The organism is Oscillibacter sp. PC13 (assembly GCF_900115635.1).
Classification (GTDB): domain Bacteria; phylum Bacillota; class Clostridia; order Oscillospirales; family Oscillospiraceae; genus Oscillibacter.
Map to the genome: position 1 here is coordinate 1 of NZ_FOXE01000002.1, position 57,671 is coordinate 57,671.

43 protein-coding genes and 3 riboswitches (1 of these 46 running past the window's edge) are annotated in these 57,671 nt (G+C 54.7%); of the genes, 7 read left to right on the forward strand and 36 right to left on the reverse strand.

Annotated elements, in window-relative coordinates; translation table 11 throughout:
- Nucleotides 1-558: 558 nt before the first annotated feature.
- Together BMZ81_RS00995 and BMZ81_RS01000 are read right to left on the reverse strand one after the other, a co-directional pair.
- Nucleotides 559-2,097, reverse strand: a complete 1,539-nt coding sequence (locus BMZ81_RS00995) for a sodium/proline symporter (RefSeq protein ID WP_091127742.1) — start codon at nt 2,095-2,097, stop codon at nt 559-561.
- Nucleotides 2,098-2,251: 154 nt separating this feature from the next.
- Nucleotides 2,252-2,860, reverse strand: coding sequence for a TetR/AcrR family transcriptional regulator (locus BMZ81_RS01000; protein ID WP_091127743.1), 609 nt, complete (start codon nt 2,858-2,860; stop codon nt 2,252-2,254).
- Nucleotides 2,861-3,032: 172 nt separating this feature from the next.
- Here BMZ81_RS01000 and dapF point away from each other — a divergent pair, with 172 nt between their 5' ends.
- Nucleotides 3,033-3,878: a diaminopimelate epimerase gene (gene dapF / locus BMZ81_RS01005; protein WP_091127744.1), complete on the forward strand. Its 846-nt coding sequence runs from the start codon at nt 3,033-3,035 to the stop codon at nt 3,876-3,878.
- Nucleotides 3,879-3,918: 40 nt separating this feature from the next.
- Nucleotides 3,919-5,205, forward strand: coding sequence for a dicarboxylate/amino acid:cation symporter (locus BMZ81_RS01010; protein WP_091127745.1), 1,287 nt, complete (start codon nt 3,919-3,921; stop codon nt 5,203-5,205).
- 67 nt (nt 5,206-5,272) lie between these two features.
- On the opposite strand, the gene sdaAA is transcribed toward BMZ81_RS01010, so the two are convergent.
- A complete protein-coding gene (gene sdaAA, locus BMZ81_RS01015) occupies nt 5,273-6,151 on the reverse strand; it encodes an L-serine ammonia-lyase, iron-sulfur-dependent, subunit alpha (protein WP_091127746.1) in 879 nt (292 codons plus the stop codon).
- A gap of 1 nt (nt 6,152) precedes the next feature.
- Nucleotides 6,153-6,821 carry an L-serine ammonia-lyase, iron-sulfur-dependent subunit beta gene (gene sdaAB, locus BMZ81_RS01020; protein WP_177187147.1) on the reverse strand — a complete coding sequence of 223 codons (669 nt, stop codon included), beginning with the start codon at nt 6,819-6,821 and terminating at the stop codon, nt 6,153-6,155.
- A gap of 137 nt (nt 6,822-6,958) precedes the next feature.
- Here sdaAB and BMZ81_RS01025 point away from each other — a divergent pair, with 137 nt between their 5' ends.
- Nucleotides 6,959-8,317 (forward strand): 8-oxoguanine deaminase, encoded by a 1,359-nt coding sequence (locus BMZ81_RS01025; RefSeq protein WP_091127747.1) that lies wholly within the window; start codon nt 6,959-6,961, stop codon nt 8,315-8,317.
- A gap of 268 nt (nt 8,318-8,585) precedes the next feature.
- On the opposite strand, the gene BMZ81_RS01030 is transcribed toward BMZ81_RS01025, so the two are convergent.
- A complete protein-coding gene (locus tag BMZ81_RS01030; RefSeq protein ID WP_091127748.1) occupies nt 8,586-9,035 on the reverse strand; it encodes a zinc ribbon domain-containing protein in 450 nt (149 codons plus the stop codon).
- 66 nt (nt 9,036-9,101) lie between these two features.
- Nucleotides 9,102-9,767 carry a beta/alpha barrel domain-containing protein gene (locus BMZ81_RS01035; protein WP_091127983.1) on the reverse strand — a complete coding sequence of 222 codons (666 nt, stop codon included), beginning with the start codon at nt 9,765-9,767 and terminating at the stop codon, nt 9,102-9,104.
- Nucleotides 9,768-9,901: 134 nt separating this feature from the next.
- Here BMZ81_RS01035 and BMZ81_RS01040 point away from each other — a divergent pair, with 134 nt between their 5' ends.
- Nucleotides 9,902-10,438, forward strand: a complete 537-nt coding sequence (locus BMZ81_RS01040) for a macro domain-containing protein (RefSeq protein WP_091127749.1) — start codon at nt 9,902-9,904, stop codon at nt 10,436-10,438.
- Between the two features lie 40 nt (nt 10,439-10,478).
- On the opposite strand, the gene BMZ81_RS01045 is transcribed toward BMZ81_RS01040, so the two are convergent.
- Nucleotides 10,479-11,606: a GGDEF domain-containing protein gene (locus tag BMZ81_RS01045; RefSeq protein ID WP_177187148.1), complete on the reverse strand. Its 1,128-nt coding sequence runs from the start codon at nt 11,604-11,606 to the stop codon at nt 10,479-10,481.
- Between the two features lie 117 nt (nt 11,607-11,723).
- The gene (locus BMZ81_RS01050; protein ID WP_091127751.1) at nt 11,724-13,502 is read right to left on the reverse strand and encodes an ABC-F family ATP-binding cassette domain-containing protein; all 1,779 of its coding nucleotides are present in this window, start codon (nt 13,500-13,502) and stop codon (nt 11,724-11,726) included.
- 125 nt (nt 13,503-13,627) lie between these two features.
- On the opposite strand from BMZ81_RS01050, the gene BMZ81_RS01055 reads away from it, so the two are divergent.
- Nucleotides 13,628-14,527, forward strand: a complete 900-nt coding sequence (locus BMZ81_RS01055; RefSeq protein ID WP_091127752.1) for an RluA family pseudouridine synthase — start codon at nt 13,628-13,630, stop codon at nt 14,525-14,527.
- A gap of 41 nt (nt 14,528-14,568) precedes the next feature.
- Here the strand turns inward: BMZ81_RS01055 and BMZ81_RS01060 are convergent, their stop codons facing one another.
- From BMZ81_RS01060 to BMZ81_RS01085, 6 genes are all read right to left on the reverse strand, one after another.
- Nucleotides 14,569-16,008: an aminoacyl-histidine dipeptidase gene (locus BMZ81_RS01060; RefSeq protein ID WP_091127984.1), complete on the reverse strand. Its 1,440-nt coding sequence runs from the start codon at nt 16,006-16,008 to the stop codon at nt 14,569-14,571.
- A 146-nt stretch (nt 16,009-16,154) separates the two neighbouring features.
- Nucleotides 16,155-17,372, reverse strand: a complete 1,218-nt coding sequence (locus BMZ81_RS01065; RefSeq protein ID WP_091127753.1) for a 5-bromo-4-chloroindolyl phosphate hydrolysis family protein — start codon at nt 17,370-17,372, stop codon at nt 16,155-16,157.
- A 3-nt stretch (nt 17,373-17,375) separates the two neighbouring features.
- The gene (locus BMZ81_RS01070; RefSeq protein ID WP_091127754.1) at nt 17,376-17,585 is read right to left on the reverse strand and encodes a DUF896 domain-containing protein; all 210 of its coding nucleotides are present in this window, start codon (nt 17,583-17,585) and stop codon (nt 17,376-17,378) included.
- Between the two features lie 102 nt (nt 17,586-17,687).
- Nucleotides 17,688-18,485 (reverse strand): YlmH family RNA-binding protein, encoded by a 798-nt coding sequence (locus BMZ81_RS01075; RefSeq protein ID WP_091127755.1) that lies wholly within the window; start codon nt 18,483-18,485, stop codon nt 17,688-17,690.
- Nucleotides 18,478-20,229, reverse strand: coding sequence for an ABC transporter ATP-binding protein (locus tag BMZ81_RS01080; RefSeq protein ID WP_091127756.1), 1,752 nt, complete (start codon nt 20,227-20,229; stop codon nt 18,478-18,480). Before BMZ81_RS01080 ends, BMZ81_RS01075 begins: the two co-directional genes overlap by 8 nt.
- A gap of 118 nt (nt 20,230-20,347) precedes the next feature.
- Entirely contained in the window at nt 20,348-21,301 is a 954-nt protein-coding gene (locus BMZ81_RS01085) for an Ig-like domain-containing protein (protein WP_091127757.1), read from the reverse strand.
- A 207-nt stretch (nt 21,302-21,508) separates the two neighbouring features.
- Between BMZ81_RS01085 and udk the strand changes: the two genes are divergently transcribed.
- Nucleotides 21,509-22,126, forward strand: a complete 618-nt coding sequence (udk, locus tag BMZ81_RS01090) for a uridine kinase (RefSeq protein ID WP_091127758.1) — start codon at nt 21,509-21,511, stop codon at nt 22,124-22,126.
- 79 nt (nt 22,127-22,205) lie between these two features.
- Here the strand turns inward: udk and BMZ81_RS01095 are convergent, their stop codons facing one another.
- The 15 genes from BMZ81_RS01095 to BMZ81_RS01180 form a co-directional block, all read right to left on the reverse strand.
- Nucleotides 22,206-22,691: a prolyl-tRNA synthetase associated domain-containing protein gene (locus BMZ81_RS01095; protein WP_091127759.1), complete on the reverse strand. Its 486-nt coding sequence runs from the start codon at nt 22,689-22,691 to the stop codon at nt 22,206-22,208.
- A gap of 11 nt (nt 22,692-22,702) precedes the next feature.
- The gene (locus BMZ81_RS01100) at nt 22,703-23,317 is read right to left on the reverse strand and encodes a chromate transporter (protein WP_091127760.1); all 615 of its coding nucleotides are present in this window, start codon (nt 23,315-23,317) and stop codon (nt 22,703-22,705) included.
- Complete coding sequence (locus BMZ81_RS01105) at nt 23,314-23,856, reverse strand: chromate transporter (protein WP_091127761.1); 543 nt, start codon at nt 23,854-23,856, stop codon at nt 23,314-23,316. Before BMZ81_RS01105 ends, BMZ81_RS01100 begins: the two co-directional genes overlap by 4 nt.
- 21 nt (nt 23,857-23,877) lie before the next feature.
- Nucleotides 23,878-24,882: a biotin--[acetyl-CoA-carboxylase] ligase gene (locus tag BMZ81_RS01110; RefSeq protein WP_091127762.1), complete on the reverse strand. Its 1,005-nt coding sequence runs from the start codon at nt 24,880-24,882 to the stop codon at nt 23,878-23,880.
- Nucleotides 24,883-24,990: 108 nt separating this feature from the next.
- Nucleotides 24,991-26,046 (reverse strand): class B sortase, encoded by a 1,056-nt coding sequence (gene srtB, locus BMZ81_RS01115; RefSeq protein ID WP_143072717.1) that lies wholly within the window; start codon nt 26,044-26,046, stop codon nt 24,991-24,993.
- A gap of 135 nt (nt 26,047-26,181) precedes the next feature.
- The gene (locus tag BMZ81_RS13840) at nt 26,182-30,162 is read right to left on the reverse strand and encodes a Spy0128 family protein (RefSeq protein WP_143072718.1); all 3,981 of its coding nucleotides are present in this window, start codon (nt 30,160-30,162) and stop codon (nt 26,182-26,184) included.
- A 35-nt stretch (nt 30,163-30,197) separates the two neighbouring features.
- Nucleotides 30,198-30,284: riboswitch (cyclic di-GMP riboswitch) on the reverse strand.
- Between the two features lie 277 nt (nt 30,285-30,561).
- On the reverse strand, nt 30,562-43,575 hold the full coding sequence (locus BMZ81_RS01140; RefSeq protein WP_143072719.1) for a SpaA isopeptide-forming pilin-related protein: 13,014 nt from the start codon (nt 43,573-43,575) through the stop codon (nt 30,562-30,564).
- A 40-nt stretch (nt 43,576-43,615) separates the two neighbouring features.
- Nucleotides 43,616-43,733: riboswitch (cyclic di-GMP riboswitch) on the reverse strand.
- 47 nt (nt 43,734-43,780) lie between these two features.
- The gene (locus tag BMZ81_RS01145) at nt 43,781-44,242 is read right to left on the reverse strand and encodes a hypothetical protein (protein WP_091127765.1); all 462 of its coding nucleotides are present in this window, start codon (nt 44,240-44,242) and stop codon (nt 43,781-43,783) included.
- 234 nt (nt 44,243-44,476) lie between these two features.
- Nucleotides 44,477-45,535, reverse strand: coding sequence for a type IV pilus twitching motility protein PilT (locus tag BMZ81_RS01150; RefSeq protein WP_091127766.1), 1,059 nt, complete (start codon nt 45,533-45,535; stop codon nt 44,477-44,479).
- 16 nt (nt 45,536-45,551) lie between these two features.
- Complete coding sequence (locus tag BMZ81_RS01155) at nt 45,552-45,983, reverse strand: hypothetical protein (RefSeq protein ID WP_091127767.1); 432 nt, start codon at nt 45,981-45,983, stop codon at nt 45,552-45,554.
- Nucleotides 45,976-46,404, reverse strand: coding sequence for a hypothetical protein (locus BMZ81_RS01160; protein WP_091127768.1), 429 nt, complete (start codon nt 46,402-46,404; stop codon nt 45,976-45,978). The genes BMZ81_RS01155 and BMZ81_RS01160 overlap by 8 nt, the downstream gene beginning before the upstream one ends.
- Entirely contained in the window at nt 46,401-46,946 is a 546-nt protein-coding gene (locus BMZ81_RS01165) for a DUF4860 domain-containing protein (RefSeq protein ID WP_091127769.1), read from the reverse strand. The genes BMZ81_RS01160 and BMZ81_RS01165 overlap by 4 nt, the downstream gene beginning before the upstream one ends.
- Nucleotides 46,943-47,269, reverse strand: a complete 327-nt coding sequence (locus BMZ81_RS01170; protein WP_091127770.1) for a hypothetical protein — start codon at nt 47,267-47,269, stop codon at nt 46,943-46,945. The genes BMZ81_RS01165 and BMZ81_RS01170 overlap by 4 nt, the downstream gene beginning before the upstream one ends.
- 5 nt (nt 47,270-47,274) lie before the next feature.
- On the reverse strand, nt 47,275-48,318 hold the full coding sequence (locus tag BMZ81_RS01175) for a type II secretion system F family protein (RefSeq protein WP_091127990.1): 1,044 nt from the start codon (nt 48,316-48,318) through the stop codon (nt 47,275-47,277).
- Nucleotides 48,319-48,418: 100 nt separating this feature from the next.
- Nucleotides 48,419-49,384 (reverse strand): transglutaminase-like domain-containing protein, encoded by a 966-nt coding sequence (locus tag BMZ81_RS01180; RefSeq protein ID WP_242942530.1) that lies wholly within the window; start codon nt 49,382-49,384, stop codon nt 48,419-48,421.
- A 210-nt stretch (nt 49,385-49,594) separates the two neighbouring features.
- On the opposite strand from BMZ81_RS01180, the gene BMZ81_RS01185 reads away from it, so the two are divergent.
- Entirely contained in the window at nt 49,595-50,791 is a 1,197-nt protein-coding gene (locus BMZ81_RS01185) for a BTAD domain-containing putative transcriptional regulator (RefSeq protein WP_091127772.1), read from the forward strand.
- A gap of 46 nt (nt 50,792-50,837) precedes the next feature.
- On the opposite strand, the gene BMZ81_RS01190 is transcribed toward BMZ81_RS01185, so the two are convergent.
- From BMZ81_RS01190 to BMZ81_RS01220, 7 genes are all read right to left on the reverse strand, one after another.
- The gene (locus tag BMZ81_RS01190) at nt 50,838-52,592 is read right to left on the reverse strand and encodes a Na+/H+ antiporter NhaC family protein (RefSeq protein ID WP_091127773.1); all 1,755 of its coding nucleotides are present in this window, start codon (nt 52,590-52,592) and stop codon (nt 50,838-50,840) included.
- Between the two features lie 76 nt (nt 52,593-52,668).
- Nucleotides 52,669-52,844: riboswitch (Lysine riboswitch) on the reverse strand.
- A gap of 186 nt (nt 52,845-53,030) precedes the next feature.
- Nucleotides 53,031-54,428 (reverse strand): uracil-xanthine permease family protein, encoded by a 1,398-nt coding sequence (locus BMZ81_RS01195; protein ID WP_091127774.1) that lies wholly within the window; start codon nt 54,426-54,428, stop codon nt 53,031-53,033.
- A gap of 316 nt (nt 54,429-54,744) precedes the next feature.
- Nucleotides 54,745-55,173: a 2-thiouracil desulfurase family protein gene (locus BMZ81_RS01200; RefSeq protein WP_091127775.1), complete on the reverse strand. Its 429-nt coding sequence runs from the start codon at nt 55,171-55,173 to the stop codon at nt 54,745-54,747.
- A gap of 5 nt (nt 55,174-55,178) precedes the next feature.
- Entirely contained in the window at nt 55,179-55,553 is a 375-nt protein-coding gene (locus BMZ81_RS01205; protein WP_091127776.1) for a DUF3783 domain-containing protein, read from the reverse strand.
- The gene (locus tag BMZ81_RS01210; protein ID WP_091127777.1) at nt 55,550-55,783 is read right to left on the reverse strand and encodes a hypothetical protein; all 234 of its coding nucleotides are present in this window, start codon (nt 55,781-55,783) and stop codon (nt 55,550-55,552) included. The genes BMZ81_RS01205 and BMZ81_RS01210 overlap by 4 nt, the downstream gene beginning before the upstream one ends.
- Entirely contained in the window at nt 55,780-56,250 is a 471-nt protein-coding gene (locus BMZ81_RS01215) for an NUDIX hydrolase (RefSeq protein ID WP_091127778.1), read from the reverse strand. Before BMZ81_RS01215 ends, BMZ81_RS01210 begins: the two co-directional genes overlap by 4 nt.
- A gap of 115 nt (nt 56,251-56,365) precedes the next feature.
- A protein-coding gene (locus BMZ81_RS01220; RefSeq protein ID WP_091127779.1) for a cation-translocating P-type ATPase crosses the window boundary here: on the reverse strand, nt 56,366-57,671 show its 3' portion. The gene runs 1,277 nt beyond the window's last position; the window shows 1,306 of its 2,583 coding nt (coding positions 1,278-2,583); its start codon lies beyond the right edge, outside the window — the gene reads right to left on this strand; its stop codon occupies nt 56,366-56,368.

Consider the following 57,671-nt stretch of genomic DNA (forward strand, 5'->3'; position numbering starts at 1 on the left):
ATGTGTTAAGCACGCCGCCAGCGTTCGTCCTGAGCCAGGATCAAACTCTCTATAAAATGGTATTAAATCGGACCGTAGTCCGCTCTAATCATTTCACAGAGCTATTCGTCATAGCTTCATGTCTTTTTATAGTTACCTTTTTAGGAGAATTGACTACTCCCTACTTCAGCAACTTCTCGTTCGCTTTTCTGGTGATTTCTCACCATCCAAGCTTACGTCTGGTGCTTTCTTTTCGTTACGTTGTTTAATTTACAAGGTACACGCCTCTCCCGGCGGAACATTGCTATTATAGCAAACCTCATCCCGATTGTCAAGAACTTTTTTCAAAAGTTCTTGACGCTCAATCTGTTCGCCGCTCACAGCAACTTTTTTATGTTATCACATCCAGAACGCATTGTCAACTGTTTCTTCTTCCTTTTTCAGAAGTTTTTTCAGCTCACTTACGCCCTGCCGGACAGCTTTGTTAGAATACCAAACCCCCTCCCTTTTGTCAATACCTTTTTTCGAAAAAGTCAAAAAAAGTCGACCGTGCTTTTTTCACATGGTCGACTCTTCAAATTATCCAACCTTGACTTCGTCAAACACTTTCTCGATTTCCGCATCGGGCTTTGCTGTTGCCAAGCTCACGATTACGATGGCAATGGAAGCCATAATAAAAGCGGGCAGCAGCTCGTAGATTGCCCATGCGCCGCCCATCGGTGCAATCAAATACTTCCAAATAAACACCATCGCACCGCCGGAAACCATGCCCGCCAAAGCTCCCCATTTATTGGAGCGCTTCCAAAACAGAGCAAACAACACCGTGGGGCCAAAGGCCGCACCGAAGCCCGCCCATGCAAAAGATACTACGCGGAACACAGAACTGTTCGGATCCCATGCCAGGAAGACGCCAATAATCGCAATGATAATAACAGTAGAACGTGCGACCAGCATCTCTGTTTTTGCACTCAGCTTTACGCCGAAAAAGCCCCTCATCAGATCTTGAGACACACTGGACGCCGCAGCCAGGAGCTGGGAATCCGCAGTGGACATAGTGGCTGCCAGGATGCCGGCCAGGATAATGCCAGCTATCAGGGCCAGAAACACGCCATGCTGGCTCATGAGATCCGCCATTTTGATGATAATGGTTTCGGAATCAGCACTGGTTGTCAGGAAGGGAACCTTGCCTGCCACAGAAACGCTGTATCCAATGATGCCGATAAAAACCGCAATTGCCATAGAAATAACCACCCAAATGGATGCGATGCGGCGGGAGGTGCTCAATTTTTTCTCATCTTCGATTGCCATAAACCGCAGGAGGATATGCGGCATGCCGAAGTAACCCAAGCCCCATGCCAGCGTAGATACAATGCTGAGTCCCCCAAAGGAGCCAGCCGTACCAGAACCTGCATTGTAGCCTTTCGTCATATTCAGGTACCCCGGCAGCGCCTGCGCATTTGTAATTACCGCGTCCAAGCCGCCCGCCTGCTGAATTCCAAATACCACAATTGCCAGAAGGGCAACCGTCATAAAAATGCTCTGAAGCAGGTCTGTGGTAGATACTGCCATAAAGCCGCCAAGCACGGTGTACCCGATAATGACAACCGCTCCAATCATCATGGCGATATGGTAGTTCACACCAAACAGGCTGTTGAAAAGCGTTCCCACCGCCTTAAAGCCCGATGCCGTATACGGAATGAAGAAAATCAAAATGGCCAGAGCCGCAATAAGGGACAGCACATGGCGCTCATCCCGATAACGCCTGGAGAAGAAGTCCGGAATTGTAATTGCACCCACAGCCGCAGAATAACGACGAATGCGCTTCGCCACAATCAGCCAATTCAAATAAGTTCCGACCGCCAGCCCGATTGCTGTCCAGCCCACCTCTGCAACGCCGCAGAGATAAGCCAGTCCCGGCAGACCCATCAGCAGGTAGCTGCTCATATCAGAGGCCTCAGCACTCATAGCCGTGACCACAGGCCCAAGTTTGCGGCCACCCAAGTAGAATTCATGGGAGTTGTCGCCGCTGCCCTTCTTACTGAAGTACACCCCCACCAGGACCATTGCAATCAAATAGGCCGCAATAGTCACTACAATTAAAATCTGTGCGCTTGTCATGATATTCTCTCTCCTTTAATTATCAATGCAGGACATCATAGCATATTTTTAACCAGAACAAAATGCAGAACGCGGTATAGAATTCATTCTATACCGCGTTTTCAGATATGGCAAATTGTCCTTTAGAGTTTTGATTTTTCCACTGTACATCTCCCTATACGTTTTCCATTCTTTTTTCTTCTGCCCGATAACTCTCCAGGAACATCGGCGTCATTCTGTCTGTATAAGCCACCAGTGAGTAGTCTCCACCGCAAAGGCACCAGTCATATAAAAGAGCTCTCTCCCACAGTGCATATGCCTTTACAATTTCGTTTACTGTCAAATCGGACCTCAGCTGGCCTTGCTTCTGCCCCTCCGTTACCGTCTGCCGCAGCAGTTTAAAGTACAGCCTGCTGCGATCCAAAAGGTGCTTTTCCCCACGGGCCAGCAATTGGGTGGACAGCAGACGGGTCAACAGCTCCAGCGAAACCCGCTCATCAATCATGGCGAACAGTTCGTGGTTCAGGTATGTCAACTTCTCGATGGCATTTCGATTGGTCTCCATAGTCTCCATCAATTCCTGATATTTTTCATCAAATACATTGGCCAGTGTCCCCAGAAGTGCGTCCTTCCCATCAAAATAATGATAAAAAGAACCTTTAGAGGTCTCGGATTCAAAGACAATATCCTCTATCGTTGTATCCTCGTATCCCTGCTCATAAAACAGTTTCCAGGCCGCTGAAATAATACGTCCCTTTGTGTTTCTGGTATTTTTCTTCGGCATTTTTCAACACCTCATTTTTTTGCTTTCAGCATACCATACTCCACCGCTTTATGCAAATCCAACGGCCGCAGGCACCAGGGCCGCAGTTTTTGCATGTTTTTTGACACATTCTCTATTGTGCTTTGCAGCTTCGTACTGTTATAATACCTTTATCGCGAAGGGGGGCTTACGCTTGAAATTCTGGAAAATGAACGGCGCCGGAAATGACTTTGTGGTGCTGAATAATTTGGAAGAGCATCTTCCGGCAGAGGTTTTTCCTCAAATTGCCAAGACCCTGTGTGAGCGGCACATGTCCATTGGGGCTGACGGGCTGATGGTAATAGACACCCCCACCGAGGGCGGCGATTACAAAATGCGTTTTTATAATTCAGATGGCAGCATTGGCGAAATGTGCGGAAATGGTGCTAGGTGTATCTGCCGATACGGCTATGAAAATAGCTTGGCCGGTGAGATGCAGACCGTGGAAACCACCGCCGGCATTGTGACAGGACGGCGGATTGACAGTCGGTTGTACCGCATTCGTCTCAACGATCCATCTATTGTGAAGCTGGACGCCCCCGTGGAGGTGGATGGTATCCGTTATCCATGCGCCTATGTGGAGCTTGGAAATCCCGGAATCCCTCACGCAGTGGTCCCTTACGCCAATCTGCGGCAGGCTGATGAGAACGATCTGCGGGAGCTTGGCCGCGCTATTCGCTGGTATCATGACTTTCCAAAGGGCGCCAATGTGAACTTTTTTGAAGTTACCGGAGAAGACACCGTTTTTGAGCGTACGTTTGAACGTGGGGTCGAGGATTTCACCTATGCCTGCGGCACAGGCACCGGAGCTGTGGTAACCGTCCTGACGCTCCAGGGCAAGGTCTCCGGCCAGGGTGTTCGGGTCAATATGACAGGCGGGCAGCTGGTCATCGACGCGGAGCGGGAGAATTCCCGCATCGCCAGCCTGTATCTCACAGGCCCAACCAACATCGTTTGCAAGGGCGAAGTCACGGACGAAGAGCTCCGCCTGGCAAAATAATTTCCCCGTGTGTGAATTGAGAATAGGAGGAGTTTCATTTATGGAAAAAAAATCTGTTGCCAAAAACTATGCGTTTCTGGCCATCATGCTGGGTTCCATGGTTCTTGGCGCCGTTGTGGGCTGGATTTTTCCCGTCGTACTGGATGCTGACGGCAACACCATCTCTGCCGGCGCCACTGTTCTGAAGCCTTTGGGCACCGTGTTCATCAACATGATGTTCTGCATCGTGGTGCCAATGGTATTCGCATCCATTTCCGGTGCCGTTGCTAACATGCAGAGCCGTAAGCGCGCCGGAAAAATTATGGGCACTACAATTGCCACCTTTGTAATCACCGGTGCCATCGCCGCTGTCATCATGTATGTGCTGATGCAGGTATTCCCCCCTGTCTTGGCCCCGTGGAGCAATATTCCCGCCGAGGAGATGGGGGAATACGCCTCTTTGTCCGATATGATTGTGAACTTCTTCACTGCCAGTGACTTCGTGGGGCTGTTGACCCGCCGGGCCATGCTGCCCCTGATTGTATTCTCCCTATTGTTTGGGTTTGCCGTGAACCTGAACGGCGGCAAGGATACGCTGGTCGGCAAATTTCTGGATGACCTGACCAATGTGATGATGAAATTTGTCCAAATCATTACCTATTACGCCCCCATCGCCTTCTTTGGCTTCTTTGCCGACTTAGTGGCCACCTACGGCCCCCAGATTACCGAAAGCTATGGCCGGGCTCTGGCCGTCTATTACCCGCTGTGCTTTATCTATATTTTCACCGCCTTCCCCCTGTTTGCCTGGTTTGGCGGTGGAAAGGGCGCTGTGAAGGTTATGTTCCAGCACATCACCAAGCCCGCCGTGGTATCTCTTGGCACCTGTTCCTCCGTTGCCACCATTCCCACCAATATGGAGGAAGCTGCCGCTACCGGTATTTCCAAGGATGTCTCCGATATGGTGCTGCCCTTGGGCGCAACAATGCATATGGATGGTTCCTGCTTCAGCTGTGTCCTGAAAATTGCCTTTGTATTCGGCGTGTTCGGCAAAGAATTTGGCGGCATTGGAATGCTGTTTTCCGTGGTTCTGGTAGCTGTTCTCTCCTCCGTTGGTATGAGTGGTGTACCCGGCGGCGGTTATATCGGCGAATACATCATCTGCTCCATCTTCTTCCCAGAACAGATGGAACTGGCCTTCCCCATCCTGGTAACCATCGGCAACCTGGTGGATCCCCCCGCCACGATGATCAACTCCGCCGGCGACTATGTGGTCAGCTATATTGTCTCCCGCTTTGTTGACGGAAAGGATTGGCTGCAGAAGGCTCTGGCAAGTCAGAAGGCCGCCTGAATTTTATCCTTTTCCCGTTCCTGTTTAAAAAGGTTCCCTGCTCTCGAGAGCAGGGAACCTTTTTCTTCTATGGCCTTCGCTTTTTCATCTGTTCTTTCACTGCCTGTCCGAAAGGGGTAGCCGCCAGGCCTCCCTGTGCCGTCTCCCGGAATTCCACCGGCAAACGGTGTCCTACATCTCCCATGCAGTCAATCACCTGATCCACCGGAATCCGGCTCTCCACTCCAGCCAATGCCATATCCGCACAGCTGACAGCGTTGACCGCACCGACAACATTTCGCTTCACGCAGGGAACCTCCACAAGACCGGCCACCGGGTCACAAATCAACCCCAGCAAGTTCTTCAGGGCCATTGCCGCCGCATGGCCTATCTGGGCGGGAGTGCCTCCCCTCAAAGCCGTCAATGCACCCGCCGCCATGGCGGACGCTGTGCCGATTTCCGCTTGGCACCCGCCGGAAGCGCCGGCAATACAGGCTCGGTAGCCAATCACTGCCCCAATCCCGGCAGAGACATACAAGGCTTCGATCACCGCGGTCTCGTCTGCCCGTCCCGCTTTAAATAAAGGAACCAGTACTGCCGGCAGCACACCGCAGGCACCGGCAGTTGGCGCAGCCACAATCTTGCGCATGCAGGCGTTAGACTCTCCCACGCACAGCGCCGTGGCAATGACGTCCCGGAGATAGGATCCGCACAGGGTATCGCCCCTGTCGGCATAGTCCCGCATTTTTTGCCCGTCGCCTCCCACAAGACCGCTGACAGAGCGGCGGCCGCTTTCATATGCATCCACGGACTCCAGCATCGCTCTCCAAGTAACCCGCATTTTTTCCAAAGAGACCTCCGATGACACTTGCCTCTCCTCCATGTCGGTTTCCAGAACAACCTTCCAGAATGGAATGCCTCTTTGTGCAATCTTGTCAAAAATCTCCTGCATCGAGTCCAGGGCCATGTCACTTCGCCTCCTTTTCGTAATAGGTAAGTCCTTCCACACCCGGCAGTTCACCAATGAGCTGGCGAACCACCGGCGGAACTTTTTGATCCGTCTCAATCACCATCAGGGCATCACCGCCCCGGCGATCTCTGCACAAACTCATGTTGGCAATGTTTACCTTGGCGTTGGATAGCTCCCTGGCTACATCCGCCAACTCCCCGGCAATGTCCCGGTGCTGGATGACCAGTGTATGGAACATTCCCGTAAAGCTGACTTCCACACCATTCAGCTGATCCACCCGAATTCTTCCTCCGCCGGTGGACGCAGCCTGCAGGTGCAGCCGTTTTCCCGTTTCATTTTCCACTTCCAGCACCGCTGTGTTTGGATGAGCCTCCCGCAGCTGAATGGTGTGAAAGCGGAACTTCAGTCCCTGCTCCGCAGCAAGTTCAAAGCTGTGGGGAATATTCAAATCGTCCGGCTGAAGACCCAGTAGCCCTGCAACCAGCGCGCGGTCGGTACCGTGTCCCTGCCCGGTCTCCGCAAAAGAGCCATGGAGCCCGATATCCGCCTTGACTACATTTCCTCCCAGCAGCGTACGGGCCATTCGGCCGATGCGCACCGCACCCGCCGTATGAGAACTGGACGGCCCAACCATCACCGGTCCAAGAATATCGAAAATGTCCAGCATATAAGTCCCCTTTTCCGATTATTTCTGAAATCTTTCTCAGCGTATCATACCCATTTCCCTTTCGCAAGGTGTTTGGCGAAAAAGTTGACCTTTTCAGGTTTCTCATTTATACTGTATGCAGAAAGGAGCGGATCGTCATGTCTACTCTGATGCTGCGAAATTTAAACACATTGATCACCTGTGACAGAGAGGACCGGATTCTGGAACATGTCGATTTATACTGTGAGGACGGCTTTATCCGGGCCATTGGCCCTCACCTGCCCCAGTTGGCCGACCGAATCATTGACGGAACCCATCTTTGGTGTTATCCAGGTCTTATCAATACGCATCACCACCTGTATCAGGTCTTCTCCCGGAATTTACCCCAGGTACAAAATATGGAGCTGTTCGACTGGCTCACGACCCTGTATGAAATCTGGAAGGGGCTGGATGAGCGGGTCATCCGGCTCTCTACGCTGGTCGGCGGCGGGGAATTGCTCAAGCACGGCTGCACCACTTGCTTTGACCATCATTATGTTTTTCCCCGGAATACCGCAGATCTAATCGGCGTCCAGTTTGCTGCCGCTGAAGAGTTGGGACTGCGCATGTTTGCTTCCAGAGGCAGCATGGACCTCTCCAAAAAGGACGGCGGCCTGCCGCCGGACAGCGTTGTGCAGACGGTAGACGAAATCATGGCGGATTCCATCCGCCTGATTGAGGCGTACCACGATCCCAAACCGGGTTCCATGCGCCAGGTGGCCCTGGCTCCCTGCTCCCCCTTCTCCGTTTCGGCAGATCTTCTGCGCCAGAGCGCTCTGCTCGCTCGTCAATACCACGTTCGGCTTCACACCCATCTGTGTGAGACAAAGGATGAAGAACGCTATATGCTGGAGCATCACGGTGTCCGCCCTCTGGAATTTATGGCGTCTCTTGATTGGACTGGTCCGGATGTGTGGTATGCCCATGGCATTCATTTTAATGACGAAGAGCTTTGCGAGCTGGCCCGCACCGGCACCGGCGTGGCCCATTGTCCCATCAGCAATATGAAGCTTGCCTCCGGCGTAGCCCGGGTTCCGGAAATGCTGGCACTGGGTGTTCCCGTGGGGCTGGCTGTAGATGGTTCCGCTTCCAATGATGGCTCTTCCTTAATGGAGGAACTGCGGGTGTGCTATTTGCTCCATCGCCTGCATGCCAGTCAGGCAGCACCCTCCGGCTACCAGGTGCTGAAAATGGCCACCAGAGGCAGTGCCCGGCTGTTGGGACGGGATGATATCGGCCAATTGGCAGTCGGCAAATGCGCAGACCTTTTCTTAGTGGACAGCCGCCGGCTGGAGCTGGTGGGCGGCGAGTACAGTCCCGCTGATGTGCTGGCAACCGTCGGCCTCAGAGGGGCGGTGGACTATACCGTGGTAAACGGCAGCGTTGTTGTGGAGGAAGGTCATCTTTCCACCATTGATGAGGCACGCGTGGCGGAACAGGCCCGGAACACCTGTCGGACATATCTGGCGAAGGCATAAGAAAAAATGCACTTCCGCGGTATAGAGCAGGTAGGTGCTCTGCCGGTTTTGCTCTTCACGGAGGGTTCTTCTTCTCTCTTCTGAATTCTCCCAGCTTTTCTTTCCGCGTTCAGGCACATGTCAGGTAGTAATCTTTCAAAAAACGCCTCTGGAGAGCAGTTACTCTCCAGAGGCGTCCCTCATTCACAAAGTTTCAGCAGATATTCCGGCGGCAGATCCGGCCAGTCAAATAGGTGCATATAGCATAAGCGGCCTGAAACCGCACATTTCACAGCTGTTCTTTCCATCGTTCCAAAGTCGGCAGCAAGCTGTGCATATATGCCCGGCAGGCCTCCGGATCCGTGTTCCCCAAAGGCATCATCGGAATGCAATGCTCAATCATTTCCTCCATGGAACACGCCTGTGTAAACGTACCATCACTCCAGCACCACTTGCAGTATTTTTCACAAATGGTTCCATCCGCCTCCCGGGCCATCAGCTCATCGCTCAACGGCATCCCGCAGCTCTGGCACACCAATTCTCTTGGGTTCCCGAGAAGCGTGTTGATAGACACGCCGAAAAACTTGGAGAGCGCCTGCAGGGACTCTACATTTGGCATAGTTTCCCCACACTCCCAGCGGGATACTGCCTGCCGGGTAATGTGGAACCGCTCTGCCAGGTCGTTCTGAGAAAGGCCCGCCTTTTTGCGTAAGCCTGAGAAAACTTCCTTAAACTCCATTTGATCACCCCTTGCCCACAAGCCTACCACGATCCCGAAACACCGTCAAGCAACCATCTGTTGCTCTTAATGTCTTTCCCGGTGCCGCTCCATGATATGTTCAAACAACTCGCCGTTGGAAGGCGGTGTATACGTAATGGCATTTGCCCCGGCCTGAATCGTGCGAAGGATGCTCTCCTCCGTGGGGCCTCCGGTAGCAATGATGGGTACCTCCGGAAAATCCCGGCGAATCTCCGCTACAATGTCGGGTGTTGCTGCAGCCCCCGATACATTTAAAAAGTCCACACCTGCTTCCAGCCGTGCCCGAATATCCGTATGGGCGGATACCACCGTCACAACAACCGGAATGTCAACGTCCTCTTTGATTTGGCGGACAACCTCGTTCGGTACCGGCGCATTCAGCACCACGCCATAGGCGCCCTGATGCTCCGCCTGAACTGCCAGGCGAACCGATCGCTGCCCTGTTGTGATGCCGCCGCCGACTCCCACAAAAACCGGTACGTCACTGACATTGATGATTGCCTGGGAAATCACGGGCTGCGGAGTAAACGGATAAACAGCGATGATGGCATCAGCATTGATGTTTTTAATGATAGCCACATCGGTAGAGAACGCAAGGGATTTGATCCGCCGGCCAAAGATACGGATACCGCTGCAGTCACTGATGCAGGGCGGCAGCATCAGGGAGTGGCTGCGGAGTGTTCCGGTATAGGAAGGAACGTATTTTGCCATGGCAGCCTCCTTTTCATAAATGGATGTTCCGTTCATTTTTCACATCATACCACACGCCTTTTGTACAAACAAGTGAAATCCCTCTTTGCTTTGGAAACGCAGCGATGTATACTGAAAAAAAGGAGAGATGGGCGATGAAACGTTTTGACATTATTGTTGGTGACATTACCAAGTCTGACGCAGAAGCCATTGTCAATGCCGCCAATCCTACACTGCTGGGCGGCAGCGGTGTAGATGGTGCAATCCACCTGGCAGCCGGACCGGAATTATTGGCAGAATGCCGTGCCCTCCACGGATGCGCGCGCGGACAGGCCAAATTGACGCGCGGTTACCGTCTGCGGGCCAAGTATGTTCTCCATACGCCGGGTCCCATTTGGCAGGGCGGAACACACAATGAGGCCTCTGTTCTGGCTTCCTGCTATTGTTCCTGTCTGCTTTTAGCCGCCGCCCACAGCATTCGGACTCTGGATTTTCCCTCCATTTCCACCGGTGTATACGGATACCCTCTGCCTCAAGCCGCTACTGTGGCATTGAAAGCGGTGATGGATTTCCTGGCAGATCATAATTTACCCGAGCAGGTCCGCATGGTCTGTCACACAGAACAAACGGCCCAGATATACCGTCAGACCTGGAATCTCTGGTATGCCGGCGACAAAGCCCATCGGTTGTGATATATAAAAGTTCCCCATACCAAAAGGTATGAGGAACTTTTCAAATTTCCATATGGATGCTGCCTTTTTGCAGTTTTGCCTGATAAAGCGATGCATCAGCCCGATCTAAAAGGCTGACCGGGCGCTCTCCTCTCTCATACTCAGCCACTCCAACACTGATGGACACCGGGCGGTACCTCTGGTGTACATCCAGAGCAGTGAACTGCTTTTGCAGTTCAGCGCAAATTCTGTGTACAGACTTCGGTTCATGTCCGCAGAAGAGAATGCAGAATTCATCTCCGCCGAAGCGAAACGCTTGGACACCCTCCACTTCCAGTTTTAGCATCACTGCCCCCAGGGCCTGGAGATATTGATCGCCGACGCTGTGGCCAAATGTATCGTTTACTCTCTTAAAATCATCCAAATCCAGCATTGCAAGAAAAATCCGAACTCCCGGTTCGATGGATTCCACCTCCGCAAACGCCTGCCGCAGCGCCTGACGATTCCCCACCCGGGTCAACTGGTCAGTGACAGATTCCTCTTGATATTTTTGGCGCTCTATCTCCAAACGAATGCCCACACCATTCTTCTCCTGCTCTACTGCAATCAAAGAATGGCAAAGGACATAGAACAGCAGCAAAAAAGCCGTAGACATCAGAAAGTCTGTCGCAGTATCGGTATTTGCAAATACCGGGCTACGATCCGGATCCCAGAACAAGAAGAGATCGGATAGCACCTTTCCTCCTATGCAGGCTGCACTGGTAATAGCTGTAAGGTTCTGGTCCCCATAGATAACCGTCAGTACCATCGGAACAGTAAATACGATAAACAGCATTCCAAAAATAGAATGAATCGTATAAATAACAAACGCCATCCCTGCCAACAGGCAGGAAATCGTGTACATTTTTTGGCGGTCAGTCAACCGTCCGCTCTTCATTGCCATCGTGGCCGTCAACGCAGCCAATACATTGCAGAAAAAGGGAGCCAGCACGTATTTCAGCAAATACACCTGTACACAGGCCGATACAACATTCAGTTTCTGGAGGATTACTGCCATCAGTATTTCTGCCGCCGTTGTAACGACCACCAGCCACAGCAGAATCTGATACTGACGCTGCAGCCATTTCCGGTCGATCCGCCGGTATTCGTTTTGAATTGCCTCAATCTGATGAAGACTCCTCTTGTTCATCCGTTGTTGCCCCTCGTCCGTTCTCTGCTGGATGGCAAATTTTTCCGCACCAGCCATTTGAAATATAGTTTAACATAACTTCAGCAAAATGTCTCCTGTGTTTTTCCTATTTTTTACTTAGTTATCCTGTGCATCAATTTGTTCCTTTCGTTCATTTAAATAGATCCATCGCTCTGTTTTCTCTTCGAGCTGTCTTTCCAGTTCCGTCTGCTGTGCTTGGAGATCCTGCAATTTCACATAGTCACTGCCACAGAAATTCTGTGCCTCCTGGCACTCTGCAATCCGGGATTCCAAGGTGGCCAGCTCCGCGTCTATGGTTTCAAATTCCAGCTGTTCCTTATAAGAAAACTTCAGTTTTCGTGTTCTGGATCGCTCTGTGGTTTCCCTGTCCTTTTCCGGAACAGCCGCCTTCCCCTCTGTTCTGCGCTTTGCCATCCAGTCTGTCCAATTGCCGGTATAGCGCAGAATCTCGCCGTCTCCGCGAACTTCGAAAACGGATTCCGCCAGTTTATCCAGGAAAAAGCGGTCATGGGACACTGCCAGAACCGGGCCGGGAAATCCCCGCAGATAATCTTCCAGAATGGAAAGTGTGGTCACATCCAGATCGTTGGTGGGTTCATCCAGAAGCAGAACATTGGGTGCCGCCATCAGAACAGACAGGAGGTAAAGCCTGCGCCGTTCTCCACCGGACAGCCTCCCGATGGGTACCGACTGCAAATCACCGGGAAATAAAAAACGCTCCATCATTTGGTTGGCGGAAAAAATTCCCTCATCGGTTTTTACTTCATCTGCGATATCGTGGATGAAGTCGTATACCCGTTGGTTTAAATCCAGCTCCCGCCCCTCTTGGGAGAAGTGTCCGATTTGAACAGTGCTGCCAATGTCCACCGTACCGCCGTCCGGTGCCAGTTCTCCCGCAATCAGGTGCAGAAGCGTGGATTTTCCCGCCCCGTTTCGGCCCACAATTCCAATTCGATCATTTCGCAGCAAATGATAGGAAAAATGGCTCACAATGGTCCGCCCATCAAACTGCTTGGTCACATCGTCCAGTTCAATAATCTTCTTCCCCAAACGACTCGCCGCTGCCGCCATCTGGACCGCATCATCCGTCTCCGGTGCGTTTTGGTCCATCAGTATCTCATACCGTTGGATGCGCTCCTTGCTTTTGGTGGTGCGGGCCTTACAGCCCCGCATCATCCACTCCCGCTCCACCCGCAGAATCGACTGCCGTTTGCGTTCGCTGGCCTCTGCCATTTCCTGACGCTGTTCCTTCAGCTCCAGATACTTGGAATAGTTGGCCTCGTAATGATACAGCTTGCCGCGGGAGAGTTCTGTGATATGGTTGACCACGCGTTCCAGAAAATACCGGTCGTGGGTTACCATGATGAGTCCGCCCTTAAACCGGCGGAGCCAATCCTCCAGCCAGTCCACCATCTCGCTGTCCAAATGGTTGGTGGGCTCATCCAGTACCAGCACATCCGCCGGATGAATGAGGGCCGCCGCCAGGGCCACCCGCTTTCTCTGGCCGCCTGACAACGTTCCTATCTTTTGGGAAAAGTCAGAAATTCCCAGCTTGTTCAGCATGGACTTCGCCTCATATTCATTCAGCGTCCGAAATTCCTCCGGAAAGTGAAGAAACACCTGCTCCAGTACGGTGGCACCGTCGTCCATGGCCGGATTCTGGGCTAGAAAGCTCACCTGAACATTGGGATTGCGGGCAATTGTGCCGGCATCCGCCTCTGTCTGTCCCGCCAGCACCTTCAATAGCGTGGACTTCCCTGTGCCGTTGATGCCGATGATACCGACCTTGTCTCCCTCATTTAAATAAAAGCTCACATCACCCAGCAGCTGACGGCTGCCGAAGTTGATGGAAAGATGTTCTGCAGATAACAGCATAAAATGCCCCCTTGGTTCTGGTTCCTTCATATAATCGTGATTGATTGTACCACACCACTTGTTTCTTGGCTATGCAAAATTGTATTTTTATGCTATCCTGAAGCAGAATGATTGGAGGGGTATCCATGGAAACCATCTGTAAAACCATCCTGCCGGAGGAAGCAGGTTCCACTGTCCGCCATATTTTGAAGGCTGAACTTCACTTCTCCTCCCACGCCATCTCCCGCTTGACCCGGGCGGAGACAGGGATTTTGGTGAACGGCCGGCGGGCCCGCACAACGCAAGTGCTCCGAGCAGGCGATAACCTGGTGGTGGAAACTGGCGATCATGCCCCACCCAAGGTAGAAATTGCTCCCGGGAACTGGCCGCTGCCCATCATCTGGGAGGACGGCCATCTTTTGGTTGTAAACAAGCCCGCCGGCATGACAGCCCATGCCTCCAATTTTCTGCCGGATACGCCCACAGTGGCTGGCGCTCTGGCCTGGCAGCGCGGGCCAAATTTTATTTTCCACCCTGTGAACCGCCTGGACAAAGGAACCACCGGGCTGATGGTCATTGCGAAGAGCGGCTACGTCCACGATCGCCTGCGCTATGCCCTCCACACTACCCAATTTTACCGGGAGTATCGGGCCATCTGCATAGGCTGTCCGTCTCCTCCGTCCGGCGTCATCGACGCTCCTATTGGCCGTAATACGGCTTCCACCGTTGCCCGCATGATCCGTCCAGATGGTTCTCCGGCAGTCACACATTATGAGGTCTTATCGCAGGAAAATGGCCTGTCTCTTCTGCGTCTGCTGCCGGAAACCGGCCGCACCCACCAACTGCGTGTGCACATGGCCTCTTTGGGATGTCCTTTGGCTGGTGACTGGCTGTACGGGATAGAGGATCCGGCGCTGATTTCCCGTCCTGCTCTGCACTCCTACGCTCTGCGCATGGCGCACCCTGTCACAGGAGAATTGCTGTCCTTCACTGCGCCGGTTCCGGTGGACATGCTCCGGCTGTTCCAGCCGCAACTTCATATTTAAACGCAGGAAGAGGGCCGCAGCAAAGCCGCCCTCTTCCTGTTTCATTTGGAGCGCTTCAGCACTTCTAAGATAAACCGCCACACCCGCTGTACGGAGGCAATGTGCATCCGCTCCCGGGGGGTATGAATCTCCGTTAAATCCGGCCCAATGGACACACAGTCCAAACCGGGAATCTTTCCGCAAAACAGTCCGCACTCCACACCGGCATGAATACTTTCGATTCTGGGAGAGCGGCCATATTGTTCTTGGAAAACCTTTGTCATCCGCTCCCGGAGCGGAGAGTCCTCCCGGTACTCCCATGCGGGATACTCTCCGGAAATCGCCGCAGATCCGCCGAGTTGCTCCATCAGGCAGGCCAAACGCTCCTGCAGCATCTTCTTTTGACTGGCCACCGAACTGCGCACGCAGAAGGACGCCCGCACAAACGTGGGCTCTGTCTCCAAAATTCCCAGGTTGAGCGAAGTCTGCACAAGACCCGGAAGCTCATAACTCATCGCCTGCACGCCGTTCGGCAGGCAATTCAGCATGCATATCGTCCGTCGGGTACTGTTTGCATCCATGGGGGTTCCCTGTGTCCCGCATTTCCCGCACCGGATGGTCAGTTCCGGATCTGTAGCCCGGTATTCTCTTTGCAGGATTTCTCCCATCTCCGACACTGCAGCTCTGGCCGTTTTTTCATCGGCCGCCACAATGGTTGCCTGCGCAGAAACCGGAATGGCATTGTCCTTCAGCCCGCCTGCCGCTGATATCAGGCGCAGCTCTGTGTGCTGCGCCATTGCCCACAGTATACGCCCCAGCAGCATGTCGGCGTTTCCCTGCCCCTTGTGAATTTCTGTTCCGGAGTGCCCGCCGGTAAGGCCTTCCACCGTCACTGTCAGCGCCATTCCGTCAAACGCCTCCCGTTCCACCGGAAGCACGCATGCAGCCATGCAGCCACCGGCGCAGCTGACCGTGAAAATTCCCTCTTCTTCAGAGTCCAGATTCAGCATTTGCCGTCCCTGCAGCAAATCGGCATCCAGCGCAGCGGCACCGTCCATACCGACCTCCTCCTCTGTGGTAAAAACCACCTCCAGGCGGGGGTGCGGCAGACTTTCGTCATCCAGTAGGGCCAGCCCCATGGCAACAGCAACCCCGTCATCGCCGCCCAGTGTCGTGTTCTTTGCATAGATGGTGTCGCCGTCCACCATCAGATCCAATCCCTCCCGGGCCATGTCCTTTGTACAGTCCGCCGCTTTTTCACATACCATGTCCAGATGTCCCTGCAAAATGATGGGATCCGCTTCCTCATAACCGGGAGCAGCCTCTTTGATGATGATGACATTATTGGCCTGATCCTGATAAACCTCCAGCCCCCGTTCCCTTGCAAATGCAACACACCAATCGCTGGCGGCCTTTGTGTTTCCGGAACCATGCGGAATGGCGGAAAGCTCCTCAAAAAAATGAAATACAGCCTGTGGCTCCAATTCTTCCAATACCGACATATGCACTCGCTCCTTTTTCATGATGTCTCCAGTATACTGCATCTGCGTTTTCTCATGCAATCAGATGCGCAATAACCTCTCTCCGATGACAGCACGCTTTGAACTTTAAAAACCCGGCATGCTGTGCATGCCGGGTTTTTACACTGCTACTCTGCTTCTCCACTCTGCTGGGCAGCCTGGCCATTGCAGTCCGCACCCGCAGTTTTTGGTGCCGTTTCGGCTGCATACCCACCCAGTCCAAAATCCCTTTCCACACTGGCCGTATCCCTGTGAAGCATGGTTTCCATCACCCGGATATCGCTGTCCACATCCATAGCGTCCGCCTTGTACAATTCATCCAATTGATGTTCAAATCCACGGATAATGGAGTCCATGGTGGCCTCAATACGGCTCTTCGCCTGCCGCAGATTCTCCCCCTCCACGCCGGCAGCCTCAAACTCCGCGTAAGAGTCCAGCAGCTTTTGTGTGGTTGGCAAATAATAATTCAGAAACGTATCGATGTGCCCAGCCTTTCTGGCATCCTCTTCCACTGCGCGAAAAATCCGTGCCGCGATCTCTTCCAGCCGATCGATCTTGACGGAAAGGACCGGATCTGCAATCCTGTCATTGGCCCGGCGAATATTCCGTAGAATACCGGAATATCCCTCCTCCGCTTCCTTAGGTGCCTGCGGAGCGGCTTTGGTCTCCGCCTGTCTCTGCTGGAAGGCCTCGTCTGCCCGGCCGCTGCGAAACAAATACCCCAGCTCCACATTCAGATACGCCGCGCTGCCGAAGTAGCCCCTGTCAATCATCTTCTGCAGATCCCGTTCCACCCGTTTTTCAGGATACCCCAAAGTTCTGACCAACTGGCCGATATCCATCGCCTCCCGGTCTCCAACTACCGCCAGGTATTTGGCATACCGTTTCGTGCTGCGTTCCATGGAAATTCCTTTTGCAAGCATTCCTCCGCCGGCGATGGCCACAGCCAGCGCCTGCAGGAGTTCCCGGACATACCACGAATCCACTTTGCCCAGCCAGATCATCATATCAACCGGTTCATAACAGGCCGCCAGCCCCAGGACCGCCAACACAGCGCCAATGATTTTCAGCCACTTCACAGTGGACTTTTTTGCTGTTGGTGTTTTGGTCACTTTTTTGGCTGCTTTTTTTGCCTTGCTCTGACGGACCGGCTGGACATCGGCAGCTGTCTGGCGGGGACTCCTGTTTTCAAGCGGGGGCGGCGCTGCCTGCTTTTGCTTTCCATCACTGGCAAACAATTTTGTAAACAGCAGGATCAGAGCAATCGGCCAGGCTCCAATGGCAAAGAGGACCACAATCAATGCCCAGGAAAACCAGTCACCGTCCTTTTTATGCCCTGTGGCCACGGATCATTCCCCCTTTTTCTTCAGCTTTTGTTTGTTCCCCTGTTCGTCCATGATATAAGTGCGGTCCAGCTGTCCCTTGAGATTTCCCAGCACAGCATCCACATATTCCCGCCGCAGGGCGGCCTGTTCTGCTTTTTCAGCCGCCGTCAGCCCCTCAGCCGTTTTGGCTTTTCGGGCCAGTTCATTGATGCGGTTAATTTTTGTTTGATCCATGGCTCTCTCCTCTTTCCAGCGTCCCGGATTCAAAGGCCTGGGTATGCTTGTGCAGCATACCCGGCCATTTGTTCAAGGCCGTCCTTCAGCATCCGTTTTTGTCTAAATATACCGTTTTACCACAATGGAAATGCGCCCCTTCCGGGTAACTCCTCCCACTTCAGTTAATTCAAACTTCCCAAGTCCTCTGGCAGAGACAACAGTCTCCGCCTCCACCAGCTTGTCCGGCTTTGTGCACTCCCGCCAGTTCACCTGCACCTTACCGCTCTCAATCAGGGCCACGGCTTTCCCCCGTGCCATTTTAAAGCCCGTGGATACCACCGCATCCAGCCGCAGGGAGGACACCGTGTCCCGAATCATCTCACAGGCCGCCTCCGGAACCTGCAGTTCCACCGGTTCAATGGCAGCAACCTGCAGCTTTGCCCGGCCCGCACTGTCCCAGTTCTGCAGTAAAAACTCTGCCACCGTGTCCAAAACCGCCAAGTCACAGTGTTCCTTGCCCACCAGAATGTCACCAACCTTCTCCCGGACAATTCCCATTCCCATAAGGCTGCCCAAAAAATCCCGGTGGGTCAAGTGAAATTCGGGTCGAAATGATGCCCGCAGCAGCCGGATGGGACTCTGGGTCTGTGCATCTGCCGCCTCCATCCATTCGGGTAAAAACAGCAAAATATTTCGCTCCGCTCCGCCATAGCCGCCCAAAACAGTATAGGACGTTTCTCCGATACCTGCCAAGCGCAGCAGATCCACAGCCAGCATCTGCTGCTGCGGGCTCAGGAAATCCGTATAGGTGGGAATGCTGCGGTTTCTTGTTTGCTCCGCTCGATCCAAAACCTTTGCCAGCAGCAGGCGATCCTCGCGATCACCGCTTACCCGATCCAAAAGCTTACTCTTATCCATGCTGCAACTCCTGCGTCCGAACCAGTTCTGCATAGGGGCCGTTCTTCGCCATCAGTTCCGTATGGATTCCAAGTTCCACAATATGTCCTCCGTGAATGACCGCAATCCGGTCCGCATTGCGGACTGTGGAGAGGCGGTGGGCAATGATCATCGTCGTACGCCCCCGAGAGAGTTTTTCAAACGTTGCCTGCAGTTTCGCCTCTGTCACACTGTCAAGGGCAGATGTTGCCTCATCCAGGATCAAAACCGGGGGATTTTTCAGGAAAATGCGGGCAATGGAAATCCGCTGCTTTTGTCCGCCGGAGAGCAGGGCTCCCCGCTCTCCCACATAGGTATCAAAGCCCTCCGGCATAGCCATGATGTCATCATAGATTTCCGCCATCCTGGCGGCACGGACCACCTCTTCCTCCGATGCGCCAGGCTTCCCGTAACGGATATTTTCCAAAATGCTGGCGGCAAACAGGAACACTTCCTGCTGCACCACGCCCACATTCTGCCGCAAGGATTCCTGCGTAACCTGCCGTACGTCTTGTCCATCAAGGCACACGGCGCCCTCCGTCACATCATAAAAGCGCGGAATCAGTTGACATAATGTTGTTTTCCCCCCGCCAGAAGGCCCGACTACAGCAATTGTCTCCCCAGGTTGAATATGGAGGTTCACATCCTGCAGCACCGGGGTATCATCCTCATAGGAAAAGCTGACATGATTTACATCAATGCGCCCCTCCACCCGTTGAAGCGCTTTGGCATCCGGCGCGTCCCGCATCGCAGGCTCCTCGCGCATCAATTCCACAAAACGGTGCAGCCCCGCGGTACCGTTGGCAAATAACTCCGCAAAGGTAGAGAGCTTCCGCACAGGGTTTATGAATGTGGTAATATATAGACTAAAGGTAATGAGATCCACCGTGTTCAGCTGTCCCCGCATAATAAGCCAACCTCCGGCAGCGATGACTGCCGCCGACAGAATCGTCAGAAAAAACTCCATGGCGGCATTGAAGCGCCCCATAGCTTTATGAAATTGGCGTTTGGAGGTTTTAAAGCTGTCATTGGAGACATCGAACTTCTCCAGCTCTGCCTCCTCGTTAGCAAAAGCCTTGGCTGTCCGAATGCCAGAAAGGCCAGACTCAATATCGGCGTTGATAGTGGCTGTCCGCTGCTTGACCCGGGCGGATGCCTCGCTCATAGAGCGGCGGCATCGCCAGATGACAATGAAAAAAACCGGCAGGATTGCCGCAATCACCAGTGCCAGCCGCCATTGAATGCTGAACATCATACACAGGGAGCCCACAATGGTGACACCGGAAATGAAAATATCCTCCGGTCCATGGTGAGCCAGTTCTGTGATATCAAAGAGATCAGCCGTGAGCCTGCTCATCAGTTGGCCTGTCCGGTTTCGATCGTAGTAATCAAAGCTCAGCTCCTGCATGTGGCGGAACAGATCCCGGCGGATATCCGCCTCCACCAGTATGCCAAAGGTATGCCCCCAATAGCAGATTACAAACTGCAGGGCGGCCCGCAGGGCAAATGCGGCAACCACGACTGTCATAACGGCGAAAAAGGTCCGGTAAGCATTCTCCGGCAGCAGCTGATACATACACCATCGGGAGACAAACGGAAATGCCAAGTCAATCAGCGCAATCAGCAGTGCACAGAACATGTCCAACAGAAACAGCTTTCGGTGGGGTAGGAAATAAGAAATAAAAATTTGAAAATCAGATTTTTCCTGAAATTGGTGGGTCGTCATGACGCTCTCCTTGTAAGTTTACATATTCATACGAGTATAAATGATATCATAATTTTTGCCGCTATGCAATGAAATATCCCCGAATGCCTGCGCATTCGGGGATATTCAGCGTATATGTTCACCGTTTCACATAAACAATGCAACTTTTCGAGGCTCCATCCCAGGAAACCGTGATGGTTGTCTTTCCAGGGGCGATGCCGGTAACCGTGCCATCGCTGGAGACAGCGGCCACACCAGAGTCCGCGCTGGTCCAGGAGAGCGCCGTGGTAATACCGCTGAGCTTCAGCTGAAACTTCTCTCCCACCGCCAGGGTCATATCTTCCCGGTTCAGTTTATGCTCGCCGCCGGAACCGCTTGTCTCAGTGCCAGCCGCCATCGTCCGGCCATCGGCTCCAGCCTTCACCAACACTGTGCAAACACCCTTCCCGGTGCCATCCTGGACAGTGAGTGTGGCTCGCCCCACGGAAATGGCCGTCACCTTTCCATCGTCACTTACAGAAGCCACACCTTCGTCACTGCTGCTCCACACATAGTTCCCATTGCCGCCGGAGGCTGTCAGGGGAATGGGATCATCCCCCACTGCCATGGTAAACTCTGTTCTGGGGCTTCCCAGGTAATTCATGGTCAGCGTCTCCGGCAGGGAGGTGAGATCCACATTCTGAGTGTCATCCGGCTGGTTCGTCTCCCCAGAATTGTCCGGTACTTCCACATCACCGTCGCTGGGCATCGTTCCATCATTGCTGTCATCGCTGCCGGAACCGTCGTCCGTATTGTTATTGTCAGAGGGCGTCACATCTTCCGTTTGTAGTGTATTTCTACTCTGTCCCAAGCCCAGCTTTTCCGCAATCTGATCGCCAAACAGCAGATATACCAACAGACATCCCATTAAAAGAATGAGTACAACCAGCATGGGACTCAGCAGATTCGGCCCGGCTGCCGCCCGCTTCCCGCCGCGGCCGCCCCGGCGGATCTGATCTCCTTGACGCAGCGCAGCCTCTTCTTCACAGAATGGACAGTTTTTATATGTATCTGAATACTTCTCCCCACAAACGGGACAGCGCTTCATAGACATATGGCCCCTCCTCACGGATATACAGCGTTCTATACTTTACATAATATCGGCTTTTCACAAGTCCGTCAAGCCCGCATACGCGAATTTTTGGGAAATTCACACTTTCCAAGTGCTTTTGCTTGCATTTCGCAACATGCTTTTTTATAATAAAGACGAATATTGCGGCGCTTTTGTTTCAAAAACGCGAAATTGGGGAGATTTTGCAGCATGAATACAATTTTCATCGGCATTGCCGGAGGTACCGGATCTGGAAAAACCACCCTGACCCGCCACCTCAAGAATCATTTTGGAAACGATGTGACGGTCATCGGACATGACAGCTATTACAAGCGTCAGGTTGGTAAGACGTATGAAGAGCGATCCCACGTAAACTACGACCATCCCAATGCCTTTGACACGGATCTTTTGATTCAGCATTTGTGCGCCCTGAGGGAGGGCCGCTCCATCCAGTGTCCGGTGTATTCCTTCGTTGATCATAACCGCACAGATGAAACTGTGGAAGTTTTCCCCACAAAGGTTATTATTGTAGAGGGGATTCTCATCTTTCAAAATCCCACTCTGCGCGATCTGTTTGACATTAAGATTTTTGTAGAAACCGATGCGGACGAACGGATTCTGCGCCGTGCCCTGCGGGATGTAGAGGAACGGGGACGAACTCTCCAGTCTGTGGTAGCCCAGTACCTCACTACTGTAAAGCCCATGCATGAGCGGTATGTGGAGCCCTCTCGGAAGTACGCCGACATCGTGGTGTTGGAGGGCGGCCACAATCTGGTGGCGCTGGACATGATGATACAGCGCATCCAGCATCACATCGATGAAAATTAGCGCTTGCGATATCCGTTCATTACATTTAATATAGAAAAAAGGGGTGTGCCTGTGAATTTTTCACAGACACACCCTCTCTTTATAATTCGCATTGTATAACCGGGTTTCCATGGGCCCGGATCATCTCTATCAAATCATTTGCCGCCAAAAATACGGTAGCGGTATTCTCCAGTGGATGCACCCCAACAGTTTCTCCGATAAGGGAAGTCTCGAATACCACGGTGACGCTTTGGCTTTCATCATTCAGCACCGCCAGCGGTGTCACATGTCCCGGCTTCAGGTGCAGCATTCCCTCCAACTCCTCTGGCTTTGCAAAGCTCAGCGGACGGCTGGAAAGACGCTGCCGCAGTGTTTTTAGGTCCAGCTGCTTCCAGCCCGGCAGGGATACCAGGTAATAATTACGTCTTTTGTCGTCCCGGAGAAACAAGTTTTTTAAAACCCTGTCCGGCCCCGGCAGATTCAGTGCATCCATCTCTTCCATCGTATAAACCGCTGGATGCTCCACCACTTCATATGCAATTCTCTGTCTATCCAGCAGCGTATACAATTCCTGTTTTGTCAGCAAGGCAGTCTTCCTCACACGCCGCCGAAGTGAAATGCAATTCCCACCACGGCAGAAATACCGATGAATAAAATGGGATGCAGATTCTTCGTAGGCTTTACCCAGTTGGTAAACACCAGCAAAATCGCCGCCAGCAACAGTCCCTGCCAATTAAAAATTCCCGCTCCATTCAGAGAAAACCGATTCAGCAGGCCTCCGGCCTCCGGCTTCAAAACGGTCACATAAGTCAGCACTTCCAAAATCACCGTTACACAAGCAGCCCCAATCAGCCCTGTGGAGGCGGGACGCAGACCGTAAAAAGCGCGGTCCACATACTTGTTGTCCCGGAACTTTTTCAGCATCACCGCAATGATCAAAATCACGATGATGGAAGGTGTTACTTCGCCGAGGGTGGCAATGATGGCCCCGGGAACCCCTGCTACCGTAAATCCCACATAGGTGGCCATATTGATGCCGATGGGGCCGGGTGTCGACTCCGATACCGCCAGCATATTCATCAGATCCGTATAGGTGTACCAGCCGGTGGATTCTCCAATATCCTTCAAAAAGGGCAATGTCGCCATGCCGCCGCCTACAGCAAAAAGGCCGGTTTTAAAAAACTCATAAAACAGGCGCAGGAAAATCGTCATGTTTCCCTCACCTCCAGATTCTTCAACAGGACTCCCAGCAGGGCTGCGGAAATGACAAACCACACCGGTGAGATATTCAAAAACACGCCTCCGGCCAAAACCAGGAGGAAGATGGCGGCTGTGCGCTTATCCACCACAGATTTTTTCAGCAGCTTCATTACCGCGTTAAAGATCAGTACGCAAACGCACACCTGAATTCCGGCAAAGGCATTCTGCACCCAGACAAGATGGGAAAAATTTGTAATCAGCCCTGCCAGAATGGAAATAATGACCAGAGACGGAAATACCAAGCCCAGTGTGGCCACAATGCCGCCAAGCACACCCTTTTGTTTTTGTCCAATAAAAGTTGATGTGTTCACCGAAATGATGCCCGGTGTGCACTGGCCGATGGCGTAGTAGTCCACCAGTTCCTCTTCTGTGGCCCAATGCTTGTGATCTACGACCTCCCGCTGGAGGATTGGCAGCATCGCCATACCGCCGCCAAACATCATCACTCCCATTTTGGCAAAGGTCCAAAACAACTCCCACAATTCTTTCAAACGGAACCACTCCTGTTTCAATTATTCCACATAGCCGTATAATCCCCTGACAGATACCTCACCGGAACGGACGGTTTTTTCCCGTCCATCCGCCATGCGTACCACCAGTCCGAACTGATCATCAATCCCCACTGCCTCAGCCACCTCCCGCCCTCCGGCCGAGGTCAACATCTGCACGGGCCTGCCCAAGTTTACACACCGGGCCCGGTAAGCGGTAAGGTACGCCGTCGTGTCCCCGGCTGCCAGGGCAGTATATAGCCGATCCAATTCTTCAATCAGGGCCGCGGTCAGTGCAGGTCTGGAAGCAGCGGTACCAAGAGACTGGTACAGGGACGTTGCCACCTCCCGCACCTCCGGCGGGAAATCTTCCGCTTCCTGCAGCACATTCACACCGATGCCTACCACCACGTATTGCAGCCGCCCTGTCTCCGCCTCCAGAGACATCTCTGTTAGAATTCCGCAGAGCTTTCGGTTTTCCAGCACCGGGTCATTGGGCCATTTCAGCCCAATCTTCGCTCCGCAGACTCTTTCTACCGCGTTGCAAACCGCCACGCCCGCCAATGCCGTCACCGGCAGCAGCTTTTCCGGCGGCAATGCCGGCCGCAGCAAGGCAGTCAGGTAAATTCCCTTATCCCGTGGAGACTGGAAGGTGCGGTCCATCCGTCCCCGCCCCGCCGTCTGGGCATTCGCGGTTACCACTGTTCCATCTGGTGCCCCAGCCATGGCAACCTGTTTTGCATACGTATTCGTGGAATCCACTTCATCCAGGCAGACAAGCTTTCGTCCCACCACGTAAGTCTCTCCCAAAAAGCTGCGGATTTCCGGCTCTGTCAAGATATCTGGTGTTCCACGCAGGCAATATCCCAATCCTGTGCGGGCCTCGATGGTGTATCCCTCTTTCCGCAAAGCATCCACAGCCTTCCAGACAGCGGTGCGGCTTAAGCCAAGATTTCGGCTCAATTCCTCACCAGAGAGATACGTTCCCTCATGGGCACGCAAAAATTTCAAGACCGCCCGTCTGCTCATGGATATTCCCTCCTTTTTGATAACACCGTCGAGTGTACCACCTTTTCTCAAAATTGTAAACGTTTTTCAAAAAGGCCACCGCGGGGAGATATCTCCCCGCGGTGAGTTTCAGTCGGTATTCGTCTCTTCGTCAGCAGAAGAGGCGTCCCCATTTTCCGCAGATGGCGCCGATTCCATTTCTCCGCCCTCCTCCGCCTCATTTTCCACAGGCTCTTCTTCGTCTGCGGGGACATTATCTTTCTGTGCGGATTCTTCCCCGGAAGCAGGAATTTCTTCCGCAGCGGCTGCAGGCGCTTGGGCGGGTTCCACCGCCGGCGTTGTGCCATCCTCGCCTGACTGCTCCGCTTCTTCTGCGGCATCGGAGGGAGCCCCACCCTTCAGCATGGCCTGCACCACCCAGCGGGTGGAATGGCCGTTTCCAGTGCAGGTAGACAGCGTCAGAATTTTGTCGTGAACCGTGGGTGTGATACCCGTGTCAATTACGGACTGCTCCATGCAGTAGCCCAGAAATACCTGTTTCGTCTCATCGCCTGAAAAGCCAATCTGATACGTCTTTCCGGCAGTAGAGACCTCGTAAGCCGCAAAAATCTCATACCGGTGGCTGCCATAGTCATTTGTGATGTATACATAAGGGTGGGCGGACCAGTAACTTTGCTTTTTATAGTATTTTAAAGACGCAAACATGGACCCGTTGTTCATCCGGTGACCGTAGACCACAGTGTTGAAGTCGCTCATATCCCGGCTGTTCTGGCACTCCAGAAAAATAGCCCCCACAGCGCTGGACCACTTTTTCCAGGTATGCTTCAGGTAATACTGATTATCTGTTCCCTGCAGCAGCGGATAGGAGACGGCAGTGCCGGGAATGGTAATCCATCCCAGTACGTCGCTGTTAACCTCCCGCAGGGCAGTAAAATCCATATTTCGCAGCGCATCTGCATAGGGGTCCACGTAGACAGCCTGCTCCGTGCCATTCTCTGGAGACTCCGTCTCCACCACCGGGGCAGGTAAGTCCGTCAAATCCGGGAGCTGTACCAGGGTCTCCGCCTCTGCATAGGCTTCTTCCCCCTCTTTATATTCCGCATTTCGGTAAAGCAGCATCCCAATGCTGCCCGCAAACACCAGACCAAGCAGAATCATGGCGGCCATCCGCAATTTTCCTCTCACGGGTATCCTCTCCTCCCGGGCAACAGATTTCGTCTCATGTGGCTATTATAGACATCTTTTCAGTGAAAGGCAAGGGCCCGGGCAGATTGCCCGGGCCCCCGTTTTCAGCTGTCCATGATACGGCTGGCTGTTCCATTAAAGGTTCTCCTCTTTCCGCTTCTTTCCGGAAATAGACATCCATACCAGTCCAATGCCGGACGCCGCGGCAGCCAGAATCCAAGCTGCAGAGGTATCGCCGGTCTTGGCAGGATCAGCGGTCTTTTCAGCCAGGGGCACCTTTGGTTCCTCCAGCGTCTCCATGGGCTGCTCAGGCTGTGCGGGGATTGCCGGGAGAATCGGTGTATCCGTAGTGGGGGTCTCAGGATCCGTGATCACGGTGTGGGGTCCCTCGTTAGGGCCATAGCCCTCGTCATCATCATTTCCAGTGTCCGGATCCTGCTTCCCTCCTTCCTCCTTCTTGCTGCCGGAGTACTCGTTAGTAAATTCAACCGCATCAGAGGTAATCACTGCGCTCAGCACGCCGTTCTGTGCCGTCACTTCCACCGTCACAGTATGTTCGGAGGCGTCATAACTCCAGTCATCGCTGGTATTATCCTGCCGCTCATTGACCGTATAGGTATAGGTTCCAGGCACCGTGTAGGAAATTTCATCAAAGGCAAACTGGCCTGCGCCGCGGCGGGATGCGGTGTCAATCACCGCCCCGCTGCTGTCCTTCAATTCAAACGTAAAGGTCACAGTCGGAGTAGAACGGTTGCCGGTATTGTTTACCGTCTTTTGGCCGCCGATGATCACACTGTCGGGTGCCACTACAGTCGTGGTAACTTCCTTGGTGGAGGTGCCGCCCATGACAGCGGTATTTCCGATTACCGTGCCCACTGCTGTATCCGCTGCAACTGTGGCCTTCAGATGCAAAGAAACCGATTCGCCGGCAGGCACATCCACCGTCCAGGAAACCGTATGCGTCTCCTCTTGATAGCTGCCGCCATTGTCTGCGCTGACAAAGGTCAGGTGGGCATTCAGTGCATCGGTAACCGTCAGATCTTCCGCATCTGCTTCACCGGTGTTGGAAACCGTAATGGTGTAGGTCAGATCGTCTCCGGTGTGTGCGCTGGCCTTGTCCACAGACTTCGTAAAGCCGGCTTCCGGGGCGATTACGGGAACAGCTTTCCAGATGGCGTAGAGATCCTGATCCGTATCCATCACAATTTTTGCCGCTGTGCCTGCGGGGTAGTCAATTGTTCCATTGGGATCGGCATCTGCATCCTTGTCCCATCCCATAAACCGGTAGCCGCTGCGGGTCGCGCCAAACAGCACATCCACTTCCGTACCCTCCGGGAATGCGCTGCCCTTTGGCATATTCTCTACGGCAGCAGTGGTATTGGCGTGATACGTCAGGGTATAGAAGCTTGCACTCAGGTCATAAATGACGCCGTCTACATGAACATGGTCATGCTTGCAGCCGCCGCCGTACTTTACAACATACCACAGAACACCCTGGGTTTCCGGATCGAACGAAGGGATTGCGGACTTCAGTTCATCTGCAGCAGGCTCTTCCAAAATTACATCATAAACCGCCGTAAAGGTATCCTTCAGCTTTTCCCCGGTAGTGCCGGAGATATCACTGATGCCGTCCTTGGTGGCGTCCACGTAGATACCGGTGCCGGCGATGGGACCTTTCACCTTGCCGTTCAGAACGCCATGGCCCGGCACATAGAAATCAGGAGAATACTGTGTATACCCATTCTCCATGGGAATGATGTTTTTCGTAGTACGGACAAAATAGCAGGCCTCAACCGTCTGCGTCCACTGGGCATACAGTGTGGCGCCTGCCGTGGTCATGGTGTACACTGCACCGTCGGCATAGCTCTTGCCTTTGCCATCCGCCTGGGTATTCCAGCCGCTGAACACATAACCGTCCTTTGCAAAGGAGGCGTCCTTCTCTTGAATGCTGGCAATGGACATGATGGCAGCAGATGTACCCTGGGTAATCTTCTGCGTCGCGGTGGGAACCGGAGCTGCGTCGTTGTTGGCGTTCAGGGTCAGTGTATATTCAGGAGCTGCAACCTTGATAAGGTAGTACTCTCTGCTGAAACCGAGTACCCGATTATACATCAGCACAAAGGACTTGCCCACAGCGGCCTGCGCAGCGGAAACGGCAACTTCACTGTCCCAAGTTCCAGAGCAGTCCTCGTCATACTCATACACATCCACCATGCCGGAGACATACGTATGGCCCTTGCCGCCGAAATAGGGGTTGTTTGTGTCATTTTGGGCATCGGGATGATCCAGGTACCACTCCTGGCTGCTACCCTTGGGGACGTTTTCAATCTTTCGGGGCTCGCTTCCCGCCGTTACGGTAACTGTGTGTGCCGCATCAAATTTGCTCTCGTCAATATCAGCAATGGCCGTGATATGGATGGGGCCAGTGGCATTCTTTACTGTGATGACGCCGGTGGAAGAATCGTAGTCATAGGAAAGAGCGCTTCCATTATCGCCCGTCACGCTGATTTCAGCGGGCAGCTTGTAATAATCTTTACTAAAGGTCTCCCACTTCTCGGGAACAGTTTCATTCACCAGTTCCAGCTGCACCGTGCAGGCGCCGTTTTCATCCGGCTCCACCACCAGATCTCCATTGGTCTCTTCTGTCTTGGTTTCAGCAGTCAGTGCCAGATGGTACAGGTCGCTGGTCACCAGATATGCGCCAATGACCGTAATTTCGAAGGATTCGCTTCTGTCTTCATAGTGGAAGCCTTCCAGCACTTGATAATCATGCTGAACTTCAATTTGAATTGTGGTGCCGGGCACGGAAAGCGCCTCGCCGGCCTTTTCCGTAGTAATCACGATGTCTCGGTTATGTTTCAATGTAGCAGCATTGTTCTCACAATACTCCGCCCCCTGGGTAACCGTCCATGTGTGATCCTTGATGGGACTGCCCATTGTACCATGCAAGTTTACGGTTTCATCCAGTTTTGCGATATAGTGGCTGCTCTGCTCAATATTTGCGGGTGCCTTCACCACCACATAGATGGAGAAGCTCTCCGCCTGGACTTCCACTTCCTTGCCGCCATCGTTCCCGGTAACGGTCACGTCTACCGGCGTAGCCGTCAAAGTCTCGTCTTCATCCTCTTCCACATGGTAAACCTGCAGCGCCTCGTCCTCGGCCGCCGCCAGGGTGCTGTCCTCTGCCAGCTGGAATACCACGGAAACCTGATACCCCTCATAGGGCTGCACTTCATTGCCGTCCCCATCGCGGAAGGTAATGTCGAATGCCACCAGCTCCTCTGCCGCGTCCGTTCCAACGGCCTCTGCCACATGATCCAGTCTGCGGCTGGTAACCGGTGTAATTTCAAGTGTCGTGCCGACAGGGAATGCCTCCACAGGAGCATTCACGACCGCAGTCACATCCCCATAGGTCTTCTCGCCCTTGAGCTCTGTCTCGGGCTCCACTACCTGAACCGTCCAGGCCTCCGCATAAGTGCCCGGGGCCATATCATTTTCCGTCTGGATGCTCTCCATGGTTCCCCCCTCGGGGGTCTCCTCCACATCGGGAGTCTCCTCCACATCAGGAGTCTCCTCCACGTCGGGAGTCTCCTCCACATCGGGAGTCTCCTCCACGTCGGGAGTCTCCTCTACATCGGGAGTCTCCTCTACATCGGGAGTCTCCTCTACATCGGGAGTCTCCTCCACATCGGGAGTCTCCTCCACGTCTGGGGTCTCCTCTACGTCTGGGGTCTCCTCTACATCCGGCTGCAAGCCATTCTCAGGAACCTCCACCTCGGGAATTACCTCAGGAGCAGGCTGCGGCACAGGCATGGGCTGTTCTTCCGCCACTTCGTATACATAGCGAACCTGTGCTTCACCAGCGCCAATGGCCGTTACCACGCCGTCTGCATCAACCAGCGCTACACGCTCGTCGCTGCTCTCCCAGTAACCGTCCTCCTCCGTTATCAAGGACAGTTCTGTTGTCTCGCCCGTCATAAGTTCCCGTGTTCCGCGGGAAATTTCCGTGATATCGCCGTCTCCATCCTTTGCCAGTGCGTTTACCGGAAGCAGGCTCAAGGTCAGGACCAGAGCCATCCCAAGGGACATTACTCTTTTCTTCAAGTTTGCCATCATTTCGTTCTCCCCTTCAAGTTTGGAAAATCGAAATCCGTGGCAGCTGGGCTGGCATGGCGTTTTGCGCTTTAGCTCCCTAGCTTTGCGTCCCGTGGTTTCCCTACGGTTTGCCGTTTCAGTAATTTCTTTTTGTTGACCTATCCGTTTTTACAAGCGCAGTATATCACGGTTCGGTTACAAAAATGGGTACATTTTCATTTTTTCCTTTCAAACATTTCCAAAAAATCAACCAATTTTTTATTGCAACATTTATACGAAATATATAATTTATTGCAAAAAGCGCATTTTCAAACATATTGTAACCTTCCCTTTAGGGCAAAACTGTGCCCCGGACAATTGTCCGGGGCACAGTTTAAAACTTGGTGCTAAGAAATATTTCTCTCTGCGTTGGGGTAGATGTTACTCAGCATTCTCGTCCTTCCGCTTTTTACCGGAGAGTGCCAGCCACACTAAGCCGATGCCGGATACGCCAGCTGCCAAAATCCACGCAGCCAAGTTATCGCCGGTCTTTGTGGGTTCGGTGTACTCGTCCTTGGGCGGCTCCTCGTCAGGGATTTCAATGGGCGGCTCCTCGTCGGGATACTCCTCCTTCGGCGGCTCCTCATCCGGAATTTCCTCCTCGGGATATCCATCGTCGCCATCATCGCCGTCGTCATAGCGGTTGGTAACCACAAAGCTGATGGTATCGCCGCTGACGCTGTCTCTCACGCTATAGCTCCAGTCACCACCCAGGCTCTTTTCGGTGACAGTGTAGGCAATGGCCTTTCCGCCATCATTCTTGTGGAAGCTTCCAAAGCTTGCCTTCCACTTTTCAATCTCTACATTGTCTGGCTCGCCATCCAGTTTCACAGAGGCAACCCGGGTGCCATTGGCCAGCAGATACAGGGTCACTTCCTGCTTGGAACCGCTGGACCACTTCTTCTCCACATTCACGGTGACCGTCTCCGGCTCGTGGGTATTGGTGATGGTGTTGCCGTCGTAACTTGGAACTTTGTAGCCAGGCACCGCGGTAATCACATCGCCCTTTTCGGGATCGCTGTTGAAGGGGATATACTCCTTTATGCCATTGTCCTTCTTTACGGTGTAACCGACTTCCTTCACAGACAGCTTATCAGGCTCGTCGTACTCATAACCGTCATAGGAGAACTCGAAAGCGCCTCCGGTCACATCCTGTTCATCGATGACAGTGCTGCCGTAGAACAGCTGAACGCGGATGCTCTCAGGCCGCAGGCCGTCTGCATCACCGCCGTCGTCCCAGACCTTACTGCCGGTGACCTTGGTCAATTCCTCGGGCTTGGGGGGAGTATAGGTATAGGCATTCGTAACCGTCAGGTGGCTTTCCACGCCGACCACAATCCGAACCGTCTCGTCCTCCACTCCATTGGTCTTGTACTCGTAAGTGGTTCTGGGTGCGCCGAATTTCTCAATCGCCGCGTCCTTCTCACTTGCCGTGTAGGTTCCGGTGGGCAGGGTGATTGTGGTCTGCTCCGTGTCACCGATGGTCACACGGCCATTTCCACGCACCGTCACCGGGTACTCGGTCTTTGCATTGGTGGCATCATTGGTCAGCACGATGGTGAAGGGGTGCTCGGTATCCTCCGCCGCGCCCAGCAGGCCACTGACGATCTTCGTGATCTCCAGAGTGCCGGTGTCGTGCTCATACTTGTTGGTGACCGTCACGCCGGCGGAGATTGCGGTCTTGCTCTGGTCCTCCGTCAACGTCACTGTCTTCTGGGTGGAATCAAACACCGTGCCATCCGCGCCTTCGTAAGTGGGATAGCCGCTTACCATGTGATAGTCACCCACATGGGCAAAGTTGACGTCTGTGCCGATGCCGCTGCCGTTTTCGTTGAGAATCTCCTCGATCCGATAGGTACCGGCGGTCAGCCAGGATTCCTTGGAAGTGGAAATCGTGTAGGATCCAGTCTTGCCAACCATGGGAACCGTCACAAGATACGGCGTGCTCTCGCCGTTCTTGTACACGTTGAACTTGTACTGCGGCAGCAGGGTAGCATTCTCCGTCTCTACGTTCTTGGTGATGGTCAGCTGATAGTTGATGGGGGTGTTCTGCACCGGCAGCTGGCCATCTTCATTCAGAGCAGCCGGAGTCTCGCAGTCAGCGTCCGTGTAGATGGTGGCCACCGTCTTGTAATAGGTAACAAGCACATTTTCCACCCATGCGGGAGCGCCAACCTGAACGGTCTCCACCTTTACGTAACCGCGAACGGTGGTGCTGTCCAGGACAAATCCGGTGGGAGCTGCAGTTTCCCTGATCTCCCAGATACCTGTTTCCTCATGGGTGAAGCTCACCTGGGCCAGGCCCGTACCGGCAAGCGTCCCCTGATTGGTGGCCGCTGTCTTGGTGGGGACCGTACCCTCCGTCACCTGCTTCGTCAGGGTAAAGGTGGCATTGGCATTGAGAATGGGATCGTTGGGAGCGACACTGCTGACCTTCAGCAGGGAAATAAAGTCGTCTTCATGCTCCTCACGGGTCTCATAATCCACATCGGTGATGGGGTCATTGTACACGGTCAGCTGGCCGTGGGCCGGAACTTCTCCCGTTGCCTGGAAGTGATCGCCGTCCCAGCCGGTCTCCGCGGTGTCATCGCCCCTCACCAGTCCGACAAACCAGTGATAGATGTCGTAGAAGAAGCCGTTGCTGTTCTTCTCCGTGCTCAAGGTAACATTGGGCTTCACAGCGTCAGCGCCATCAGGCTTTGCCACCGTGATCTTCCAGATGGTTTCGTCTGCCGTGTATCCGGTAGGCGGCGTGGTCTCTTTCAGGTAGAAAACTCTGGAGGGATTTGCATCCAGCACGCTGTCGCTGAGAGTCACTGTGGTTTCGCCGTTGACATCTGTGGCCTCAGTGGTTGCGACCGGAGTACCATTGCAGTCAGCCGTGGTGTATACCTTGAAGATTGCACCAGGCAGTACCTTGTTGTGATCCGTTGTCTCGTCAGAGGAGAGCTTCAGGATATAGAAGGTCGCCTCATCCTGGGCACCGCCCTTTACATAGGTGTTGGTGAATGCCGCCGTGTTGTCGGCCGCAGTCCCCTCTGCCAGGGTAATGGATGCGTCATAGTTTCCAGTTGTGTCGTTCTTGACGCCGCCAGTAACACCCAGGCTGTAACCATCGATTACAGCGTCCGCATACAGCTCAGTCACGGTGTAGTTCGCCGTGGCTCCAGCACCGTAGCCGTCGCTGGTGGGCAGGCCTGCAATGGTGAGGCTGCCGCTGCCCGTGATGGTCAACTCATTGGAAACGCCTGCAGCGTTGAAGGTCACGGTCTGGTTCGCGGTACCAGGTACAGAGCTGACCGCTGTATAGCTCTTGATCAAATCTGTGCCGGCAGGTGCAGTGATGATGAACTTAAACACATGGTTTGCTGCATCTGCTTCTGGTGCGGCAGTGTTGACAGCCGTTTTGCTGATGACCAGGCTGCCGACCTTCCGGCTGTTGTAAACGGTGATGGACTGTTCCGCCGCAGTGTTGAGAATCTCGTAATCCTTATTTGCACTGTCGGAATCCTTGCTGCCGGTCATGGCGTCGGCATCCGTGCTGATATAGTGTACTTTGTGCACTGTTTCACTGCCGGTCAGCTCGTAATCCACCACAATGGTCCAGGTGCTCTGGCTCTTGTTGTAACCAGAAGGAGGTGTGGTTTCCGTCAGGGTGTAGGTGCCGTTGGTCAGACCGTTGAAGGTGTATGCACCCAAGGTTGTGCCGCTCTTGCCGTCGCCGGTGGTGCCGGTTACAGCGCCGCCGCCCGCCTTTTCCAGTGTAAACACTGCGCCGGCCAGCATCTTGCTGCCGCCGTCCGTCTTGAGAACGGTGAGACTTGCGGTTTCATCATCTTCATCCGGTGCGGGGTTGGGAGTGTACTCGTTCAAGACACCCGCCTTGTAATCGTTCTCTGCCGCTGTCGCGGTATCCGGAACGAACTCTGCGTTTGTGGTGTCTGCAGTGTAGCCGCTGGGTGCGGTCACTTCCACCACCCGGTAGCTGTACGCAACGTTCTGGTTTTCCACATACAGGGGCAAATCGTTCCATGTCACAGCTTCCGTGACGCCGCCTTCGCCCAGAGTTTTGGTGTCTGCCTGGCCGCCGATTGTACCAGCGTTTGCCCACCCCGTGGTGCTGGTCTTGCGCTGCAGCTGGAAGGTCACGTCAGACAGGTTGGACGCGTTGGGATTGGTGTAGGTCTTGCCGCTGACGGTGGCTGTGTGGTCCCACGTCTTGGTGGCCGTAAAGTCACCGGTGGGCATTTCCATGCTGTAATACAGCTCCAGATACTGCGTGGTGCTGGCGGCATATGCCTGCTGATAGGTCACCGTGGTTTTACCCTCAGCGTTGGTCTTGGTCTCATTATAGGCATAGCTGTCATAGGTCTTATCGCTGTAAGTGCTGGCAGCGATGGACTCGCCGTAGTTCAGTGGGATGTTGCTGACCGTGTCCGCCGTAACTTCCTCGTACACGCCGGTGGAATATCCGGTTTCCTTGAAGTACTTGACGCCGGCATCCAGTTTCTCCGCCGTCACCTTCACGGTCACAGCCGCAGTGTCCGTCAAGCTGCTGACAGTCTCCGTTGCGGTATTGGTGAACGTAGCAGATACGTTGTTCACGGGAACCGTCACCACATAGTACAGATCCATGCTGTTGGTGATGGCCGTGCTGCTTACGGGAATACTTCCGGTCACGGTGGTGCCGTTGACCGTCACGCCGCTGGTGGGATAGACCACCTCAAGCGCGGTCGCGTTGGGCGTGGTATCGGTCACGGTGAATTCCGCGCCGATGCCGCCGGTGACAGTGACCTTGAACAGGAAGCTTGCGGAGGTCACATCCGCCGTGAAGTCCGTCTTGGTATAGCTGTCGTTCCAAGCGCCCGCCACAGTGTACTTGCTGTCAGCGGGATTCAGAGTGGTATCCGTGTAGACGCCCTGGTAGACCTGCTTGGTGATACCAGTAACAACGGGGCTGTTCTGTGCCGTGACGGTCAATGTCTTGGTCGTCTCGTCATAGCTTCCGTTGGAAGCGCCGGTTGCCGTACTGGTAAGCCAGTTCCAGAAATTCTTGAAAATGTTGCTGCCCGCTGCAGTTTCTTCCACCTTCACGAGACCGCCTTCCTGGATGGTCACGTTCCAGGTGGGTTCGCTGCCTGCCGTAATCGGCGCATAGCCGCTGGGAGTGGAAGTCTCCTTCAGGATATAGCTGCCTGCACCCAGATTGCCGAAGGTCAGCACGCCATTGGTGTTGCCGTCTGCAGCAGTATCGCCCTGGTTCACAATGGTGGTACCATCCGCCTTGTACAGCACGAAGTGGGCGCCGTTGATTCCGATGGTGCTGTCCTCACGATTCACCTTAAGAATCTTCAGGGTGGCATCGTCCTCGTTCAGGGACTTGTAATAGGTGTTGCTGACGGTGAAGGGACCGGTCTTGCCGACACCACTCTCGTTTGCGTACACCCAGACATGGGATACGGGTTTCTCTGTAGTTGTCGTATCCGTGATTTCTGTGCCGTCTCTGCTATAAATCACCCGGCCGTCGGTGCCGATGGTCTCATTGCCGATCTTGGTCTCTTCGACGGTGTAGGTGATCTCCTGCTGAGCTGCGTCGTACAGGGGCAGATCCCGGATAATCTGCGTCCAGTTATCAGCCGCAGTCAGCGTCAGCGTCCGAACAACTCTGGTGCCGTTCGCTTTGACAAGAACCGTCACGCTTGCGGGCATGTTGTCGACTTTGCTCGTATCCAACTGATTACCGTCGCTGTCTTTCCAACTCTTCGTCACGGTAATGCCAGATGCGTTCTGAGACTTGAAGTACGGGTTCTCCACACCCACAGAAACATCGGTAAGGCCCATGTCTCCGGAAACGGGTGTTGTGCTTGGGGCATCGCTGCCGACGGTGTACTTAGCATCGCCGTAGGTGCCGCCGTCAGTATTGGTTTTCCCGGATTCAGTCACAGAATATGCCGCGCCGTAGGGGATGCCAGTGATAACCAGCTGCTCGCTGCCAGTGCCGTTCCGCTTGCCTGCCAAGGTCACTAGATAGGTGGCGTCCGTCTTTCCAGCGTTGTCAATCGCGGTGCCGGTCACCTCGGTGGCGGGCGTGCTGCCCGCGCCAATGGTCACCGTAAAGGTGAAGTGATCATTTGCGTTGGGAGCGTAGCTGGTGGCGGTCGGCCAGGTCACGTTCTTGACCACCGTCAGGCTGTGCTGCTGGCGGTCATTTTTCACCGTGATGGTCTGTCCGTCGATGACGTAGTCCTGATTCGCCGCAGTATCCTTGCTGCCGGTGATGCTGGTGATGGAGTAGTTCTGGGTCACCGTGATCTCGTTGTTCGCGTTGGGCTCACTGTAAACCAGCACGTCCTTACCGACCACAATGGTCCAGCTGCTGCCGCTCTTCACAAAGCCAGTGGGGGCCTCAGTCTCTGTCAGGGTATAGGTACCGTCGGTCAGATCGGCAAAGCTCGTGGTGCCGGTAGGTGTGCCGTTCTCAGTGCCGTCCGTCGTCGTCCACTTGGCGCCTACTCCGGTCAGAGTAAACTCGGCAGGAGCAGAGGTAATCAGGGTGCCGTTTTCCACCTTGCGCACGGTGAAGCCGGCCTTGGTGCCGTCCACTGTGGACAAAATCGTGGGCGCGTAGGTATTGGTGATGGTTGCGGAACTGCCGCTGATGGTCTTGGGGCCGTCCTGGGTGTAACCCATCGCCTTGCCGCCGGTGAAAGCCGTGCCGTTGATGGCAGTCTCCACTACCTGGTAGGTGTAGGCGTTCAGATCATCGTCAGTAGTCCGCAGGCCGGTCAGCGTGATGGTGCCGGCAGTGCCGTCCGTTGTGGTGACAGTCAGCGTACCGTCCGCATTGATGCTGCCGCCGGTCACCGTCACGCCGGCGAGATCCGCCGCCGTCACAGCGGTATACGCCGTGTCGGCAGTCTTCCGCTCCAGCTGGAAGGTGACGGTATCCAGCAGGTTCTTGTTGGTGCTGCTGTTTTCACCATGGATCCAGGTGTGGGTCCATGCCTTGTTCAGTGTGATGCTGGTGGTGCCGTAATCGTCCTTGCCCACCGTCACCGTGGCGGAGGCGTCGGGCAGACCCGTCATGGAAGCGGTGTTGGTATAAGTCTCACCGGTTTCGGTGACGGCCACCGGGATCACCGCCGTGTAGTAGAGGTCCACGCTGCCGCCGGCAGGAATGGTGCCGCTGGCGTTATTGCTGACCAGGGTGGCTGCATTCTGGCCGCCGATGGTCATGGTGTCGTTCACTTCATAGCTTGCGCCGAAAGTGCCGGTGACGGTGACCTTGAACAGGGCCGTCACGTTCTGGGTATTGGCCGGCAGGTCCAGCCAGGATGCGCTGCCGCCCCACTTGGTGGAATCCGTGTAAGCACTGGCGTCAAAGCTGCTTGCGGTATACCGCTCCGCCCAGACCTGCTTGGTCAGGCCGCTGACGATGGGGACGTTCTTCACGGTCACAACGCTGCCGTCCAAAACGGCGTTGTTGTCCTTTCCGCCGGACACCCTGTCGACAATCCAGTTCCAGAAGTTCTGGAAGATGTTGCCGGTGGAAGGAGCGGCGACGGACTTCAGTTCGCCCTGCTTCACGGTCACGGTCCAGGTGAAGTCGTTCTGGTTGGCCGCGGTGATGGGCTCATAGCCGTTGGGAGCCGTGGTCTCAGTCAGGGTATACGTGCCGTCCTCCAGGCCGGTAAAGAGGATGCCCGCATCGGCGTCAGTGATGGTCTTACTGTCGCTGTACGTACCGCCCACCTGCGTCAGAGTGAAGGCCGCGCCGGTGAGGTAGCTGCCGGTTGCGCCGTTCTGCTTCTTCACGGTCAGCGTGCCATCGGGCACCTTCGTCGCGGGATACCAGGTGTTGAGGATGGTGTAGTTGTTATCGCTGTTCTTCGTCGTGGTGGCCACCCAGCAGCCGATGACTTCCTTGTCGCCATTCGCCGCTACCGCCGTGCCGTAAAGCACGAACCGGCCGTCCTTCAGCGTCGCGCCGGCCACGCCGGTCTCTTCCACGCTGTAGGTATAGGGCAGGTAGCTCCCCTGCGCGTCCTGATAATACAGCGGCAGGTCAGTCCAGGTCTTGGTCCAGCTGTTGGTGGAAGACAGCGTCTCCGCGCTCTTGTAATTACTGGTGCCCTGCTTCAGCTGGACGGTGACATTGTCCGCCTTGCGGCCGCCTTGCGCCCAATCCTTATTCACGATGAAGGATGTCGTCTTGGACTTGAAGTAGGGGTTCTCCACACCTACGGAGATATTGGCAGTTCCCATGCTTCCGGAAACGGGCGCTGTACCCGTGCTGGATCCGACGGTGTACTTGGCAGCGCCGTAGGTGCCGCCGTTGCCGTTGGTCTTGCCGGTCTCCTTCACCGTGTAAGCATAGCCGTAGGGCACGCCGCTGACGGTAAAGGTTTCGCTATCCTTCAAAGTAAATTCATACTTTGCGCCGGTGGTGCCGCCTGCATAGGTGACAGCGTTTCCGCTGACAGTCTGCTTTTCCAGGCTGGCGCCGCTGCCGACCACCACTTCAAAGGTGAAGGTATCGTTTTCATTGGGAGCCTGGCTGTATGTGGAATTCCACGTCACATCCTTGGTAACGGTCAGGCTGTGGGTGTCGCGGGTGTAGGTGTTCTCCACCACCACGGTCTTGCCCGCAGTCGCCAGCTCCACAGTATTCTGAACAGCAGCCGCGGAACTCGCCGTACCGCCGTCAATGCTGGTGGTGCCGTTGGTATAGCCGGTAATCGCAGGCCGGGTCTCGCTGATGGTGTAACTGCCGGTGTTCAGGCTGGGAACCGTCTTGCTGGCAACATAGTACCCGTCCTCAGACGCAAACACGTCATCCACGCCGGTACCGGCAGTCTTGCCGAAGGTGACGGTGCCGCTGCCGTAGGAAATCGTCACCGTGTAATCCGCGGGGACATTGGCCCACTCATCAATATAGATGCGCTTTTCAATGGTCAAATTGCCCTTGTCGCGGATGTTGGTAACCTTCAGTGTTGCGGGTGTGCCGCCGTTGGCGGGTGTGTAAAGATTTCCGACGGAAGAACCACCCTGCTTTACGCCGGTCACCGTCCATCTCCAGCTCTCATGGAACTGGTTGTCTTTCAGCGTATCCTCGCCCTTGTTGCGGGTCAATTCCACTGTCCAGGGACCGGCCTGCTTATAATCGTCGGGCTTTGTCTCCGTCAGTGTCAGGCTCACGCTGGAGTTGGATCCGGCCTGGCCGTTCATGACGTTTTCAAAGCGGGCATAGCCGTCGGCACCTGTGGTCACAGTCTCGCTGTTCAGCGTAAAGGACACATTGGGCAGGGGAGCGCCGTTCTCATCAACCTTATAGACCCGGAAATCCACGCCGGTATAAATCGGATCGCCGTAGTTCTTCTCCCATTTGGCGTAGACAAAGTTCTTGGTCGTTTGATCGGCGGTGTCCACCTGAACCTTGGTCACTGCCTTGCCTTCACTGCAAGCCGCGTCCAGGTACCAGCCCTTAAACGTATAGCCGTCGTGGGAGAAGCCAATATCGGCAATGTCTTCCAGCACCACCTGGCCGTTGTTTGCAATCTCCGTCCGGGTGACCTTTGCAGCAGACCCGGTGAAGTTATCCACATAGGTCAGCTGGGTCTTCTGGGCAATGTCGCCCCAAATGGCATACAGGGCCATGTCGCCGGTGATCTCAATCTTATCACCGGGCTGATAAGAGGTACCGCTGCCGTTTGCCGCGGTGTTCCACTCCAGGAAGACCTTGTTGGTGCCGTCGGCATTCACCGGCCCGGTCAGGCCATCAGCTCCTGCCACCTGGGCATACGCGCCGATGACATACTTCCTGCCATCCGTGGGGATCGTGCCGGATCCGCCGTTGGCGGAATACGTCACCTGATAGGACGCTTTGCTGATCCACTGGGCCACCAGCTCAATATCGGCGGTGACGCCCTGCTCAAAGTCATAGGGCTTGCCGTTCACCGTCCAGCCGGCGAAGGTATAACCCTCCCGCTCGGGATCGGCGGGCTTACTGGCCTTGTCGCCCGGCTCCTTCACCTGATTGCTGTAGTCGCCGGTATCTGTACCGCCGTTCAGCTCGAAGGAGACGGTATAGGTGACAGGCGCCCACTTGGCGTAGAGAACAATGTTACCAGCAGGCATGGTTTTGCCGTCAAAGCTGTAAGGATCGCCGTAGCCGTCCTCATTCGTGTACCAGCCAACAAACGTCCAATCCGCCTTGTCAGCCGGAGCCATCGGCGTGTATCCTGCGCCGCTGATGTCAGCCTCGTACTTGTATGTCTTGGTGGCGTCGATTCTTCCGCCGTTGTGGAACTCCACATTGTAGGAGAGGCGGTCGTAATAGAACATCCATTTGTAAAGATTGTTGCCCTGATTCGTGGCTTTGGAACCTACTGCATCGCTCTTTTGCCAGTTGACCGTAAATCCCTTGATGTCGTAATAGTCGTTGGTTGTTGTCGTCCACCCATTACTATCATCTTTGAAGTCCTCTTGATAGGCCAATACATATTGCCCGTTCAAATTTTCCAGATAGAATTCGGTGCGCATGGTATACTTCCCGCTGTATTCCTTGAAGTAAAACTCATCGCCGCCCAAGGGCATCGCACCGATACCACTTTGAGTTGTAGAACCGCTCTGGCTAATTTTCCACAGAGGAGTCAAGTATTTGGAATCCACGCCGGACACTGCTCCGCGGCGGCTGGGCCACAGCGCGCTGATATCCTGCTCATACTTGGCAGAAATGGTGAGGCCGGTGATTTCCGCCCAACCATCTGATTGGCCGCAGATCGTATCATTTTCCCGGTGCCAGCCGGTGCCATAGCAGCCGCCGGTGTACTCATAGTGGCCACGGGGGAACCCGCTTACCCACTTCCAATCTGTCCATGTGTGCTCATGTTCCTCATACGCGTAAAATTTAACCTGATAGAGATTGCGGTCATAATAAACGTGCACCACGGTGGTGCCGTCCCCAGCAATCGTCTGCTGTGCAATCGTCTTATCCTCGCTCAGATGGAACCCGCTATACCGATTGGAAGAGGGCGCGACCGCGGTGGTCGCTCCGGCATAACCGCGCTGCGTAACCGTTTCAGCCATCAGATACTCATCGTCGTCAGCATTTTCCTTCCAGTACACCACGGTGTAGCTGACCTCTGTCGCCGTCCAATGGGCGTACACCGTGGTGTCGGCTGCCAGGGTTCTTCCAAAGGTGTACGGAGTTCCGCCCTCAGCCGCTGTGTACCAGCCGTCAAAGGTATAACCCGCCATTGTGGGAGCAGCCGGCTCCACGGAATTGGCGCCGCTGATGACAAACTGGGAATCCACGGAAGTGCCGCCCTGGGAGTCAAACCGCAGCCAGCAGCCGGACTTAATGATGGGGTACAGGGTGTGGTCCTGCTCGTTCATCGCCAGGCTGGTGACGGCAGCCTCGCCGCCCTTTGTCTCGCTCCATCCGGTGTTGGCATAGCCCCCCGGAGTGGAAACGATGGGATATGCAGAGGAAATCTCTGCCGTGGCAGTTCCGGCATAGGGCTCCGTGTGAATGACCCGGGCATCGTCGCCGGTGTCATCCATGTAGAACACATAATAGGCCTCGCCAAACCGGGCGTACAGATTGACTGTGCCCGTGGCGGCAATTGCGCCAACCGTACCGAAGCCGTCAAACAGCTCGCCCTCGGTCTCAGCGGTGTACCAGCCGGCAAAAATCTCGCCCTCCGTCGCGGGAGCGGGCGCTTCCGGCTCCAGCAACGTGTCGCCCTCTTTTACAATCTGGGTGGCGCCTTCCTGCAAAACATTGTTCACATAGAACTGATATGTAGTGGTGCGGGGAGCGTCCGGCGTGGGCAGCACCGCGTAGATGGAGAATTGCTCTGCCTCCGCTTTGGCGGTGGTGTCATCCACGGTCTCCGTGGGCACGGGCTCCGCCTTGGAGGCGTCGCTGTCCACATGATAAACCTGCAGCTGGGTATCCTCGGAGAGGAGGTCGGAGCTGGACTTCACGACGGAAAACTTCACCTCAACGGGAGGTTGACCGTCAGGCTGCATCTCGTTGCCGTCCGCATCCAGGAAGGTAATGTCAAAGGCCACCACAGGGGTCTCCGCCGTCACTTCCGCAATATCCCGCTCCAGGACTTCCTTCACCTGCTCCAAGGGCACGTCGGCAGTATCCTCATCCTCCACGCTCTTGCCCAGGAGGCTCTTCAGCAGGGAAGTTTCCTCCGGCACCACGGGCTTGATGGACACGGAGGCTGGTGTCTCTGCAAACGTCCCTTCGTACACGGCCACGTCCACCCGGACGCCGTCGTACGTGGAATTACCGGTCAGCACGGGCTCCTCACCGGTCACGGTGATGGTCCAGGTCTGGGTGCGGGCCTCATATTCCACTTCCTCGTCGCCGACAACCACCAGGTTGCCGCCGGAAGAGCCACCGGAGGGCTTTTCGGGCTCTGTGGGCTCAACCGGATCAACGGGGTCGACAGGATCAACCGGGTCAACCGGATCGACAGGGTCGACGGGATCAACCGGGTCAACCGGATCGACAGGGTCGACGGGATCAACCGGGTCAACCGGATCGACGGGATCGACGGGATCAACCGGATCGACAGGGTCGACGGGATCAACCGGGCCTGTCGGCTCGCTGGGCTCAGAAGGCTCACTGGGCTCAGAAGGCTCGCTGGGCTCAGAGGGCTCGCTGGGCTCAGAAGGATCAGAAGAATCGCCGCCCTCGGCAGGATCGTTGAAAATCAGCAGACCGCTCAGCATGCCGCTGCCAACAGCAGGGGCTTCCGTGCTGTCTGTGCTGTCAGAATCCTCCGTTCCGCTGTCTGTGTCCGCAGGCTCGCTGGGATCAGAAGGCTCAGAAGGCTCGCTGGGAGTCTCCGGCTCGCTGGGCTCCGTCACATCAGGAGTCTCCGGCTCTTCGGCAGGCTCGGTGGGAGTCCCCGGCTCTGTCGGCTCCGCCGGAGTTTCAGGCTCGGCGGGGGTCTCTGGCTCCACCGGAGCCTCGGGGTCGGCCGGAGTCTCAGGGTCAACTGGAGTCTCGGGCTCCGTCGGCTCGGCGGGCTCCACAGGCTCCACCTTACCGCCGCCAATGATACTGTCAATGATGCCGACAGTCTTTTCCACATAATACGTATGGGTGATAGTGGTCTCACCGGCCATCAAGCCAGTGACAACGCCTGTCTCCTCATCGAAAGAGACAATGCTGTCATCTCCAACAGACCACTCGTGCTCACCGTTGGCGCTGTTCTTAATACCTTGGAGCTGTACGCTCTCACCAACAGAAATCTCCACTTTGGACGTACTGTCTGCCAGTACGTTGAGCGGCAGCAGGCTGAAGGTCATGACAAACGCCATAAACAGCGACAGTGCTTTCTTTTTGGTAAATTTTGTTTTTGCCATCATTTCGTTCTCCTTTCAGATCCTACAATTGAAGATCGAAACGTCTGGCAGCTGGGCTGGCATAATGGCGTATTCTCCCTCCGCGGTCTTGCAGGCGGCTTTGCCATCTTAGCTCCCTTGCTTTGCGTCCCGGGGTTTCCCCCGGTTTGCCGTTACAGTCATTTCTTTACGCGGTCTCCCCACCGCGCAGGTGATAAAGTTTTTGGCATCATGCCCCGCATGATGCAGAAGAGGAATCTCTCTTCTGTAAGTCTGACTTCGTGCCATTCAATGCACTGTCCATCAATAGAACCAACTCCAATGCACTGCGGAAACTCTCCTCGCGTCCTCCTTCCAGCCAGGTTACGGATCCCTGCCAGCTGGCATTTTGCCGGAAGATCACGCGCACGGCAAAGGTGCCGCATTTTCCCTCCTGAGGCTCCGGATCCGGCGGAACCGCCGCCCTTTGTGCTGAAGGTGCTGTAAATGCCCGCGCGGCAGTGAAGGACTGTGGAAATTCCATACTGTCCAGCAGATCTTCCATTTTCAAGAAAAACTGCATCAAACTCCGAAATATCTCGCCATTTTCCAGATACGGATTATACAATCGGCCAAGCAGCTCACCGTCTTTACAGGCGTCCACACATACCACTGTGGTTCTGTACGCATTCCCCCGCATTTTGCTTTGCATCCAGGGATCACCCCCTTCCTCACAATTTACATGTGCAGTATATCATTTAGCGGTTACAAAAGCGGTTACATTTTCCAAAATCAGATACAAATTTCTCATTCAATTTTTTCCAATTTTTCGATCGGTATTTTGTTAAAATCACACAATAACTTCGTTTCTGTCCGATATCCGCCAAAATGTGACAACGCCCGTCCGGAATTCACCGAACGGGCGCCGCTAGAGACAAAGTCAAATTTATCCAATACGGCGATGCAATTGTTCAGGGTTATCCGCATAGTCCAGCGCGGTGTCCCGCGTGATTTGTCCCGTCTGATACAGTGCCAAAATGGACTGGTCCATGGAGATCATTCCTTCCCCGCTTCCCGCGGCAATGGCATTTGCAATCTGGTGTGTCTTGCTATCCCGAATCATACTGCGAATTGCTCCATTGAGGTGCATCAGCTCGTAGGCCGGCACCAAACCGCCGTCCCGGTCCGGGAGCAGCTGCTGGGAAACCACCGTATGTAGCACCATGCTCAGCTGCACACGGACTTGCGCCTGCTGGGCGGGAGGAAAGGAGTCGATAATCCGGTCGATGGTGTTTACGGCCCCTTTGGTGTGCAGGGTAGCGATCAGCAGGTGTCCCGTCTCCGCAGCCGTCATGGCTGTACGGATGGTATCGTGATCCCGCATCTCCCCCAGTAAAATCACATCCGGAGCCTGCCGCAGGCAAGCACGCAGCGCGGAGAGATAGTCCACCGTATCAATGGCAATCTCACGTTGGCTGACGATACTCTTTTGATCCCGGTGCAAAAACTCAATCGGATCCTCCAATGTGATGATATGCGCCTCCCTGGTTCGGTTGATGCGATCAATCACACAGGCCTGTGTGGTGGACTTTCCGCTGCCGGCGGTGCCGGTGACCAGAACCATACCATGGGCAACATCCGCCAGATCCATCACTGCCTCCGGAATGCGAAGCGTCCGCCAGTCCGGGATTTCAAAGGCCACCACCCGCACCACCGCAGCCAGGGAACCCCGCTGGCGGTAGGCATTTACCCGAAATCGGGCCAGTCCGGGCACGGCGAAGGAGAAGTCATCGTCTCCGGTAGTGCGGTAACGCTCCATAGAGCGGCCTGCCAGATCATAAATATGATGGATGAGGTGTTCCGTCTCCGGCGGAAACGCCTTTTCGGAGCTGATGGGGCGGATATGCCCTTCTGCTTTTTCACTCACCAAACCGCCGGCTACAATAAAGAGATCGGAAGCGTGATCCGCCACCGCTCTTTCTAAATATTCCAGCACTTCTGCCATAGCTCCGTCCTCCTCGTTATGTGCCCAACTCTGCCACTGGATCCCCGTCCCACAAGTCCAGCGTATCCTCTGCCTGCCAATCGGCTGTAGACACTGTCTGCCAGCGCAGAACCGTCCAGTCCGTGTCATGCAGGCGAACCTCCACCTCCAGCATTTGGGTGTCTGAAACCGGGCAGGTATAGGAATAGGTATCTCCGTCGGGTTCATGTGTTTGTATTACATCTGCCGGCAACTCCCCACTCCGTAGACGGGCCAGAATTTCTTCCGCCAGACAGTCTGCGGCGTAGTATGCCGAAACAGCCTCAGCCGAAGCATCGGCCAGCCTTCCGTCCGCCTGAACGGTGGATAAGCTCAGCATGGCGAATACCGTCAGGCACAGAACTGCAAATATTGCCAGCAGAGAACTGCCGCCTGCGGCCGGTGGAGAAAAATGCCGTTCCTCACGCATCGCTGTCCACCTCCTGCCAAGCTGCCGGCAAACTGCACAGCTGCTCACCATCTGCCGTATATACACTGACATCCGCTGTACCCAGCAGCGGAACAGCACTGTCTGTGGGCGTCACCAAAACATGATACGCCAGAGGAACTGTGCCGTCTGCAATCCCCCAGTCCTCATCCAGGGACCAGCCCCACATCAGTCCGTTCCAGGTGCCGCCGTACAGGCGGGCGGCCTCTTCAAAGTCTCCGTGAACATTCTTCAGCATTTCCACTGCGTTCTGGGCCTGCGTGAGTGCCCGCCCCCGTTCCGCATTCCGGCGGGAGGTCTGATCCGCTAAGGTAAATGCCTGCAGACACAGTGCCGCCGCCAGGGCGACCACCAGCACCATCACCAGCTGCTCCATCAAAGCGAGCGGTGCTTTGCTTTTCATGGCATCGCCTCCCCTCCGCTGCGCAAGGTCAGAATCAGGCGTTCCTGTGTGCCGTCGGCAGCAATGAATTCTATTTGCAAGGGGCCGGCAGAGGAACCGTCAAAATCCCAGTCAAAAAGCAGCCCCCGGGCCTCCAGGATTTTCTCGCCGTCTTCCGGGAGCATCTCCACCCCACATTCGCCGAACACTTCCCTGATATACCCATCATAATAATAGATCCGGGTACAGTAAGGGGTCCCCTCAATGTTTTCCGTTAGAAGCAGTGTGTCACCGCTGGCGGACTGGGTTCCGCTTTCCCCCGGCGGCACAGCGCCGTCAAAAGATGTGACCGTCACTGCTCCGGCCGTATCCGCCTGCCGCACCTTTGTCGCGAGATATTGAACAGCCGTACGGCGGTCAAAAGTCGTTTGATCCCGTTCTGTCAGCCGTCGGTAGGCATCCACTCCCAGCAGCAGCACGGACAGGATGCACACAGCAAATACGCCGAACAGCAGCAGTGCCGTCAGGCCATCCATATGATGTTTTTGTCGCAGATTCTTCATGTTTCGTTTTCCAGTACCGTAATGTCCGGCATCAGATTGGAGGCAAATACGTCGTAGTATACGGTATAGCGTTTTCCATCCATCTGAATACCGTAGTATTCCTCCAGGTAGGTCAGATCCGGCGGATAGATTCCTTCCACGGCATAGCATGCCACTGCGGCCTGTCGGATGGCATTCTCCAGCTGGCGTTTCCCTTCCGCTTCCTGGCCGCTCTTCAAATTGGTGAGAGCGGTGATAAAACACAGCAGCACTGCCATCGATACAGCTGGCAGCAGAAGCCCCGGCAGCAGGGAGCTTCTCCGATTCTGTTTCTTTCGCCTCATGGCTTTTACCCAATTGCCGTCATGATGTGCATCAGCGGCAGCATCACCGACAGCAAAATCAATCCCACCAGGATGGAGGATGATAGAACCAGTACCGGCTCCACCCGGCCCACCGCTGTTTCCAGCGCGTCCTCACTTTCGTCAGCAAGGCGGGAGGCCACCTCTTCCATCACGGTATCTCCGGTGCCGCCCCGCAGGCCCAGCGCCAGCAGGCGGCAGGCGGCAGGCGGCAGCACACTGCTGTTTTTCAATGCTTCAGCAAGATCCATTCCCTGTTCCAAATAGATCTGGCAGTCCGCGCAGCGCTGCTGCGCCGCAGGCAGATCTTCCTGCAGTTCCCCCGCCAGGGTTAAGGACTCCTCCAGGGGCAGCCCGCTGCGCATTCCCATCGCCAAGGCCTGTGCAATCTGAGCGGTACGGATTTGTCTGGAGATTCCACGATCCCCCATCCGCTTTCGCCAAATTCCCAGTACCCGATCCCGAAAACCGTCGTGTGCGGAAAACAATGTCAAACATATGGCAGCAGCAGCCAGCAGCACACACAGCAGCGGCATACATTGATCCAGCATCCGCCCCAGGCTCAGCAGGCCGCCGGCCACACCAGTCAGCTGTCCGCCCAGGGATGCATATACTTCATTAAATACCGGCAGTACCTGGGCCAGTAGAATCACAATTACCACCAGCATCAGTATCAGCAGCACCGCCGGATACAGCAGGGCGCTGCGCACCTGGCGATTCAGCCGCTCTCTTCTCTCATAATACCGGGACAAGGAAAGCAGCGCCTCCTCTGTACGGCCGCTGCGTTCTCCCACTTCTATCAACCCTGTGACATAGGGGGGGAATTGCCCTGCAGACCGGAACGCAGCAGCCAGCGATGCGCCACCGTCCACCTGCCCGGCCATGCCCGTCAGCAGTTCCCTGTCTCCCTCCGCATTCTCCTCCGCCAGCAGCGCCAGACCATCTCCGGCTCCGACACCGGCGTGGAGCAGCAGCGCCAGCTCTTCACACAGCGCGGAAATTTCCGCATGATGTAAGCCTTTTTTCTCCATAAATTGCCCCGTTTCTGCAAAATCACATATAAAAATGAGCCTGCGGATAAACCGCAAGCCCATTTTAACCCAAATCAGAACATTCGTAAAGAAAAATTCCTCAGTACAAATATTTGACCGTGTAATTCTTTCCATCCCCAATATACTGCATCACGGAGGCACTCTGTTTGCCTGTGGACGCAAAGGTCGGATCCATCCGCTGCCAAGAGGTGCCGTTAAAATAAATCACGCCGTCAATCCATCCGGTCTTCTCAGACCAAACGCTGATCCAAGCATGGTAGGCCGTCCCTGCATAGCCGACAACCAGCTTGCAGGGCACTTCCTGGCTGCGGAGCATTCCAGCCATCAGCGCGGCATAATCAAAGCAGATGCCCGTCTTCTTGGCCAGCACCGTGTCCAGTACTGGTAAATACCCGCTTTGAACAGATGATGCCAGCTGTTTATCATAGGTGATATTCTCCACAATATAGTCGTAAACCACCTTTACCTTATCCAGCGGTTCCGTCAGCCCTGACGTCAGCTCCGCCGCCTTTGCCACCGTATTGGGTGCACTGCCGTAATCCACATACTGGTTCGGACGCAGGAAAGGTGCGAATTCATCTTTAAGCGTTACCGTGCAGGATGCCGAGAGTGCTGTTGCATATTTTGTCCCAGTAATATTTTCATATACAACAATCTGGTAACCGCCATTTCCGTCTGACAGCGGAAAGGTCTCCCACTTCCCGGCAGTGAGATTATACGTATACGTTGTGGCGGGTCCTTTTACCTGAACCTTCAGGCGTTTGGTCGTGGATGCCGTATATTGAACCATCACGTAGCCGTCCTGCGTATTCGAGTAATCAATCACCGCCTTGGCATTTTGTGCGGTCAGCGTCCCGGATGCCACTGGGGTCAAGTCTGTAGAAATGGCGGCCGGGACTTCAGCCAAAGCAACCGCCTCATCCTCCAGTACCGCTTCATTTGCCGCCTGCTCATCCAACTCATGATTCTCCGCTGTCTCCGGCATAGCAGAACCGCATCCCGTCAGCAGCACCACAGACAAGAGCAGCACCATTTTTCTCTTCAATGCCTCCAATGCTCCTCGCCTCTATCAAAAATATTTCGAGATTCCATATTTAGTATAGCAATCTTCCCCTCAAATGGAAAGTACTTTCTTAAAAAAATGTTCAGCATGGATAAACTTCTGTAACCACCCCGGTTTTTTCGTTGCAAAACGAATGCAAATGTGTTATTTTTTCTATGTATAAATTTATGCCTATTTTTGGGGGGAGGAAGCATGGAGTCTGCACCGCTACATGTACGAATGCTGGGTGAATTTTCCATTCAATATGGGGAGCAGGAGATCAATGACAGCGATAACCGTTCTCGCAAGGTATGGTTATTATTGGCTTACATGATATACTGCCGCAATCGTTCCATCTCCCAGGATGAACTCGTTGGTTTGCTGTGGGGAGAAGACGAGAGCAGCTCTAACCCCTTGAATGCCCTGAAAACCATGTTTCACCGTGTCCGCACCATGCTCAACCAGTTGGGCGGGAACATCGGCCACCTTCTGATTGTCCGGCGGAGCGGCAGCTATGCGTGGAACGCGGATCTTCCCTTTTCCTTTGATGTAGAGGATTTTGAATCCCTGTGCAAGCGGGGTGCCGCCGCGGAGGAAAGCCAGCGCCTGGAGATTTATCTGCAGGCGTTGGAGCTGTACCGGGGTGATTTTCTGCCCAAGCTTTCCGCTGAGCCGTGGGTCGTTCCAATTTCTGCATACTTCCATAACCTTTATATCCATACGGTACTGGAAGCCCTTCCGATTCTGGAAGAGCGTGGTCGTTTGGAAGAAGCCGTGACCCTGTGCCGGAGTGCTATAACAGTGGATCCGTATCACGAAACGCTGTATCAGCATTTGATGCAGGATCTTTTGGGTGTTGGCGATCAGCGGGGTGCTATCAGTGTATACGAGGACATGAGCGAGCTTCTGTTCTCTAATTTTGGTATCATGCCCTCTGATGAAACCCGGTCCATTTATCGGGAGGCCGTGCGCACAGTAAATGAGCGTGCTGTTTCGCCGGTCACTGTCCGGGAGCAGCTGCGGGAACCGGATGATGCCGGCGGCGCGCTGTTTTGCGACTATGACTTCTTCAAAGTGATCTATCATGCTGAGGCCCGTGCCGTAGCCCGCAGCGGAGATGCCGTTCATATCGGGCTGCTTTCCGTCACAGATGAAAAAAAGCAGGAGCTTCCAAAGCGCAGTTTGGACCGGGCGATGGAAAACTTGCAGGAGTTGATTCGAGCCTGTCTGCGAAGAGGCGATATTGCCTCCCGCTGCAGCATCTCTCAGTTTATTCTCCTGCTGCCCCAAGCGAACTATGAAAACAGCTGCAAGGTCTGTGAGCGGGTCATTAAGGCTTTCGCCCGCCAGCATCCCCACTCTCCTGCAGAAATCCATTATTCTGTGCAGCCATTGGAGCCAAATACATAAGAAATTAAGAGTCCCTCTCCTGCAGGAGAGGGATTCTTTCATGTGTTCAGGCAATTCTTCCGCCGTGAATTTTTTTGATGACCGCCAGCGTACCGAGCATCAGTGCAATCGCAGCTGGCATGGCGATGAATGCGTTTGGTACAAATCCTGCGATGATGTAACTGACAAAGCTTACCGCAGCGGCAGTCATGGCATAGGGCAGCTGGGTGGAAACATGGTTCACATGGTCGCACTGCGCGCCGGCAGAGGCCATGATAGTCGTGTCAGAAATCGGCGAGCAGTGGTCGCCGCAGACAGCACCGGCCATGCAGGCGGAGATGCAGACGATGGACAGCGGGTTGTCCATCGGAAACACATTCTGGACAATGGGGATCAGCATTCCAAAGGTTCCCCAGCTGGTACCTGTGGCAAAGGCCAGCAGGCAGCCAATGACAAATACGATGGCCGGCAAAAACATCTGGAAGCTTGCTGCATTGCTCCACACAAAGTCCCGGACGAAAAACTTGGCCCCCAGTGAGTCCGTCATGGCCTTCAGGCTCCAGGCAAACGTCAAAATCATAATGGCAGGAACCATGGCCTTGAAGCCTTCGGGAATGCACCCCATCATCTCCCGGAAAGACATGGACCGGCGGATAAAGTAGTAAATAAAGGTGAACACCAGGGCAAATGCGGATCCCAGCATCAGTCCCACAGAGGCATCGGATCCGGAAAACGCCTCCACAAATCCAGCCCCGGAGAAAAAGCCGCCGGAATAGATCATCCCGATGACGCAGAATGCCACCAGCACGACGATGGGCAGCACCAGGTCCATCACCCGTCCCTTGTTCTCCTCCACCTCTTCATCCATCATGGCATAGGGATTGCTGCCGGAGAACAGATCTCCTGTCTCCTCCGCGTTCTTCTCAAAGGCGGCCATGGGCCCGAATTCCACTCGCGTCCATGCCATCCCGACCATCATGACCACTGTCAAAATGGCATAGAAATTGAACGGGATCGCCCGGATGAATAAGCTCAGTCCCTGGCCGTCCTCTGCAAAGGCCGCCACAGCGGCAGCCCAGGAGGAAATCGGTGCGATGATGCAGATTGGCGCAGCAGTGGCATCGATGAGATACGCCAGCTTTGCCCGGGAAACACGGTGTTTGTCTGTGATCGGCCGCATCACACTGCCCACCGTCAGGCAGTTGAAATAATCATCGATAAAAATCAGGCACCCCAGTACAACAGTGGCCAGCTGGGCACCTACCCGGGACTTGATATGGTTCTGGGCCCACCGGCCAAAAGCGGCGGATCCCCCCGCCTTATTCATCAAACAGACCATTGCCCCCAAGATCACCAAGAAGATTAAAATACCCACATTATACCCATCGGACAGGACAGAGACAATCCCACTGTTGAATACGTGAAGGACCGTTTCCTCAAAAGCAAAGTTGGAATACAACAATCCGCCCACCAGGATCCCAATGAACAAAGAGGAATAAACCTCCTTGGTAATCAGTGCCAGTGCAATGGCAATCACCGGTGGCAGCAGCGACCAGAAGGTGTTGTAAAAACGGCTGGGCGATTCCACGTAGCCGATTCCGCCGCAGTCGGCACAGATATTTTCTCCAGTGCAGCTCTCACAGTCCGGATCCAGCCCATAGCAGTCCATACAGGCGCCGGATCCGCCGCAGGTTGGGCATTCAATCATTTTGGTGCCCGGTTCCTCCGTGGGATCCGCTGCAAGGGCCGTGGTGGACATGACGGTGCACAGCAGCACCAGGATGGTCAGCACCGGCAGGATGCGTCGCAAATGATTCCTCATGTTCTCTCTCCTCTTCGCACAAAAAAATAAAGCCATGACGTTGTCATGACTTCATCCAGAAACACGAAGCGGATAAATCCACGACAGCGCTCCGCCCCTTACAGGGCGGCAGTCTGTGGGATCTTTTCCCACAGCCCGGCTCCGCTTCTTTCAGGCACGATGCGGAACCTCGGCGAAAGTCCCTTTCCCCCCTCCCCCGGGCCTGTCCATACAGGAGGGGATACTCTTGACTTCCGCGCCTCTATCATGCTTTGGCTTGTCCATTATATAAAATTCACAGGAAAAGTCAACAATATTTCCCCTTTTTGATAAAAATATTCCCAAGCATGAATACCTGGGAATATTTTTATGTTATGTTCCGGTGCAAAAGCAGCTCCGTCGCTGAGAACATCAAAGCCCTCCAGCCAGCAGTCTCGCCAAAGACGTTCTTGCCAGCCCTCAATATTTTCCCAGGGAACCGGCGTCATCAGAGGATGCCTTGCCGAAGCGGAAGTCGTTGCCCGGCAGGACAGCGTTGAGAACGATGCCAGCGATGGCAGCAATGGCCAGAGAGGTCAGTGTGATGGATGCTCCGCCGACGGTAAAGGTCAGTCCGCCGGTAAAGCCAAGGCCGCACACAAGAATCACAGCTGCAATGATCAAGTTGCGGCTGTTGGTGAAGTCCACCTGGTTTTCCACCACGTTCCGCACACCGATGGCGGAAATCATGCCGTAAAGAATAAAGCTGACGCCGCCGATAATGGCAGAGGGAATGGAGTTGACGAATGCGGCAAACTTCGGGCTGAAGGAAAGAATCACCGCATAGATGGCAGCCAGCCGGATAACACGAGGATCATAGACCCTGGAGAGCACCAGCACGCCAGTGTTCTCGCCGTAGGTTGTGTTGGCGGGGCCGCCGAAAAAGGCAGACAAGGAGGTTGCGATACCGTCCCCGATGAGCGTTCGGTGAAGGCCCGGATCCTCGATAAAGTTCTCGCCCACAGTTGCGGAGATAGCGGACATATCACCAATATGCTCCATCATGGAGGCGATGGCAATGGGCGCCATCACCAGAATGGCAGAGACATCAAACTTGGCAACAGAACCCGAGAAGTTGGTAAAGAACGGCTGGAAACCCAGCAGGTCAGCTGCAGCCATCCCTGAGAAGTCCAGCATGGGACCGGTGGCGCCGGTAGCTGCATCAGTAATGACCGTGGCGCCGCAGGCATTGCCGATAACTGCTACCAGATAGGCACCCACCACACCCAGCAGAATCGGGATGATTTTTACCATGCCCTTGCCCCAGATGTTGCAGACAATGATGATGGCCATGGACACCAGGGCCAGCCACCAGCAGGTAGAGGCGTTATTGACAGCAGAGGGGGCCAAGTTCAGTCCGATCAGGATGATGATGGGACCGGTGACCACAGGAGGCAGATAATGCATGACCTTATGAACGCCTACAGCCTTGATAATGGCCGCCAGAACTACATACAGAAGGCCTGCAACCACAATACCGCCGCAGGCGTACTGAAGCTTTTCCCCCCCGTCCATAGCAGCGTAAATTCCTGCATCCATAGCCCCCATGGCGGCAAATCCACCCAAAAAGGCGAAGGAGGAGCCCAGGAAGGCCGGAACCTTCATTCTGGTACAGACATGGAAAAACAACGTGCCGATACCGGCAAAAAACAGCGTTGTCTGAATGGACAGCGGCAGACCGTAGGTGTTCACCAAAATCGGTACCAGCACCGTGGCGCCGAACATGGCAAACATATGCTGCAGACCCAGAATCAGCATCTTTGGGACGCCAAGAGTCCGGGCATCCCGAATGGCACCTCTGTTCTCTTTTTCGTTCATCAAAATTCTCCTTTCATTTGTAACAACACACTGCCTTAAAAGGCAAAAAAAATACCGGCACCAAAGCCGGTCAAAAAAGGGAAACATAGGGATGGGAAAAAGAAACCATTGCCGCGCTCCGGGTCATACCGTTCAAATGCAGCATCATTCTCCCTCCCCCTCTCAATTGTGCCTATTATACCGGACAGTACTTTTCTTTGCAAGACCGGATTTTCATGAGCAGCACATAAATATCCAACAGAAAATTGTCGAAAATGACGGAGAGATGCGTCAGCATCTCCCCGGTCCCCGCTCAGTCACACTGCTGCGGCGTTTTCTACAGCAGCGTCTCAATCTGGGATTCTCCCAAAACAGAAATTCCATTTTCCCGCAGCAGTGCTGCCGTCACACCGTCCCCGGTGGTCACAGTTCCGGAGAAGGTTCCGTCATAGATATGTCCACATCCACAGGAGGGGCTCCGCTCCTTTAAAACTGCAGTCTGGCAGCCAAACAGACGGCTCAGCTTCAGCGTCTCTTCTGCGCCCCGGCGATATGGCTCCGTCACATCAAGGCCGCCTTTTGCCATCACCCGCTCCCCCTGCCGTTCTGCGGGCGGGCGGGGCGTCGGCAGGCCGCCCAGCTGTTCCGGGCAGACCGGTATTACCGTGTACCGGGTCATCAGCTCCCCCGCCAGCGGATGGGTTTTTCCAGCACCATCGTACCGGCAGCAGACTCCTAACAGGCAAGCGCTCACCAACAGTCTCATTTTTCTCACCTTCCGCCCATGGCCTGGTGTTCCCGAAGGAGCTCTCCGAACAATCTGGCGGCATTCCATCCCCGGTTATGCTCCGTCAGCACGGCTTTCAAGCATCCCGGCCCCGCGCCGGCACCAGCCAGCGCCGGAAGCAGGGCTTCAATCTGCCGATCTAGTCCGCACAATACAATCATCCGCCCGCCAAGCGGCCCGCTTACATAAGGTAGTGTCGAGCCAGCATCTGTATCCAGCCCCGCCAGAGCAGCCAAGGGCCGGTTGTAATCCACCCTGGCAACCGGCACCACCTCAGCTCCAAACGGACCTGCAGCCGCCTCGACGGCGAGAATAGCAGGCAGTTCTTCAAATCCAAACAGCAGCAGCTTTCCGCTCATCGTGGTTCCTCCTTCTCTCCACTGTTCTCCAACGGGACAGACTTCCCGGATCCGCGCCTTTGCCGGCCGTGCTCCGCCGCCAGGCAGGCAGCAATAAACCCCGCCAGCCCCACGCCAGTTAGCTCAGGCGATACCTCGCCCACTAAGGGAGGCAGCACAAATATCAAGAAAAACAGGACTGCCAGGATGACGATCCCCGCCCAGTCCTCTCTCGTCACAGGCTTTTTCAAAGCGGCAGCTCCTTTCCGTTCAGAACCGCCTGCATCAGGCGCTCCCCTTCATATCGCAGCTTCAGTGAGAAAAAGGGTCTCTCCGTGTCCAAAAGCCCCAGGAAAATCCGATCTCCCTCCCACATTGGCAACTTCAGCAAATCACTTTTTGGGATCCAGGCCAGTTCCCCTTCGCTGCAAGGAATCGGCGTACCTGACCACCCCGTGGCGGTGAACAGATGCATATACTCCGTGGGTGCCTGGTCGGAGACGAACGTGACCAGCCCCCGATAGCGGTATTCCGTCAGCGTGAGACCTGTCTCCTCCCTGGTCTCCCGGAGGATGCAGTCTTCCGGACTCTCTCCTTCTTCAAACTTGCCGCCAATACCAATCCACTTATCGTGGTTTAGATCCTGTTTCTTTTTCACACGGTGAAGCATGAGGTAGGCATCCATCCGCTCCAAATAGCACAGTGTGGAATTGATCATGCTGGTCGCTCCTTGCGGCGTTTCTCGTCTTCGCCATTTTTCATATTTGTGGTTCATTATACCCGCATTATGAAGAAAAGAAAAGCCCCGGTTTACACCGGGGCTTTTACAGCCGTTATTTTCGGGTGCGGATTGCTTTCAGCAGTTGGATGACCACCATGGATCCAAAGGCCAGACCCACGATGCAGCCCACCAATTCCACGGACAGCGGGGCCACCTGGAACAATGGCTCCAGGGGCGGGATCAGCAACACGGCCGCCAGCAGCAGCGCTCCCACGGCAAATGCGCCCATCAGAAACTTGTTGTTCCAGAAAGCGCGGGTGAACATCACCGGGCGGGCAGCTTTGCAGTTAAAACCGTGGAACAGACGGGCGAGGCACAGCGTGGAAAACGCCATGGTGCTGCCCACTGCTGCGCCGCCGCTTACCAACCCAATGCGGAATGCCGCAATGGTAGCCAGCGCAATGATCAATCCCTCCACCGCAACGCTGACCAGGAACTCCTTTGTCAGAATTCCCTCGCTGCGGGGCCGGGGTTTTTCCTGCATCACTGTGTCGGAATGGGGCTCCAGTCCCAGCGCAATGGCGGGAAGGGAGTCTGTCAGCAGATTGATAAACAGCAGATGCACGGCCGCAAAGGGTACTGGCAGCGCCGCCAGGGAAGCATACAGCACCGTCAGAATGCCGGCCGTATTGCCTGAGAGCAAAAACTGGATGGCCTTTTTGATATTGGCATAGACGTTCCGGCCGTTTTTCACCGCCTGGACGATGGTGGCAAAGTTGTCGTCCGTCAGCACCATGCCAGCGGCGTCCTTAGCCACTTCTGTTCCCGTAATGCCCATGGCCACGCCGATGTCTGCCTGCTTCAGGGCCGGTGCGTCGTTTACGCCGTCGCCTGTCATAGCCACAAGACACCCGCGTTCTTGCCAAGCCCGGACAATCCGGATTTTATGCTCCGGGGACACTCGGGCGTAAACGCTGACCTTCGGCACAAATTCACGCAATTCCTCATCCGTCATCGTCTCAATAACGGCACCCTCTACCGCCTCGGTTCCCTCTGTCATGATGCCGATTTCCTTTGCGATGGCAGAGGCTGTCACCTTGTGGTCACCGGTAATCATGATGGGACGGATACCGGCGGCGATACATTTCGCCACAGCAGCCTTGGATTCCTCTCTGGGCGGATCCATCATGGCAATCAATCCCAGGAAATCCAGCCCGTTTTCGTCCTCCAGATTAATCGCCGTGCTCTCCACCATTCGGCAGGCAAAGGCCAGCACCCGCAGCCCCTGACTGGAAAACTCCTCGTTGACCCGTTCCACTTCCGCTCGCTCCGCTGCGTCAATGATGCAGCGATCCAGCAGTACGTCCACAGCACCCTTGGTGACCATCACCAGGCCGCCGGACAGCTGATGGACGGTG

Bases quoted from the DNA above. Each gene is read 5' to 3' on its own strand.
- BMZ81_RS13840 (WP_143072718.1), bottom strand. From the start codon at position 30,162: ATGATGGCAAACTTGAAGAAAAGAGTAATGTCCCTTGGGATGGCTCTG.
- BMZ81_RS01170 (WP_091127770.1), bottom strand. From the start codon at position 47,269: ATGAGGCGAAAGAAACAGAATCGGAGAAGCTCCCTGCTGCCGGGGCTT.
- BMZ81_RS01080 (WP_091127756.1), bottom strand. From the start codon at position 20,229: ATGACGACCCACCAATTTCAGGAAAAATCTGATTTTCAAATTTTTATT.
- BMZ81_RS01100 (WP_091127760.1), bottom strand. From the start codon at position 23,317: ATGACGATTTTCCTGCGCCTGTTTTATGAGTTTTTTAAAACCGGCCTT.
- BMZ81_RS01215 (WP_091127778.1), bottom strand. From the start codon at position 56,250: ATGATCAATTCCACACTGTGCTATTTGGAGCGGATGGATGCCTACCTC.
- BMZ81_RS01025 (WP_091127747.1), top strand. From the start codon at position 6,959: ATGTCTACTCTGATGCTGCGAAATTTAAACACATTGATCACCTGTGAC.
- BMZ81_RS01155 (WP_091127767.1), bottom strand. From the start codon at position 45,983: ATGCGTGAGGAACGGCATTTTTCTCCACCGGCCGCAGGCGGCAGTTCT.
- BMZ81_RS01190 (WP_091127773.1), bottom strand. From the start codon at position 52,592: ATGAGGAATCATTTGCGACGCATCCTGCCGGTGCTGACCATCCTGGTG.
- BMZ81_RS01175 (WP_091127990.1), bottom strand. From the start codon at position 48,318: ATGGAGAAAAAAGGCTTACATCATGCGGAAATTTCCGCGCTGTGTGAA.
- BMZ81_RS01040 (WP_091127749.1), top strand. From the start codon at position 9,902: ATGAAACGTTTTGACATTATTGTTGGTGACATTACCAAGTCTGACGCA.
- BMZ81_RS01185 (WP_091127772.1), top strand. From the start codon at position 49,595: ATGGAGTCTGCACCGCTACATGTACGAATGCTGGGTGAATTTTCCATT.
- BMZ81_RS01010 (WP_091127745.1), top strand. From the start codon at position 3,919: ATGGAAAAAAAATCTGTTGCCAAAAACTATGCGTTTCTGGCCATCATG.
- BMZ81_RS01205 (WP_091127776.1), bottom strand. From the start codon at position 55,553: ATGAGCGGAAAGCTGCTGCTGTTTGGATTTGAAGAACTGCCTGCTATT.
- BMZ81_RS00995 (WP_091127742.1), bottom strand. From the start codon at position 2,097: ATGACAAGCGCACAGATTTTAATTGTAGTGACTATTGCGGCCTATTTG.
- BMZ81_RS01055 (WP_091127752.1), top strand. From the start codon at position 13,628: ATGGAAACCATCTGTAAAACCATCCTGCCGGAGGAAGCAGGTTCCACT.
- BMZ81_RS01000 (WP_091127743.1), bottom strand. From the start codon at position 2,860: ATGCCGAAGAAAAATACCAGAAACACAAAGGGACGTATTATTTCAGCG.
- sdaAB (WP_177187147.1), bottom strand. From the start codon at position 6,821: ATGCTGGACATTTTCGATATTCTTGGACCGGTGATGGTTGGGCCGTCC.
- BMZ81_RS01085 (WP_091127757.1), bottom strand. From the start codon at position 21,301: ATGTCTATGAAGCGCTGTCCCGTTTGTGGGGAGAAGTATTCAGATACA.
- BMZ81_RS01195 (WP_091127774.1), bottom strand. From the start codon at position 54,428: ATGAACGAAAAAGAGAACAGAGGTGCCATTCGGGATGCCCGGACTCTT.
- sdaAA (WP_091127746.1), bottom strand. From the start codon at position 6,151: ATGGCCCTGGACTCGATGCAGGAGATTTTTGACAAGATTGCACAAAGA.
- BMZ81_RS01160 (WP_091127768.1), bottom strand. From the start codon at position 46,404: ATGAAAAGCAAAGCACCGCTCGCTTTGATGGAGCAGCTGGTGATGGTG.
- BMZ81_RS01140 (WP_143072719.1), bottom strand. From the start codon at position 43,575: ATGATGGCAAAAACAAAATTTACCAAAAAGAAAGCACTGTCGCTGTTT.
- BMZ81_RS01045 (WP_177187148.1), bottom strand. From the start codon at position 11,606: ATGAACAAGAGGAGTCTTCATCAGATTGAGGCAATTCAAAACGAATAC.
- udk (WP_091127758.1), top strand. From the start codon at position 21,509: ATGAATACAATTTTCATCGGCATTGCCGGAGGTACCGGATCTGGAAAA.
- BMZ81_RS01075 (WP_091127755.1), bottom strand. From the start codon at position 18,485: ATGGATAAGAGTAAGCTTTTGGATCGGGTAAGCGGTGATCGCGAGGAT.
- BMZ81_RS01150 (WP_091127766.1), bottom strand. From the start codon at position 45,535: ATGGCAGAAGTGCTGGAATATTTAGAAAGAGCGGTGGCGGATCACGCT.
- BMZ81_RS01050 (WP_091127751.1), bottom strand. From the start codon at position 13,502: ATGCTGTTATCTGCAGAACATCTTTCCATCAACTTCGGCAGCCGTCAG.
- BMZ81_RS01070 (WP_091127754.1), bottom strand. From the start codon at position 17,585: ATGGATCAAACAAAAATTAACCGCATCAATGAACTGGCCCGAAAAGCC.
- BMZ81_RS01145 (WP_091127765.1), bottom strand. From the start codon at position 44,242: ATGCAAAGCAAAATGCGGGGGAATGCGTACAGAACCACAGTGGTATGT.
- BMZ81_RS01110 (WP_091127762.1), bottom strand. From the start codon at position 24,882: ATGAGCAGACGGGCGGTCTTGAAATTTTTGCGTGCCCATGAGGGAACG.
- BMZ81_RS01200 (WP_091127775.1), bottom strand. From the start codon at position 55,173: ATGAGACTGTTGGTGAGCGCTTGCCTGTTAGGAGTCTGCTGCCGGTAC.
- BMZ81_RS01030 (WP_091127748.1), bottom strand. From the start codon at position 9,035: ATGGAGTTTAAGGAAGTTTTCTCAGGCTTACGCAAAAAGGCGGGCCTT.
- BMZ81_RS01060 (WP_091127984.1), bottom strand. From the start codon at position 16,008: ATGTCGGTATTGGAAGAATTGGAGCCACAGGCTGTATTTCATTTTTTT.
- BMZ81_RS01035 (WP_091127983.1), bottom strand. From the start codon at position 9,767: ATGGCAAAATACGTTCCTTCCTATACCGGAACACTCCGCAGCCACTCC.
- BMZ81_RS01165 (WP_091127769.1), bottom strand. From the start codon at position 46,946: ATGAAGAATCTGCGACAAAAACATCATATGGATGGCCTGACGGCACTG.